Below are 55,620 nucleotides of genomic sequence, written 5' to 3'. Positions count from 1 at the left end.
GATGCTGTTTGGTAAAAAGTTGAATACGGATATAGATAAAATATCTATAGTGGATATGCGCGGACAAATAGTGCAAGAATTTAATAATATTTCAGAACAGACCTTAACCAGTGGTTTAAGAATAAACAGTGTGGCCACCGGAGCTTATGTTGTTTGGTTTAAAACACAAACAGGACAAGTGCTTACCAAAAAGATAATTATAAATTAGTTATATATTGCTTGTAAATGGCTAAAAAAAGCCAAAACAATTGTTTTGGCTTTTTTTTCAATAAAAATAAGCCATTTAAGGATAAATCCTTAATTTCGCACCTCGAAATGAAATTTGACATAATGTGTGTTAAAACTTTGGTTTCTTGATGATTGTGTTTCTCAAATTATTGATTGCTAAAGTTTGTTAATACTCATTTTATTAAAATAAATAAAAGAGATGAAATTCCCTGAATACAAAGGTCTTGACTTGCCAAAAGTAGCTGAAGAAATTCTAAACTATTGGCAGGAAAATAACATATTTGAAAAAAGTGTTTCTACCAGAGAAAACAACGAATCGTTTGTGTTTTTTGAAGGGCCGCCTTCTGCAAACGGATTACCTGGTGTGCACCACGTTTTAGCACGTGCCATCAAAGATATTTTTCCGCGTTACAAAACCATGAAAGGTTTTCAGGTTAAGCGAAAAGCGGGTTGGGATACTCACGGTTTGCCAATTGAATTGGGTGTTGAAAAAGAATTAGGTATTACCAAAGAAGATATTGGTAAAACCATTTCGGTAGAAGATTATAATGCAGCATGCCGAAAAGCGGTGATGCGTTATACAGATGTTTGGAACGATCTAACCCAAAAAATGGGGTATTGGGTAGATATGGACGACCCATACATCACTTACGAACCAAAATACATGGAGTCCGTATGGTGGTTGTTAAAACAAATTTATAACAAGAATTTGCTGTATAAAGGCTATACCATTCAACCGTATTCCCCAAAAGCAGGAACAGGCTTAAGCTCGCACGAACTAAACCAACCAGGAACTTATCAGGATGTTACCGATACAACCGTGGTTGCTCAGTTTAAAGCAAAACCAGAATCATTACCAGATTTTTTACAAAATGAAGGGGATATTCATTTTTTAGCTTGGACAACTACTCCCTGGACCTTGCCAAGTAATACTGCATTAACTGTTGGTCCTAAAATAGAATACGTGCTGGTTGAAACCTATAACCAATATACATTCCAACCTATGAATGTGATTTTAGCTAAAAAATTAGTTAATTATCAATTCTCAGGAAAATTCCAATTAGTTGAAACTAAACCAGAATTATTAAATTATAAACCTCAGGATAAAAAAATCCCGTTTTACGTTGTAAAGGAGTTTTTAGGTAAAGATTTAGTTGGGATAACATACGAGCAATTATTGCCATATGCCTTGCCATACAACAATCCGGAAAATGCATTTAGAGTTATTGCAGGAGATTTCGTTACTACTGAAGATGGTACAGGTATCGTGCATACCGCACCAACTTTTGGAGCTGATGATGCCTTGGTTGCAAAACAAGCAACACCAGAGGTGCCACCAATGTTAGTGAAAGATGAAAACGGGAATCTTGTTCCTTTAGTAGATTTACAAGGGAAATTCCGTCCAGAAATGGGGGAGTATGCTGGTAAATATGTGAAGAACGAGTATTATAATGAAGGTGAAGCACCCGATCGTTCGGTAGATGTTGAAATCGCTATCAGATTAAAAGAAGAAAATAAAGCCTTTAAGGTTGAAAAATATAAGCACAGTTACCCAAATTGTTGGAGAACCGATAAACCAATTCTATATTACCCATTAGATTCTTGGTTTATTAAGGTAACCGATGTTAAGGAGCGCATGTTCGAATTGAATGAAACCATCAATTGGAAACCAAAAGCAACAGGAACAGGTCGTTTTGGTAATTGGTTAGCAAATGCCAACGATTGGAATTTATCACGTTCACGTTACTGGGGAATTCCACTACCTATTTGGAGAACCGATGACGGTAAAGAAGAAATTTGCATTGGTTCTGTTGAAGAACTTAAAACTGAAATGCAAAAAGCAGTTTCGGCCGGTGTCCTTTCAAAAGATATATTTGCAGATTTTGAAGTTGGCAACAATTCAGAGGAAAATTATGCTAAAATTGACTTACATAAAAATATTGTTGATGAGGTTGTTTTAGTATCTCCAACAGGGCAGAAAATGTTCCGCGAAAGCGATTTAATTGATGTTTGGTTCGATTCTGGATCTATGCCATATGCGCAATGGCATTACCCATTTGAAAACAAAGACCTTATTGATAAAGGAACATCTTATCCAGCCGATTTTATTGCAGAAGGTGTTGATCAAACCCGTGGTTGGTTCTATACGCTTCATGCTATTGGAACGATGGTTTTTGATTCGGTTGCCTACAAAAACGTGGTGTCCAACGGATTAGTGTTAGATAAGAATGGACAAAAAATGTCTAAACGTTTGGGGAATGCAATTGACCCGTTTGAAACCTTATCAACTTACGGAGCCGATGCTACACGTTGGTATATGATTTCGAATGCAAATCCTTGGGATAATTTAAAATTCGATTTGGAAGGTGTTGAAGAAGTAAAACGTAAATTCTTTGGAACGCTTTATAATACTTATTCGTTCTTTCAACTGTATGCAAACCTTGATAGTTTTAACTATAGTGAAACTGAAATTGCTATAAATAAACGTCCTGAAATTGATAGATGGATCCTATCAGAATTAAATACATTAATTAAAAAAGTTGATGCATTTTATGCTGAGTATGAACCAACAAAAGCAGCACGCGCAATCTCAGATTTCACCCAAGATTACCTAAGTAATTGGTATGTACGTTTATGTAGAAGACGTTTCTGGAAAGGCGATTATGGGCAAGATAAAATTTCTGCATACCAAACACTTTATACCTGTATGGTAACCATAGCGAAGTTGGGCGCGCCAATAGCACCATTTTTTATGGACCGCTTGTATTTAGATTTGAATGCCGCTACCAATAAAGAAACTTTTGAAAGTGTGCATTTAGCTGAATTCCCGAAATATGATGACTCGTTTGTAGATAAGAGTTTAGAGCGTAAAATGGAAGCGGCTCAAACCATTTCGTCTTTAGTATTATCGTTACGAGCGAAGGAGAAGATAAAAGTGCGTCAACCACTTCAAAAAATCATGATTCCGGTGACTAGCAAGCAACAAAAAGAAGAAATTCTAGCGGTTTCAGACTTGATAAAACACGAAGTAAATGTAAAAGAAATTGAACTGTTAGAAGAGGCTTCAGAAATCTTAGTAAAGCAAATAAAACCTAATTTTAAAACATTAGGACCTCGTTTTGGCAAGGATATGAAGGCTATCGCTGGCGTAGTTACTAACTTTTCTGCAGAAGATATTAACAAAATACAACAAAACGGTGTTTTAGATATTGAAGTTAATGGAAAAAATATAACTTTAGCACTTGATGATGTAGAAATTACGTCACAAGATATTGAGGGTTGGTTGGTTGCAAATGAAGGAAATTTAACCGTTGCTTTAGATGTGACTATTTCAGAAGATTTACGAATGGAAGGTGTAGCCAGAGAACTAGTAAATCGGATTCAGAATTTACGTAAAGATTCAGGATTTGAGGTAACCGACAGAATAAGTGTTAAATTACAAAATGATGTACAGATTAATACCGCAATAACCGCAAATATTTCGTATATTAAAGCTGAAACATTAACAGATGACCTAGAGATTATTGATAACTTAGAAAATGGTATAGAAATTGCATTTGATGATGTAAATACCAAATTGTACATTCAAAAACATTAAGATTATGAGCTTAGATTTAAACATCAGATATTCGGACAAAGACTTAGCAGAGTTTAAGGAATTAATAAAGGATAAAATTGTAAAAGCACAACACGATTTGGAGCTAATTAAAAGTGCGTATATGAACGACCACAATAATGGTACAGACGATACATCTCCAACTTTTAAAGCCTTTGATGAAGGTAGTGAAGTAATGAGTAAAGAATCTAATTCTGCACTTGCTATTCGTCAAGAGAAATTTATTCGCGATTTAAAAAATGCATTAATTAGAATAGAAAATAAAACTTACGGAGTATGTAGAGTTACAGGAAAATTAATTGCAAAAGAGCGATTAAAATTAGTACCTCATGCAACCTTAAGTATTGAAGCAAAAAATATGCAATAATAGGTATATAAATAATATATTTGAAACGTCTCATTTTTTGAGACGTTTTTTTGTTTTAACACGTTATTCCTTGAGAGCAATCAAAAGGTCTTAAAATAAATACATGTCTTTAAAAAAATCCATAGTTCTAATTGTTATTATTTTACTTCTTGATCAAATTAGTAAAGTTTACATCAAAACCCATTTTATGCTTCAGGAAAATATAGAAGTATTTAGTTGGTTTCAAATCTATTTTATTGAAAATGATGGTATGGCTTGGGGTACGAAAATCAGCGATTTTGTATCCTTCATTTCCGATAGAACTGCTAAAGTGGTGCTAACCTTATTCCGAGTGGTTGCTATTTTTGGTATTGGATATTGGCTGTATGATGCTACTAAAAATAAAGCTTCCAGAATTTTAATATTGGCAGTGGCTTTAATTTTTGCCGGTGCATTGGGAAATATTATAGATTCTGTTTTCTATGGCGTATTGTTTGAAGATAGCTTTAATCAAGTGGCCACGTTTTTACCTGAAGGAGGTGGTTACGATTCTTTATTACATGGTAGGGTTGTAGATATGTTGTATTTTCCATTGTTTGAAGTCGATTTACCCGAATGGTTCCCCATAAGTGGTGGAAAGCGTTTCAATTTTTTTGAACCTGTTTTTAATATCGCGGATATGGCTATAAGTACTGGTTTTATAATGCTTATTGTATTCAATAAGAAAGCATTTCCAAAAAGGTAGATTAAAATTTAACTAAAAAATGATGTTTTTATGAAGATAACGAATAAATTTTTTGCATTATTTTCAAGCATTATTTTTGTTGTAATAACCTCTTGCAGTACCGAGGAAGAAGGTCCTAATAGAGGTGTAATGACAGATGCCAAAAAAGAGCATTTATTCGGAGTGTGGTCTATTTATCAGGTTGAACACCAGGGAGAGTCTGTAAACGTACCCGTAAATTTAGAACAATGTGGGCGTGATTTTTTTATATACAGCACAAATCAAGAATATACTGAATTTTTATTTCAAGAATCGGCAACATGTACTCCAACTCAAAATAAATTGAAGTGGGAATTAAATAATGGTATTATTACATTATCCAATTTTGAAAATACAGGCTCTGAAATATTAACCATTAATAGTTTGAATGAAAACAAGTTTGTGTTTACCGCAACTTTTGATTTTGATGGAGATAATGTTGTGGAATCTTATACATTTACAGCTTTAAGATACCTCCCTCCTAATGAAATTGATATTTATACACCTTCGTTTGTTAGGGTTGAAGAACCCATGTTTTCTAGTCAAATAGAGTTTAAATGGAATCAATATACTGGTTATAACACATTTTTAAAATATGAAATATATAGAAGTGATGCAGAGTGTTCTGTGAACTCCGCAAAATTGATTAAAACCATTGAAAATGTTAGTTCAAACAGTTTTGTAGATGAAAATCCTTCAGGTACAGGTCCTTTTTGTTACTTCTTGAAAATTTATACCAATAAAGGTTTGTTAGGTGAAAGTAATGCGTGGTATGTAAATACAGAGTCTATCATTCCCAAAAATGTAGCTATTGTAAATTCTAGTTACACAGCAAATTCAGTGACATTAACGTGGGAGAAATATACAGGTTATCATTTTTCACATTATGAAATAAGGGTGCAAGATGATTTCGGGGGCACAGGTTATAATTTTGAAACCGTGAAAATTATTGACGATATTAATGTTACAAGCTTTACAGATACGAACCCGCCTTATGTAAATAATCCCGTTTACGCCATTTATGTTCATAATACATTTGGGAATAGTAGCCCCATAGATATGAATAAAAATATGGTTAAAACTGGTTTTACTAGAGATGATGTACTAGACTTTAATTATATAAAATTTTTAAGTTTTGATGCACAAAGTCATTCGTTTTTCTTTTATGGAAGGGCTATTAAAAATGAAATGAAACTGATTAAGTATGATTATGTAAATAAAAAAATAGTAGCTGAATCTTTTAAGTTACCTACTAGTTATACGGAAACAGAAATGCAACTAATTACTTCAGAAAATGGGAAAGAGCTAATTTTTGCACAAGGAAGCGATTTATGGGTTTATGATGCCACTAATTTAACTTATAAATATGCTTTAAAACCTAGTTACCGATCAGTAGATAGTTTCGCCTACTTAAGTAATAATATATGGGTGGTTTCGGATTATGATTATGTTATTACCTATAAAAGAAATGGTAGTGAATTTGTGAAAATTGATGAAAAACTACACTTTCCTGACCATCAAGGTAGTTTTAATTATGAAATTAGTAAGATAGATGGGAATACTTTTTTACTAAGCCATAACAATGAGGGTAGGGCTATTCATTATACTATTAATTCAGAAGGACAAATAACAAATAATGGTATTAAAGAAATCCCATTGTTAGCAAAATATAATAGTGATATTGGTGTAAATAGTGCAAGAAGACTCTTGTTGAATAAAAAAAGAAATACTATTTATTCACTAACTAATTTCTCTCTTTTTGACAGTTATCAAAATCCGAAATCAACCTTTAACTTCAATACATTAGGAACCAAAATTTTTGGGACTAACAATGTGGATATCTTAAGTGGCAATTCTAATCATTTTAAAAAGGAACTGGTAGTATATAATATTAATAACAAATCGTTATCTACACTTTCTACAAAAGGATATCCTTTGTTTGTAATTGAAGATGATTTAGGAAATATTGTAAGCCTATCTTCAGCATTCCCAAGGTCGGAATATTTTAGTTATCGTAGTTATAATGTTGCTGAATTGTTTGTGGAGATAATTAAATAAATTTTTAACCTAAAACAAAAAAGCAATTTTAAAAGCTATAAACTCTTTCAGGCGTCACACAATAATTTAACTTAATATCACTTTCAAAAACATCTGTAATTTCTGCTTCGGCTTCAAAAAATGACAATCCAATTTTAATGGTTTCTGGTTTGCAATTGGCTAAAAAGCGATCGTAAAATCCTTTGCCATAACCTACGCGATGTCCTTTTTTATCAAAAGCTAAAAGCGGAATAAAAACAATATCAATTTTACTATTTTCAATTTCAATACCATCAACAGGTTCAGGAATATTATAGCTGTTTTTTATAATTTTTGTACTATCGGTTAAAAGAAAATGCATCATTAAACCGGTTTCGAAATCACTCTTAGAAATAACTATATGTTTGTCCTTTCCAGAAAGGATATTCAAAATATAATCGGTGTTTACTTCCTTTTGTTCTTCAATAGCTAAAAAAATGTGGTAAAAAGAAGCATCCCAAATAGGAAGTTTTAAAAGCTGGTTTGCAATAGCCATACTTAAATCCTCAATTTGGGTAGTTGATAATCCTTTACGAAGGGTTTTGTATTGTTTCCGTAAATCTACTTTAAGCATGGTGTTATCTTTTAAGTTTTGTAGAAATGTGGAAAAGTGCATCGCCTTGATAAACAATAGGAGATTCGTTTACATTAATAATATACCCCGTATTAGGAGCTTTAACGGCATGGTTTAGCTTTCCGTAGGGGTCGGTAATGTAGCCTAAAATATCGCCTTTTTTTACATGGCTGCTTATAGCAATAGTGGCTCTAAACATACCCGAAAAACTAGCTCGTTGCCAGCGGCTTTCATTTATAAAAACCGTATCTTTTTTAGGTTTGCTAACTTTAATTTGTGAGTTTAACATACCTAAATGTTTTAAAATACGTTTGGAGCCATTAACGCCATGGTTTGTAATATTATCATCTATATGGAAGGATTTACCACCTTCAAATAGTAACATGGCTTTACCCAAATTGTAGCAAGTATTTCTAAAGGATTTATTTAAATTTTTGGAGTATAGAACAAACGGCATAGCGAATACTTTTGCTAAATCATTTAGATGTCTGTTTTCTTTTGAAATACGAATTTGTGGTGCATTAAAACGTCCGGAACCTCCGGTATGAAAATCGATTATACAATCAACACAAGGAATGATATCATGTACTAATTTATGAGCAACTCTGCTGGCTAAAGAACCATCAACGGTACCCGGAAACACACGATTTAAGTCTCTACCATCTGGAAATTCCCGTTTTAAATTTATAAAACCAAAAATATTAATTACAGGAATGCAAATAATAGTGCCAATTTTAGGTTTATTAATACCACTAGCTATTAGTTGTCGTACAATTTCAACGCCATTTACTTCATCCCCATGAATCCCCGCTGTAAACAAAACAATAGGACCAGGTTTTTTTGCGCGTTCAATAATAATGGGCACATTAACAGGTGAAGAGGTATGCAAATTGGCAACATCAAAATCAATTTCTTTACTTTCGCCAGGATAAATTTTTGTATCAAGAATTGTTAAAATGTTGTTTACTAATGTCATGCTTAAACCCGTTTATTGCGTTCTATATAAGTGATGATGCTTTTAGCAATATTTTTACCAGTAGCTTCTTCTATACCTTCCAAGCCAGGAGTGGAATTTACCTCTAAAAGCAGTGGACCTCTTGCAGATTGTAGCATATCTACCCCACAAACGGGCAATTTAAGTACTTTGGCAGCGTTGGTGGCTAAGCGCAATTCAGCTTCACTTAACTTTATGATGTTGGCAGTACCTCCTCGATGTAGGTTGGAACGGAATTCACCTTCTTTTCCCTGACGTTTCATGGCGCCAATAACTTGGCCATCAACAACTAAAGCGCGCAAATCGGCGCCTTTTGCTTCCTTTATAAATTCTTGAACAATAACGCGTGCTTCTAAACCATTAAAAGCTTCTAAAACGGATTCGGCAGCATTTTTTGTTTCGGCTAAAACAACACCTAAGCCCTGTGTGCCTTCTAAAAGTTTTATAATTACGGGCACACCACCTACGTGTTCAATAACTTCTTCAACATCGCGAGAATAGTTAGTGAAAACAGTTTTAGGCATGCCGATTCCTGCTTTGCTTAAGCGCTGTAAACTACGCAGTTTATCTCGAGAACGTTGAATGGCATCGGAGGTTGCTATGGTAAAGACATTCATCATCTCAAATTGGCGTACTACTGCACAACCATAAAAAGTTATGGAAGCGCCAATTCTAGGAATAACGGCATCTACATAATCCAAATAGCGGTCTTTGTAGTATATGGTTGGTTTTTCTCTTTCTATTATAATGTCGCATTTTAAGGGGTCAATTACTTCTACTTTATGACCTCTTTTAGCGCCTTCTTCAACAAGCCTATCGGTTGAATATAGATTCGAGTTTCGGGATAATATAACTATGTTCATAAGGATTTCGAATTATAAGAAACATTTTCTAAATCGACATCAACCAAAAATTTTCGCTTTAAAAATTGCCTGCCTATTAAAACAGGAAAACGCATATCATCGCGGGTGCTTAAAGTTAGGTTAATCTTGTAGGTCTTTCCAAAAAAAATGACTTCAGATTTTATTTTATATCTTTTTTCTTTCTGGCCATTACTACTTTTTACAATGGCACTAGAAAATTCATCAAAAACAATTTCAGTTTTACCAAAATTTTGATGCTTATCGCTATTAAAAACACATCGTAAGATGTTATTGTCTTCAATAATTTCATCATAATGAATGGTAGATGTGTAGGCGCCCGTATCGACTTTTACATCAATATTGAATAGACCTAATTTGGGGAAATCTATTTTATCAACACGACCAATTACTTTTTTTTTCAATTTATTGTTTTAAAATGTGGTGCAAGTTAGCGAATAGTTATTTAGCCGCAAAGTTTAACAGATTTACTAGTTGTTATTTCATTATTAAAAAATTAAAAATAATTACCTTTGAGACAATGGACAAACCTACTTTGGAAATACAATTACAAACCCTACCAAATCAACCTGGGGTTTACCAGTATTATGATGCTGAAGGCACTATTTTATACGTTGGGAAAGCAAAAAACCTAAAGAAGCGGGTAAGTTCGTATTTTACTAAAACACATGATAATGGAAAAACACGTGTGTTGGTAAAAAAAATTGCCTCCATAAAACATATTGTTGTTGAAACAGAAACGGATGCGTTGTTACTGGAAAATAATCTCATAAAGAAGCACCAACCTAAGTATAACGTGATGTTGAAGGATGACAAATCCTATCCCTGGATTTGTGTAAAAAAAGAACGTTTTCCTCGTGTGTTTTCTACCAGACGTGTTTTTAAAGACGGTTCGGAATATTTTGGACCCTATACCAGCATGAAAACCGTTCACACACTTTTAGATTTAATTAAAGGCTTGTATTCATTACGTAATTGTAATTATGATTTGTCTGAAAAAAATATTGAATCGGGTAAATATAAAGTTTGTTTAGAGTACCATTTGGGAAATTGTAAAGGAGCTTGTGAAGGTTATGAAACCGAAGAGGAATACCATGAGAATATTAAGGACATTAAAGAAATTTTAAAAGGAAATTTTAAAGATTCCTTGCACCAATTTAAACTTCAAATGAAAGCCTATGCCGAAGAAATGCGGTTTGAAGAAGCTCAAAAAATTAAAGAGAAGATAGAAGTTCTTGAAAATTATCAGTCTAAATCTACCATAGTAAATCCTAAGATTAGTAATGTTGATGTGTTTTCTATTATGAGTGATGAAAGTTATGGCTATGTGAATTTTTTACAGCTATCTTATGGTTCTATCATTCGGTCGCATACCTTGGAAATTAAGAAAAAACTCGATGAAACGGACGAGGAGCTCTTAACCTTGGCTATAACTGAAATTCGTCAACGTTTTCATTCCAAATCTAAAGAAATTTACGTACCTTTTAATGTTCAACTAGGTGAGGATATAAAAGTGACGGTTCCGCAATTAGGTGATAAAAAACACATCCTAGATTTATCATTACGAAACGCTAAATATTACCGCATGGAGCGTTTTAAGCAGGATAAAATTGTAGATCCGGATAGACATGCTAACCGAATTATGGCTCAAATGAAAGCCGATTTACGCCTGCATGAGGAACCTAGGCATATAGAGTGTTTTGATAATTCAAATATACAGGGTACCAACCCCGTAGCTGCATGTGTGGTTTTTAAAAATGGAAAGCCAAGTAAAAAAGACTACAGGCATTTTAACATAAAAACAGTTGAAGGTCCAGATGACTTTGCGTCTATGGAAGAAGTTGTGTACCGACGTTACAAACGTATGTTAGACGAAAAACAGTCATTGCCACATCTCATCATTATTGATGGAGGGAAAGGGCAATTGTCTTCAGCATTAAAAAGTTTGGATGCTCTTAATTTACGAGGAAAAATTGCAATCATCGGAATTGCCAAGCGTTTGGAAGAATTATTCTACCCAGACGATCCAATTCCTTTATATTTAGATAAAAAAAGCGAAACTCTTAAAGTTATTCAGCAATTACGAAACGAAGCTCACCGATTTGGAATTGAGCATCATAGAAATAAACGAAGTAAGAGTGCTTTAAACACCGAGTTAGAGACGATACCAGGTGTTGGCGAAAAAACCGTAGTGGATTTATTGAAGCACTTTAAATCGGCCAAACGTGTTGCCAATGCAAAGTTAGATGAATTGGAATCTGTTGTGGGTGTTTCAAGAGCAGAAAAAGTGTATAATCATTATCACAAAAAGTGAATAAATATAGGTAACTCATTGTTAGAAGTAATTCCCTCGTTACTATTTGGCTTAAAAATATAGAAATAACAGCAAAATTTGAAAACTAAAATTCTCATACTAACCTTTTTTATGCTGGCCTTGTTTTCTGCGGAAGCGCAAAACGAAACCATAAAAACTAATGAGAAAAAAATTGGATTAGTATTAAGTGGTGGCGGAGCAAAGGGGTTAGCACATATAGGGGTTTTAAAAGTAATTGACAGTCTTGGTGTAAAGGTGGATTATGTGGCAGGAACAAGTATGGGAGCCATTATTGGTGCGCTTTATGCTTCTGGATATTCGGGAAATCAACTCGATTCTATTTTTAAAGTCATAGATTTTGATAGACTTATAAACGATGACTTGCCACGAGCTGCTAAAGCGTTTTATGAGCGAGAAAATTCTGAAAAATATGCGGTAACATTACCATTTGATGATTTTAGAATTAAATTACCTTCGGCTTTATCCAGAGGACAAAATACGTATGGTTTGTTTTCAAAATTAACCTTACATGTTAACGAGATATCCGATTATAGTAAGCTGCCAATTCCTTTTTTCTGCATTGCTACAAATATTGAAAATGGTCAGCAAATTATTTTAGAGAAAGGAAATTTAGCTCAATCCATTATTGCAAGTGGTGCATTACCTTCCTTGTTTCAGCCAGTTACCATTGATAATCAGGTGTTGATTGATGGTGGTGTTGTAAATAATTACCCGGTTGATGAACTTCGAGCCAAAGGAATGGATGTGATAATTGGGGTGGATGTTCAAGATGGGTTGGCAAGTATTGAAAATTTAACTTCGGCACCAGAGGTGTTGGTTCAGATTAATAATTTTCGAACCATTAACGACATGAAAAAGAAGGTTTTAAAAACAGATATTTACATAAAACCAGATATTAGGGATTATTCGGTTGTATCGTTTAAAGATGGTTCAAAAATTATAGAAAACGGAAAGCAAGCCGCTTTTTTAAAAATTAATGATCTAAAAAAAATAGCAGATAAAAACTATGTAAAAAAACCTATAGATGTTTTTACCGTTGCAATAGATAGCATCACTATTAATAACATTAATTTAAATGGAAATGAAAAATATACCCGCGCCTATATTTTGGGTAAACTTAAACTGAAGAATAAGGAAAAGATTAGTTATGAACAGTTTAATAATGGCATAAACAACCTAGTGGCAACCAATAATTTTGATTCCTTTGAATTCGCATTAAAAAACGACCCTGAAAATGAAGGTTATAACCTTTTCGCTAATTTAAAGGAGACTAAGGTGAATACCTATTTAAAATTAGGGTTGCATTTTGATGATTTATACAAAAGTTCCGCTTTAATAAATATAACTCAAAAACGATTTTTATTGGATAACGACGTCGCATCGCTCGATATTATTTTAGGAGATAATGTGCGTTATAATTTTGAATATTTTGTTGATAATGGTTTTTATTGGAGTGTTGGTTTAAGGTCCAGATTTCATCAATTTAATAAAGATATTAGTGCAAAATTATTGTTAGATGATTCTCAAATGTCTGGTTCAGAATTGAATAAAATTGATGTTGAATTGCAAGATCAAACGAATGAACTTTATATTCAAACTTTATTTCGAAAAGATTTTGCATTAAGTGTAGGTTTAGAACATAAGCGACTAGAAATAAAAACGGAAACTTTAGCTACCAATAATGAAGCCAAGCAATTCGTGTTTGAAGGTACCGATTATTTAAGTGTTTTTGGTGGCTTGAAATTAGATACTTATGACAATAAATACTTTCCTAAAAAAGGTGTTTATTTTACCGGTAGCCTCCACACTTATGTGTATGCCTCAAAGTTTAATGAATCTTTTGATAATTTCTCATTGGCTAAGGCTGATATGGGATATGCGTTTAGGGTGTCGGACAAATTAACCTTCAATTTGCAAACAAGTGGAGGTTTTAAAGTAGGTGATAAATCAACACGAACATTAGATTTTGCACTTGGTGGTTACGGAAATAACCTAATAAATAACTTTGTTCCATTTTTAGGTTACGATTTTATTTCCCTTACGGGGAATAGTTATGTGAAAGCATTTTTAAGTGCCGACTATGAAATTTTTAAAAAACAACACATCACTTTAGAAGGCAATTGGGCCAATGTTGAAAATGATATTTTTGAAACAGGCGAGTGGTTTACCCTTCCTAATTATAGAGGCTATGCCTTGGGATATGCAATAGAAACCTTTATTGGCCCTATACAGGCAAAGTACAGTTATTCGCCAGAAGAAAATCAAAGTGTGTGGTTCTTTAACGTTGGTTTCTGGTTTTAATTTCAAATTTAATATCTCCCAAATTCTGAAATCATTTCATGAAATTTTATGTCATTGTGCTAACAAGGTTTCTACACTATTTGTTGCCGTAACTGGGCGGTTTAGCATAAAAATTATTGCGTAATAGGGGAGTCCTTTGGGTTTGATTTTCTTAAAAAAAATCTTAAAATCTCGTCTAAAATTCTGAATGATATTACTTTATCGTATCTTTATATGTAATGATTTTTAATATTTTGTTGCCTTAAGTTTTGGCAACAGGTTAATTTTAAAACTATAATTATGCCTTTTTACCATAAATTAGGAAGCATTCCGCATAAGCGTCATACCCAGTTTAGGAAGCCGGATGGTAATTTGTATTCTGAACAATTATTTGGAACCATTGGTTTTGATGGGATGTACACGAATAGTTATCACGAGCAGCGCCCAACGCAGGTTAAGGAAATTAGAAAGCAATATAGTGTGGCTCCTAAAATTGCGAAAGCAAATAATATTCAATCCTACCGATTAAAAGGATTTTTAGTAGAACCTGAATACGATTATTTAGAAAGCAGAAAAACGGTTTTAGTTAATAAAGATTGTGCCATTATTTTAGCAGCTCCAAAACAGCCAACTCAAAACTATTTTTATAAAAACACGGATGCCGATGAATTAATTTTTATTCATAAGGGCTCAGGAAAATTAAGAACACATATGGGAAATATCAATTTTAAATATGGCGATTATCTGTTAGTGCCGAGAGGAGTTATTTATAAAATTGATTTTGATAGGGAGGACAACCGACTGTTTATTGTGGAGTCTCGCCGGCCAATTTATACCCCAAAGCGGTATCGAAATTGGTTTGGGCAGCTATTGGAACACGCGCCCTATTGTGAGCGCGATATTAGGAAACCTGAAGAACTTGAAACTTATAATGAATCGGGTGAGTTTTTAATTAAAGTAAAAAAACAAGATGATATTATCGAGATGGTATATGCCTCTCATCCCTTTGACGTAGTAGGTTATGATGGCTACAATTACCCATATGCGTTGTCAATTCATGATTTTGAACCAATAACCGGGCGTATTCATCAGCCACCACCAGTGCATCAAACTTTTGAAACCGATGCTTTCGTGGTATGTAGTTTTGTGCCTAGGCTTTACGATTACCATCCGCAATCCATTCCTGCGCCATACAACCACAGTAATATTGATAGTGATGAGGTTTTATATTATGTAGATGGTGATTTTATGAGTAGAAACGATGTGGAAGCAGGGCATATGTCATTACATCCCGCAGGAATTCCGCACGGGCCACACCCCGGAGCGACAGAAAGAAGCATAGGCAAAACAAAAACCAATGAACTCGCTGTTATGGTGGACACCTTTAAGCCACTCATGATTACAGAAGAAGGTATGAAAATTGCTGATGAAGCTTATTACAAATCCTGGTTGTAAGTTTCTTTATTCATAGTAATTTTAGCAAGTTAAAGGAATTGAAAATAGAACAAAATATTCAAAATTTACAAAGTTTTGAATTTCCTCAAATAGGGAGATTAGAAGCACTTTTATCATGAAAGCAAAAACTAATGAATTGGAAAAAATATTTAAGGGAGCGCAAGATTTTTTGCCACTCTTAGGAACCGATTATGTGGAGTTTTATGTTGGCAATGCCAAACAAGCAGCTCATTTTTATAAAACGGCTTTTGGGTTTCAGTCGTATGCTTATAAGGGTTTAGAAACAGGTTCAAAAGAAACGGTTAGTTATGTGCTTAAACAAGATAAAATTAAGTTGGTGTTAACGACTCCGCTAACTAGTAAATCGGCTTTAAATGATCATATTGTGAAACATGGAGATGCCGTAAAAGTAATAGCGCTATGGGTAGAAGATGCCAAAAAGGCCTATGAAGAAACTATAAAACGAGGTGCAGTGTCTTTTTTGGAGCCTACCGTAGAAACAGATAACCAAGGTGAGGTGGTACGCTCAGGGATTTGTACGTTCGGTGATACGGTGCATGTTTTTGTAGAGCGAAAAAATTACAAAGGTATTTTTTTGCCAGGCTATGTGAATTGGGAATCCGATTACAATCCGGAACCCGTCGGTTTAAAGTATATAGACCATATTGTTGGTAATGTGGGTTGGGGCCAAATGAACACTTGGGTAAAATGGTATGAAGACGTTATGGGGTTCGAAAATTTTTTATCCTTTGATGATACTCAAATCCATACCGAATATTCTGCGTTAATGAGTAAAGTGATGAGCAACGGAAATGGGCGCATCAAATTTCCTATTAATGAACCTGCTGAAGGGAAAAAACGTTCACAAATTGAAGAATATCTCGATTTTAATGAAGGTGCCGGGGTACAACATATCGCCGTTGCAACCGATGATATCATTAAAACCGTAAGTCAACTAAAAGCACGTGGCGTTGAATTTCTGTCTAATCCGCCAGAAGACTATTATCGTGCAGTGCCTAATCGATTGCAGAAACATCATCATGAATTACAAGAGGATATTAATGCTCTTAAAAAATTGGGAATTATGATTGATGCCGACGAAGAAGGTTATTTGTTACAGATTTTCACTAAGCCTTTAGAGGATAGGCCAACCTTGTTTTTTGAAATCATTCAGCGCATGGGAGCCAAAGGCTTTGGTGCAGGAAATTTTAAGGCACTTTTTGAATCTATAGAACGAGAACAGGCCAAACGTGGTACGCTTTAAACATTAGGGAATATTCAGGGTTAACCGTATGATTTATAATGAATTGAATTATAAATTGTAACAAATTAACGTTAAGGTCTTCTAAGAAATACAGACGGTATAAGTAAATTTTATATTTTTGGAACAGTAATTGTAAAATCTTAGTTACTGTATAACAATGTAATTCAAGAATTTAATGATAATTACTCAAATCAAAATGAAAAAGACACTACTTCTCATATTAGCTATAATATTAACGCAAATGTCATTTGCTCAAGGGGAATCGGCATTTGGAGATGGCGAATGGTTTCAATTTAAAATGAGTTATAGTGGATTTTTAACCGCAGGAAATGCTTCACTTCATGTAAAAGAGACAAAACTGAACAATAAGGATGTGTACCATGTTGTAGGTAAAGGCTGGACTTCAGGAATGATTAAATGGTTTTTTAAGGTAAAAGACCGCTATGAAAGTTATTTTGACAAAACAACATTGCTGCCTTACAAATTTATTAGAAACATAGATGAAGGTGGTCATACAAAAGATTTAGAAGTTGATTTTGATCAAGATAAAAACAAAGCCTATGTGCATGATAAAAAGCACAAAACAAAGGCTGTTTTTGATACGAAACCAAATATTCAGGATATGGTGTCAACTTATTATTATTTGCGAAATAAAATTAATATTAATGGTTTAAAGGTTGGAGATGAGATACGTACCGATATGTTTTTTGATGACGAAAATTACGGATTTAAGCTTCAATACCTTGGAACGGATACTATAGATACGGATTTTGGTAAAATAGAATCCTTAAAATTTAGACCCTATGTGATGGCTGGACGTGTTTTTAAAGAAGAAGAAAGTTTAACACTATGGGTGTCAAAAGACAAAAATAAAATACCTTTGCGTATTAAGGCCGATTTAAGAGTGGGGTCTTTAAGAGCCGATTTAGAAGCTTTTAAAGGATTAAAGCACCCTTTTAGAATAGTTGTTGAAAATTAGGATACGTTTTGAAATCAAAAATAAACAATCAACTTAAGGAAAAATACGAGGCAATAAACCAAGATTTTGAAGATTATTTAGAAGGTTTATTGCACAGTAAGCCTATAAATTATTGGGATTACATTCAAACAGATGCCTTATTAAATCTTCAAATTCAACGTACCGTTTTTCCAGATGAAATGGTATTCATCATGTATCATCAAGTAAACGAATTATTGTTTAAAATGATTCTTGTTGAAATAGAGCAGGTTGCCAAAAGCGAGGAGTTAACCGCTTCATTATTCACAGATAAATTAGCGCGTATAAGTCGCTATTTCGATATGCTTACCTCGTCTTTCACAATAATGAAAGATGGTATGGATATCGAACAATATACCAAGTTTAGAACAACCTTAACACCAGCAAGCGGATTTCAAAGTGCACAATACAGAAAAATTGAATTCGCATCAACCGAGCTAATCAATTTAATTGATAAACGATTTAGAGATACTATTGATAGAAATTCTTCCTACGAAAACGCCTTCGAACATTTATATTGGCAAGCGGCAGGAAAGAATTATGAAACAGGTGAAAAAAGTTATACATTAACAGTTTTTGAAGAAAAATATAAAGACGAATTCATTAGATTTGCCCAGTTTTATAGCACAAAAAATTTATACTCCAAATTTAAAGAACTTCCTAAGGAAGCTAAGGAGGATGAAGCATTAATAGCAGCCATGCGTCATTTAGATTATACGGTTAATATTAAATGGGTTATGGCACATTATAATACAGCAAATCATTATTTAAATATTGGCGGACAAACCGTCGAAGCAACAGGAGGAAGTGAATGGGTAAAATACATGCATCCAAAGTATCAAAAGAGAATATTTTTTCCGGACTTATGGACAAAGCAAGAAATAGAAGCATGGGGAACAAATATTTAGTAGCATTATTAATTTCATTAAGTTTAATAGGTTGTAAAGAGAAAGAGCAGCCTATTGTAGAAGTGGTGGAAGAAAAGCCTGCCGATATTTATGAATTCGGTTTTAATTTAAGTGATTTTGTTGTAAAAAGAGATACCGTACGAAGCGGCGATAGTTTTGGTGTTATTTTGGAACGTAACAAAATTGGGTATCCAAAAATATTTTCAATTGCCGAAAAAGCCCGAGACACGTTTGATATTAGACGTCTTCAAATAGGAAAGCCTTATACTTTGTTATGTTCCAAAGACTCATTGGAAACACCTAGATGTTTTATATACCAGCCAAACCAAGAGGAGTATGTGGTGATAAGTTTTCAAGATTCTATTCATGCCTATACAAGTAGGAAACCTATTAAATATGTTGAAAAAACCGTAACAGGTGTTTTAAATAGCAGTATCTCCCAAGAGTTGGATAAGAAAGGTATTAGTCCTATTTTAACAAATAAACTAGCGGAGGAAATATATGCTTGGACTATAGATTTTACAAGACTTCAAAAAGGAGATACTTATAAAGTAATTTATACAGATAAGTATATTGACGATTCTATTTACGCAGGAATACATACCGTAAAAGCTGTTGTATTCAACCATAATGATAAGCCGTATTATGCGTTTAGATATCGTACAGATTCCATAAAAAACAAATACGAGTACTATAATGAAGTTGCAAAAGATTTGCGTCGTGCTTTCCTAAAAGCACCAGTGCAGTTTAGTAGAATTTCTTCAAAATATAATTTAAACAGACGTATAGCTTATTATGGTTTTGCATTACGTCCACATAGAGGAACCGATTTTGCAGCGCCTATTGGAACCCCTATTTTAGCAACAGCCAATGGTGTTGTTACCGAGTCTAGATATAAAGGTGGTAATGGTAATTATGTAAAAATCAGGCATAATTCAACCTACGAAACACAATATCTGCACATGCAAAAACGTAAAGTAAATGTTGGTCAGACTGTTAAGCAAGGCGATGTTATTGGATGGATAGGAATGACTGGAAATACGGGTGGTCCACACGTGTGTTATCGTTTTTGGAAGAATGGAAAGGAAGTGGATCCTTTTAAAGAAAAATTATCAAGCTCAGAACCTATTTCAGAAGCACTCAAAGGAGATTATTTAGCGTTTATAAAACCTATAAAATTGCAACTAGATGCTTTGCCAATTCATGATGCATCAAAGAAAAAAGAAGCCAAAGAAATCATAACTCAAAAAAAATAGATTATGTCACTACCAACTATCAATCCAACAACAACAAAAGCCTGGAGAAAGCTGCAAGACCATTTTAGTGCTATTGGCGAAATGCACATGAAAGATTTGTTTGCACAAGACAGCCAAAGAGCAGATAAATTAACGGTAAAGTGGGACGATTTTTATGTCGATTTTTCAAAAAACAGAATCACCGAAGCGACCTTAAAACTGCTTTTAGAATTAGCCGAAGAGGTGAAGTTAAAAGAGGCTATTAAGAGTCAGTTTTCTGGAGAAATTATAAATGAAACCGAAGGTAGAGCCGTTTTACACACCGCATTACGCGCTCCTAAAGATGCTAAATTTTTTGTTGAAGGTGTTAATGTTATGCCAGAAGTTTACGCTGTAAAACAGAAAATAGAACGTTTTACAAATCAGGTTGTAAACGGTGAACTAAAAGGGTTTACAGGTAAAGCATTTACCGATGTTGTAAATATTGGAATTGGTGGCTCAGATCTTGGACCAGCTATGGTAGTTGATGCGTTGCAATACTATAAGAACAATTTAATAACACATTTTGTTAGTAATATTGATGGCGATCATGTAAATGAGGTTATAAAAAAACTTAATCCGGAAACAACCTTGTTTGTAATCGTTTCAAAAACCTTTACCACACAGGAAACACTTTCTAATGCCAATACTTTAAAAGCTTGGTTTTTAAAATCGACTACTGAAGATGCTATTGCTAAACACTTTGTGGCGGTTTCAACCAATATTCAAAATGTAAAAGCTTTTGGAATTGATGAAAATAATATATTCCCAATGTGGGACTGGGTTGGTGGTCGTTTTTCATTGTGGAGTGCTGTTGGTTTAACTATTAGTTTAGCAGTTGGTTATGATAATTATGCTAGCTTATTGCAAGGTGCTAACAAGATGGACGAACATTTTAAAAATGAAGACTTTAAAAACAATATACCAGTTGTTTTAGCATTAATTAGTGTTTGGTATAATAACTTTTTTAATGCAGAAAGTGAAGCAATTATTCCTTATTCTCAATACTTGAACCAGTTTGCAACTTATTTGCAGCAGGGTATTATGGAAAGTAATGGTAAAAGTGTTGATAGAAGTGGAAACCCAATAGATTATCAAACGGGAACCATTATTTGGGGTGAGCCAGGATCTAATTCACAACACGCATTCTTTCAATTAATACATCAGGGAACTAAGTTAATCCCAGCCGATTTCATTGGATTTACACAAGCATTGCATGGTAACCAAGACCATCAAGATAAATTGATGTCTAACTTTTTGGCACAAACCGAAGCATTATTAAATGGTAAAACCGAAGCAGAAGTGGTTGCGGAAGGAACGGATGCTAAAATAGTGCCATTCAAAATATTTGAAGGTAATAAACCTACAAACACAATATTTATAAACAAATTAACGCCAGAAAGTTTAGGGAAACTAATAGCGATGTACGAGCATAAAATATTTGTACAAGGTATTGTTTGGAACATCTTTAGCTACGACCAATTTGGTGTAGAATTAGGAAAACAATTGGCTAGTAAAATTTTACAAGAATTTAACAGTAGTGTGGTTAATAATCACGACTCTTCAACTCAGAATTTATTGAATCATTACAAGAAAATGTCTTAAATTTCACCAAAGTATCAAAATATATTCTTAAAAAAAGCATTTATATGAAAAATATAGATGCTTTTTTGTTGATATGCTAAGAATATGATATGTTAACAATTAGTTAATAATCGATTAGTTTTATTACGTAATTTTGCAGCGACTAATTCATTTAATTAATCTTTTATTATGAAAAAAATTTCTCAATTTTTATTGATGGTTGTAGCATTATTATGTACTACAGTCATGATGGCTCAAGTAACTTCGTCCAGTATGAATGGTCGAGTTACAGATTCTGCAGGACCTGTAATGGGTGCTACAGTAATTGCTACCCACACCCCTTCAGGTACTACTTACGGGAGTATTACGAATGGTGAAGGTCGTTTTAACCTTCCAGGTATGCGTGTTGGAGGACCCTATAGTGTAGAGGTGTCTTACATTGGATATGGAAAAAACGTAACCAATGAAATTATGATCAGACTGGGAGCAGCTTATGTTCATAATGTTGTTTTAACTGAAGAAAATGTTTCTTTAGATCAAGTTGTAATTTCAGCCAAAAGAACAAAGTTCTCGGCAGATAAAACGGGTGCAACTACCAACATTTCTAATGTAGAAATGACTGCTATGCCAACCATTAATAGAAGTATTACTGATATTGCTCGTATTTCTCCGTATGCCAACGGGATGAGTATTGCGGGGGGTGATGGTCGATCAACAAACTTTACAATAGATGGAGCAAATTTTAATAACAACTTCGGATTGAGTTCAAGCTTGCCAGGTGGTGGAAGCCCAATTTCATTAGATGCTATCGAAGAGGTTCAAGTAGTAATTGCGCCTTTTGATGTACGTCAAACAAACTTTATTGGAGGTGGTATTAACGCAATAACTAAATCTGGTACTAATAAATTTAAAGGTTCTGCTTATACCTACTACACTAATCAAGAGATGAGAGGTAATAGAATTGGTGACACTGATTTTGGTGTGCGACCAGAAGAATCAACTAAAACCTATGGTGCAACTTTTGGTGGACCTATAATTAAGAATAAATTATTCTTTTTTGTTAATGCAGAATCTATAGTAAAACCAGGCCAAGTAGTTACTTGGAGGCCTTCTGAAGATGGTGTTGCTAACCTAGATTTATCGCTTTCACGTACAAGTATTGCTGATATGGAGTTAGTAAGACAGCATTTAATTGATAATTATGATTATGATCCAGGATCATATAGCGATTATCCTGCTGATGAAACTAACAAAAAACTTCTTGTTCGTGTAGATTGGAATATTAACGATGCAAACAAATTGAGTGTTCGTTATAACCATACAAAAAATCAAGGATGGAATGCTACAAATGGAAACTCTACAGATGCAGGTTTCCGTAACAGAACAATGGATCGTATTTCACAATACTCTATGGCTTTCTCTAACTCTACCTATTCAATGGATAATATTGTAAATTCATTGTCGTTAGATTTAAACACCAGATTCTCAGATAAGCTTTCAAATCAATTCCTTGTTACTTATTCTAAAATTCAAGATGCTCGTGGATCTGATTCTTCTCCTTTCCCATTTATTGATATTATGAACGGGGTTACAGATACAGGAAACCAAATTCTTGAGCCTTATATCTCTGCGGGTTATGAGCTTTTTACTTGGAATAATGCTGTTAATAATAACACATTCACTGCGATAGATAATTTAACTTATTATTTAGATAGTCATAAAATTACTGGAGGTATCAGTTTTGAACACCAATTAGCAAATAACTCATATATGAGAAATGGTACGGGTTATTACCGCTATGCTAGTCTTGATGATTTCTTAAATCAAGCTGCTCCAAGAGATTTTGCTCTAACTTACGGTTACGACGGCGAATTAAATCCTACTGCCGAGGTTGCTTTCAATCAGTTTGGAGTTTATGCTCAAGATGAATGGAATATAAATCCGAATTTTAAATTATCGTATGGTATTCGTGCAGATTATTTAAAGTATGAAGATAATTTAATTAGAAATAATGCAATTTATGCATTAGACTTTGGTGGAAGAAATATCGATACAGGTAAATGGCCAGATGCAAATGTTCAAGTGTCTCCAAGAGTTGGTTTCACATGGGATATAAAAGGAGACCAATCTATGAAACTTCGTGGAGGTACAGGTATCTTTTCAGGAAGATTGCCACTTGTGTTTTTCACTAACATGCCAACTAACTCTGGTATGGTTCAAGGAAGTTATGCCGCTACTACTACTTATAATTCTAATGGTTCTGTAAATGTAGCAAACCCTGCCTTAGCAAGTTTAGCTGGACCAATGATTACGGATGTAAATGAAATGATTTCTAGATTGAATTTACCAAATACTATTACGCCTGAAGATGGTGTTTTACCACGTGATGTAAATGGTGTTGATCCAAATTTCAAAATGCCACAAGTGTGGAAAACTTCATTAGCATTTGATTATCAAGTGCCAGTTTCATTCCCATTATCGGTAACTTTAGAAAGCATGTACACTAAAAATATTAATGGTGTAATGCTTAAAAATTATAACTTAGAACAACCAGATGCTACATGGCAACGTTTTTCTGGTGCTGATGACAGATACATCTATCCAGGTAGTACTACAACTAGTAGTTCTATTACTTATACTGCGAATCAAGCATATGTATTATCAAATACTAGCCAAGGTTGGGGAACTATAAATAACATTACAGTTAATGCAGAGCCTATTGAAGATTTAAGATTAATGGCAGCTTATACGCATACGGAATCTCAAGAGATATCAGGTATGCCAGGTAGTAATGCAGCTTCTGCATACACAGGATTAGTTACGGTTAATGGTCCACATTTGCCAGAACTTCAACGTTCACAATATGTTGTGCCACACAAAGTTATTGGATCTGCTTCCTTTAAACTTCCATGGTCAAATAACACATTAAAATCAGCTACATTTATTAATTTATTTTATTCTGGATATTCTCCAAACGGATATAGCTTTACTTATTCAAATGATATGAATGGTGATGGTATTGCTGCAGATTTAATTTATATCCCTAAAGAAAGAGGTGAAATTAATTTTACAACAACTGCTGATGAAGATGCTTTCTTTAACTTTATGGAGCAAGATAGTTACCTGAAAGCTAATAAAGGTAAATATGCTGAAGCAAACGCTGCACGTAGCCCTTGGGTTCATAATTTTGACTTAAGATTATTACGTGAATACTATATTAAAGTTGGTGATTCTAAAAATACTTTACAATTTAGTTTAGATTTTATTAACGTTGGTAATATTATTGACTCTGAATGGGGTATCGCTAAAAACAACAACGTATCAAACAATGGTAAGATTCTAACTTATGCAGGTAGAGATGCTAATAATGTGCCATCTTTCTCTTTTGCAAGAAGTGGAGGAGAATATCTTACTGAAACTTATGATTATAACTATTTTTATGGTCAAACTTGGAAACTTCAAGTTGGTGTGAAATATTCTTTCTAAGACTATTAAAGTTAAACAAATATTTAAAACCGCTTCAATTCAATTTGAAGCGGTTTTTTTATTCTTTTAATTATTACATTTGTAATCATAAATTTAAAACCTATTTTCATGTATAAAACGATATTAAATCTTCATTCCTATTGGGCTTACCTTGTGCTTTTAGTTCTAATTGTTGCAGTAGCAAATGCATTGATCAAAGTTTTTGCTGATAAAGAGTATGAAGCTAAAGATTTTAGAATATCCCTATTTACTTTAATTGTTTCTCACATTCAATTACTAATTGGTTTAATATTGTATTTTGTATCTCCTAGATTTGAATTATGGGCAGAGATGGGCGGTGAAGTTATGAAAAACTCAATGGCTCGTTTGTATTTAGTGGAGCATCCGTTTGTTAATATTTTAGCTGTGGCATTAATTACTATTGGCTATTCAAAACATAAAAAGAAGTTAACTTCACAGGGGAAACTAAAACCAATTGCTATATTTTATACTATCGCATTGGTGCTATTTTTATCTAGAATACCTTGGAGTACCTGGATTAACCTATAATTAATTCTAAAGCAGTCGAGAACTTATTACAAAGTTTTGGACTGCTTTATTAACAAAGATTAGTGTTCCACTTCCTTAATAACGTAAACATATACAGGAAAATGATCGCTAAATCCATCTGTAAAACCTCCATTACCCCAACTGCGTTTTGGGTATCCTTTGTAAGGTCCAGAGTTTTCTATTAAATAATTTTTGTTGTACACACCAGCTTTGTAAAACTGAAACGACGAATACGTTTTTTCCAGTAATGGTTTTGTAATCATTATTTGGTCAAATAAGCTCCAAGAATCTCTAAAAGCTGTTGTTCCTAATCCATCCTTGTAAAAATTTTCAAAAGGGTTATAAATGCCCTTAAACCCAACGTCATCTTTATTGTTTTGGGTTTTTAAAACCTTTTTAATACTTACATTATTCGGATTGTCATTTAAATCACCTAAAATAAATATTTTGGCATAAGGGTCAATAATTTGAAGCGAGTCCACCAAACGTTTACTTAATTTGGCGGCCGCTATCCTGTTTGGTTTGCTTTTAGCTTCACCACCGCTTCTAGAAGGCCAATGGTTCACCATAATATGAATAGGGTCGCCTTCCAACTCGCCACTAACCAATAACTGATCTCGAGTATAAATACGTTTGTTAGTGCCAGTATCATAAATCTTTAATTCATGGGAACTCGTGGCAGTAGGGGTAAATACTCTTTTTTGGTATAACAGGGCCACATCTATGCCTCTATTGTCTGGGGAATGGTAATGTACAATGCCGTAATTTTTATCTCTTAATAAGCTGTCGTTTATAATATCTTCCAATACTTCTCTATTTTCAACTTCGCAAACGCCTATAATTGCAGGTGAATTATGTGTATCTTCCATTCCAATATCTGCCAATACTCGTGCCATATTTTTTACTTTCTTTTTATATATGGCTTCACGATTGGCGCTTATTTCCATAATGGGGCTTGCCTCATCAAATTTGCTAGGGTCGTCTATGGCATCAAACAAGTTTTCTAAATTATAAAAAGCGATGGTATGAATTTTATAATTTTTTTTCTCTTGCCCGCTCGCAAAAAAGCCCACAAGTAATGTTAAAATAAGCAGCTTTACAGGTCTCATAAATAGTGAAATAGTGGGTGATAAATATTTTTTTATAAAGTTTAAATCAAATGTAAATATTTAAAATAAATGAATTACATTTAATTTTATTGTAGGGTAATTACAAGATAAAGAATGGAAAAAAGATTACGCGCCACTTTGATTGTTCTCTTTTCGGTTGTTTCCGTATTCTCACAACAAACTATTATAAGTGGCAGTGTGAAAGACGGTGCCTCTTTTGAACCTATTGAAGGAGTTAGGGTAGAAATAGAAGCAGGTAATCTAAGCGTTCAAACAAACGCAAATGGCACTTTTATTTTTTCTAAAAATGTACCCTTAGGAGAACAAATGTTGCGGATATCCAAAGAAGGTTACATCACAAAGCGGTATCCCATAATTGTAAATGCAAATGAAACGGTTGATATATCCGACATGACTTTGGAGTTTGATGTATCCAGCACTCAAGATTTGTTTACCATTGCGCTAGCAGATGATGAGTTGGATAGCGATGCTAGTGGGTCGGATAATATTTCTGGACTTTTATCATCTTCTTTAGATGTTTTTCAGCGTACTGCTGCTTTTGAGTTTAGTTCCTCATTTTTTAGAATTAGGGGCTTAGATTCTGAAAATGGTTCGATTCTTATTAATGGCATTGAAATGAATAAAATTTACAATGGAAGGCCGCAGTGGAGTAATTGGGGAGGCTTGAATGATGTTTTACGAAGTCAAGAGTTAGTTTCAGGACTTAAACCTTCTGCATATCATTTTGGAGGTATTTTAGGAACAACCAATATTAATACCACCGCATCAGAGGTAGCTAAAGGTGGGCGTGTTACCTACTCTTCCTCCGATAGAAGTTATACCAACCGCTTAATGGCTACTTATGCTTCCGGACTTATGAAAAACCAGTGGGCTTATACCATTTCCTTAGGAAGACGTTGGGGTAATGAAGGATATCAAGATGCGACCCTTTACGAGTCAAATTCTTTTTTTGTATCCTTAGAAAAACGACTAAATGACAAGCATAGCATCAATTTTACGGGAATATATACGCCGAATAGACGAGGAAAATCTTCTGCAAATACCCAAGAAGTTTACGATTTAAAAGGTATCAAGTATAATGAGTATTGGGGATGGCAAGATGGAAAGAAAAGAAATTCTAGGGAAAAAGAAGTTGAAGAACCTATCTTTATTCTAAACCATTTTTGGAAGGCAAATAGTAAAACGAAATTGAATACTAATATTGCTTATCAATTCGGGGCCTTAACCAACAGTCGAATTGCATTCACAGGAGCTACTAGATTTGTTACTGTCGACGGACAAGAAACCTTTGAAGGCGGTGGACGAAATCCAAGTGCGTCATATTATCAAAAATTACCAAGTTATTTTGAACGAAATTTTCCTGCTGATTTAGAGTTTGCTTACGGAGCTCAACAAGAATTTTTAAACAATGGGCAACTAAATTGGCAATATCTTTATGAAGCCAATAAAATAAATGCGGCACAAGGAAAAAATGCCACTTATATGCTTTATGATGATGTGGTTTTTGATAAACAATTTACCGTTAATTCAATACTTACTTCCGAAATAAATGAGCATGTGTTATTCAATGCTTCGATAAATTATAAAACCCTGCTTTCCGAGAACTACGCACAAGTTAAAGATTTGCTTGGAGGTATTGGTTTTTTGAATGTTGATAGTTTTAACGGTTTTCAATTCGATTTAAAAAATCCAAATAGTATTGCTTTTGAAGGAGATAAATTTTCTTATAACTACAATATGCTTGCGAATGTTTTATCTGGTTTCGCACAAGCCCAATTTAAATTTAATAGGACGGATTTTTATGTATCAACAAGTGTGTCGAATACAAGCCATCAAAGGGAAGGATTGTATCAAAATGAAGCCTTTGCCAATAATTCATTTGGGAAGGGAGAACAATTATCGTTTATTGGTTTAGGAGCCAAGGTTGGTTTAACTTATAGGTTTTCAGGTGTTCATTTGTTCGATTTTAATGCGGGATACATTAGCAAAGCACCATCAATCCAAAACAGTTATACAAACTCCAGATCTAATCATAATATTGTTCCGAATATTACAGAGGAAAAAATTCTATCCCTCGATGCAAGTTACATTTTTAGATCCTCCTTTGTTAATGCTAAACTTACTGGGTATTACACCAATTTAAGAAACGCCAATGAGATTTCTTTTTTCTTTGCCGACGGTATTGGTAGTGTTATTGCTTATACAGGTACACAGCAATCAGGTAATGATACTACCGAGTTTATTCAGGAAATTTTACAAGGCATCAACAAGGAACATTTAGGTTTGGAATTTGGAGTCGATTCTCAAGTAACTACAACTATTAAACTAAAAGCAGTGGCTTCCCTAGGGCAGTTTACTTATGCTAATAACCCAGATTTGTATTTGTCGTCCGATAGGTTTGAAAACATTCATTTGGGAACATCAAAATTAAAAAACTATAAACTAGCTGCTGGTCCCCATGAAGCGTATTCCGTGGGTTTCGAATATCGAGATCCCGAGTATTGGTGGTTTGGAGCTACAGCTAATTTTTTCAATAAAACATACATGGATATTAGTCCTTTAACCCGTACCGATAATTTTTATAAGGATGTAGATGGTTTGCCTATTAGCGATTATGAAGAAAGTATTGCAAAAGCCTTATTAGAGCAGGAACAGTTTAATGATTATATGGTTGTGAATTTGGTTGGTGGTAAATCGTGGCGTGTTAATTCATATTATATCGGGTTTTTTGCAAGTATCAATAATGTATTAAACGAAGTTTATAAAACAGGTGGTTTTGAACAAGGACGGAATGCTAATTACAGAGAGTTGAGAGATGACAATGCCTTAAGCAGACCTGTTTTTGGTGCTAAATATTGGTATGGTCGGGGAGCTACCTATTTTTTAAACATATACCTTAAATTTTAAAATGCATGACATGAAACATATAAATATGATTATAATGTTTTTAGGAGTCTTTATCATGACCTCTTGTATTGAAGATGGTGATTATGGTGTTCCTATCCCAAACCAGTCTGAAAGCATAAGTATCCCAGCCAATAAATTAACAACGTTTAAGGCTTTGCACCAACGTTATCAGCAAGCCGTAAATAATGGAAATCAAATTGCAATTATAGATGCCGATGAGGATATTTATATAGAAGGTTATGTTGTTTCTAGTGATGCTGCTGGAAATTTTTTCGAAAAACTTGTTATTCAAAACAAAATAGATGATAGCAACCCTGATAACGATCCCAGATTAGGAATTCGGCTGGATATAAACGTGAGTAGCCTGTCGGATACTTACGAAATAGGTAGAAAAGTGTACGTTAAATTAGCCGGATTAACTATTGGAAATTCCAATGGCGTTTTAACATTGGGTAAAGGAGAAGATCAGAATATAGAGCAAATACAAGAATTTGAATACAGAAACATTGTTTTAAGAACTTCGGAAGTCGTTAACATTACTCCAAAAACAGTTACTTTAGCAAATTTAACCGAGGCTGATAAAAATACACTTATTAAGCTAGAGAATATGCAATTGAATAGGTTTCAGTTAGGGAACACATTTTCAAGTGAGTCAATTGATGAATTCGATGGGTTTCGATTGTTAGAAAATTGCGAATCAGGCTTTTCCATTTTTATGCAAACTAGCACTTATGCCGACTTTAAATCCTTGATAGTGCCTCAAAATAAGGGGAATGTCACCGGTATATTTAGTAGAGATTATGGCGACGATTTTGATGTTTTAATTTTGAATAGTGCCACCAATATTGTTTTTGATAATTCGCAACGATGCGATCCGTTAGAATTAAATTGTGGGTTAGCTACAACTTACGGTACCACGAACTTATTTAAAGACGATTTTGAAACGCAAGTAAATAATAGAGTAATAACTGGTAATGGTTGGACTAATTATGTTGAAAAAGGAACGAAATCCTGGGAAGCCTATTCTTCTACATCTACCAATGCTTCTTTAGGGCGTTCAGCCAGGTTTCAATCCGCTAGTTCTGGTGATGCTAGCAATATTGGCTGGCTCATTACACCAGCAATTAACTTATCAGGAAAGCATGGTGTTACCTTACGATTTAAAACCTCTAATAGTTTAGCCGATAGTAGTTTTTTAGAGGTTTTGTATTCATTAAACTGGGATGGTACTGTAGCGAATATTAAGTCCGCAACTTGGGGGGTGCTATCTGCTGCTTATGTTGTAAAAGATACCGATTCATTTGTGCCTTGGTTTAGCTCCGGAAACGTAGATTTATCTTGCGCCACTGGAACCATTCATATCGCTTTTAAGTATACTGGAAGTGGACAAACTAATTTTGATGGTGTTTATGAATTGGATGATGTTAGTATTGACTATGTGCCTTAAAAATTGAATAGAAATCTAATTGCTTTTTGTTTATAATTAATGTAATCAGGAAATATAAACGAATGACTTACATTTGCAGCATGAACACCTTCGATACCCTATTTTACAGCATATTTGTTTTTTTGAAACCCAAATACAAACAAAAATCCAACAGCCTTGCTATTGCTTATATTTCGGTATTGCAATGTGCTTTATTATTACTTTTAGGTGTGTTCTTTGCTAAGTTTTTCAATCAAATGAATATGAGTACCATGAGCTCAGATAAAGCTTGGACACTTTTCGCTTTGGTTTCAGTATTTCTATATTTTAAAAACTGGATGCAATACACTGGTAAGCGCCGCATGATGATTAATGCCAAAATGAACAAAAAAGTAAAACCTCAATATAACATCTGGTTGCTTTTACTGTTGCCAATAAGCGTTTTAATATTGGCTATTATTCTTTTTCAAGCAGCTTAATCACTTCTTAAAAATAACATATACTGGAAAGTGGTCGCTATAACCACCTTGATATTTTGTACCTAAATAAGTTCTAAACGGGGAGCCTTTATATTTTCCTTTAAAGAGTTTTAAGAAATTTTCGTCAAAAATATTGGCGGATTTAAACTCTAATTTATTTGGCCTGGTGTTAAAAAAGTTTGTAGAAAATATAATTTGGTCGAATAAATTCCACTGTCTGTTATGCATGGTGGAGCCTCTACTAAAGGATCGAAGAGTATTCATTGGGTTATATAGGTTAGATTTGTTTACCAAATTTTTTATACTATTGTTTGAAGGGTCATCGTTAAAATCGCCCATAACAATTATTTTAGCCTCAGGATTTTCTAATCTTAAATTAGTAATAATCTCGTTTACTTTATCCGAAGAAAGTAAACGCTTTGGTTCAGTTTCTTTTTCGCCTTCACGTCTGGACGACCAATGGTTTACAATCACATGAATGGCTTCACCATCTAAAAAGCCAGAAACCCATAAAATGTCTCTGGTATAATCGGGCAAGCCAGCCTCATTTTCTAAATAAATTCTAAACACTTCCGAATGGCTAACATCAAAAGCGGTTGTGTCGTAAATTAAAGCAACATCGATGCCACGTTCATCTAAAGAATCGTAATGTACATAACTGTAATTACAGTTTTTTAAATGGCTAATTTTTATTAAATCTTGAATGTTTTTTGCGTTTTCAACTTCGGCTATTCCAACAATTGCAGGATGTTTACCAGTTTCTTTTTTTCCTATGTTGGAAATGGCAAAACTTAACTTATGAAGTTTATTTTCGTAACGCTTCGGAGTCCATTTTTTTATAGCGATGGGTAGGAAGTCGTTATCGTAAGTTCGGGAATCATCGTAATAATCGAATAAGTTTTCAAGATTGTAAAAAGCAATAGTTTGTAAATCGTGTCGTACAGACTTTTCTTCAGAAAATTCACTCATAAATCAAAATAAACACTAAAAATATAAAAATTAAAGTGGATGCAATTATGTAACTTTGCATATTACGTTTATTTTATGTTAGAAAAGAAAGATATTACTTTAGAAAAAGCCGTTTTAATAGGCGTTATTACTAAAGAGCAGGACGAAGTTAAATCTCAAGAGTATTTAGATGAACTTGAGTTTTTAACTTATACGGCAGGTGGCGAGGTAGTAAAACGTTTTACACAAAAAATGGAGAGACCGGATCCTAGAACTTTTATTGGTACTGGGAAGATAGAAGATGTTCGTAAATATATTGAGGAACATGAGGTAGGTACTGCCATTTTTGATGACGAATTATCCTCAGCTCAGGAACGCAATATTAGTAAAATACTTAATTGCAAGGTGTTAGATAGAACCAATTTAATACTCGATATTTTTGCACAGCGTGCCCAAACTAGTTATGCTAGAACTCAGGTGGAATTGGCACAATGTGAGTATTTGTTACCACGATTACGAGGTATGTGGACGCATCTTGAACGCCAAAAAGGGGGTATAGGTATGCGCGGACCTGGTGAAACAGAAATTGAAACGGATAGACGTATTGTTCGTGATAAAATTTCCTTATTAAAAGAAAAATTAAAAACGATTGATAAGCAAATGTCCGTGCAACGTGGAAATCGTGGGGCAATGGTTCGTGTAGCTTTAGTAGGCTATACGAATGTAGGAAAATCGACTTTAATGAATGTAATAAGTAAGAGTGATGTGTTTGCTGAAAATAAGCTGTTCGCCACTTTAGATACTACAGTGAGAAAAGTAGTGATTCAAAATTTACCATTTTTATTAAGTGATACCGTTGGGTTTATAAGAAAACTACCTACGCAATTGGTTGAAAGTTTTAAAGGTACCCTAGATGAAGTTCGCGAAGCGGATTTACTGTTGCATGTGGTTGATATCTCACATCCTAATTTTGAAGAGCATATCGAGTCTGTAAATAAAATTTTAGGTGAAATTAAAAGCTCAGACAAGCCAACTATTATGGTGTTTAATAAAATTGATGCCTATAAAGCCGAACCGTTGGATGATGATGATTTAGAGACCGAACGCAGCTCGAAGCATAACTCGCTAAGTGAATGGAAAAGCACTTGGATGGGAAAAGTTGGAAAAAATAATGCGTTGTTTATTTCTGCATTAAATAAAGAAAATTTAGAAGATTTTAAAAAGCGTGTTTACGATGAGGTTCGTGAAATTCACGTAACACGTTTTCCATATAATAAATTTTTGTACCCAGACTACGAAGATATGAACTAGATAAAATCAAATATGGCGCTAATAAAAGGTTTACTGAAAAATAAATGGATAAAATTAGGGCTTATAGGTTTTGCGGCCGTCTTAATTTTTTTTGTTGGACTCTACATTAGCATCTATTTAGGTGTTTTTGGGAAAGTACCAACAAGCACCGAGTTAAGCTTCATTAAGCAAGAAGAAGCAACTCAGGTTTTAGATACTAATGGAGAATTAATAGGCAAATATTATATTTATGATAGGCAGCCGTTGCAATTTGAAGATTTTCCAAAGCACCTTATTGATGCACTAGTTGCTACCGAAGATGTACGCTTTTTTGAGCATGATGGTATTGATAATGTGAGCCTAATGCGTGTTTTTGTGAAAAGCATTTTACTTCGAGATAAATCGGCAGGCGGGGGAAGTACAATAACTTTACAACTTGCTAAAAATCTGTATGGAAGAAATAATTATCGGTTTTTCAGTATGGTTATCAATAAGTTTCGGGAAGCGATTATAGCCAAACGGATAGAAACCATTTACTCTAAGCATGAGATTCTTACCATGTATCTTAACACCGTTCCTTTTTCTGATAATACGTATGGTATTGAAAGTGCAGCACGTAAATTTTTTGATAAACCAGCATTTCAGCTAACAAAAGATGAGGCCGCAACCTTAGTAGGCTCTTTAAAAGCGAACAATTATTATAACCCAAGATTGAATCCGGAGCGAAGTGTGAGCAGACGTAATGTCGTGCTTAATCAAATGGTGAAGTATGGAAACATGCCGCAAGATTCGGCGGATTTTTATGCTAAGAAACCATTGGGGATGGTTTATAAATCTTACAATCATGATGTAGGTGTTGCTCCTTATTTCAGAGCGCAAGTTAAAAAGGAGTTGGCTGTTATTTTAGACTCTATTAAAAACCCCAATGGTGATCGTTACGATTTATATCGGGATGGGTTGATAGTGCATACGACCTTAGATGTTGGAATGCAACAACTGGCAGAGGAAGCCATGAAAGAACACCTTACGACTTTACAAAACGATTTTGAAGCATCCTATGGAAATTATGCCCCATGGCGTACCAATAAAAAACTAATTGAAGCGTCGTTGAAAAAGACATCTCAATATAAGAAGTTTAAAGTAGCAGGGTTATCTGAGTCGCAAATTCAAGATTCGCTTGCTGTAAAACAAAATGTAGAGTTGTTTCAATGGAAAGGGGACACCATAATAAAAATGAGTGTTTTAGATAGTTTACAGCATTACTTGAAATTTTTGAATACGGGTATGCTAAGCATCGAACCCAAAACAGGCGCTATAAGAACTTATATTGGCGGCATTGATTATCGTTTTTTTAAATATGATCACGTATCACAAAGTGAACGACAAGTAGGTTCCACCTTTAAGCCTTTTGTTTATACGGCAGCTATTGAAAATGGCATGAAACCTTGTACCTATTTTTCTTTAGCAGAAGTAACTTATAGTAATTATGATGATTGGACGCCATCAAATTCTGGAGGAGAAGACGAAGATCCATATATCAACTATAACCTTGAAATGGCACTTAGTAATTCGGTAAATACCATCGCCGTTAAGGTGTTAAATGAAGTCGGGATTCCTAATGTTTTGGAACAAGCTAAGAAGTTAGGTATTAAAAAGGAGTTGCCTAATTTGCCGTCCATAGCTTTAGGAGTTGCCGAAATTAATTTGAAAGAACTTACAGGTGCTTATGCTAGTTATGTGAATGACAGCAAACCAGTGAAGCCATTTTGCATCACAAAAATAACAGATAGAAATGGTAAGGTTATAGCTTCTTTTAAATCAAAGGAAACCGAAGCTGCTTTTAATGATTATACCAGGCAAGTGATGTTAGAAATCATGAAATCAACTATAAACTCGGGTACCGCTTCTAGATTACGAACAGCTTACGGTTTAACAAATGATATAGCAGGAAAAACTGGAACCACTCAAGACAATAAAGATGGTTGGTTTGTTGGAATAACACCAAATTTGGTAACTGTTACCTGGGTAGGAAATGATAATCAGTCTATACCTTTTAAAACGACAGGGTTAGGGCAAGGAGCGAATTCTGCTTTGCCAATTTTTGCAAAATTTTATACAAAATTAAATAAAGATAGTCAATATAACAGCATCACGAAAAGTCGGTTTGAAACTACTTCTAGTCAGGTGATTTCCGATTTAGACTGTAGTCCAGAAAAGCGTGATGGTTTTTTCAAGAGAATATTCAGCAGCAAAAAGAAAGAGCGGAAATTCAAAGGAAATAAAGACAGGTAAAACAAAAACGCACATCAATCGATGTGCGTTTCATGTATAATTATAGGCTTAGTTATTAGAATTTATAACTTAAACCAATAGTATAATATGTCTGTAATTTATTATCTACATTATCAAAAGTAGGTTCTGTTTCTGCCGGAACGGCTAATGGGTCATAATTAGCCAAAGCGTAGTTTAATGCTTCTTGTTTGTTGCTTCTCAATCCAAAATCAAACCCAACACCAATCATTTTCCATAAGGTATACCCAAAAGAGTTGGTCCAGGTAAGGTTTGATAAATCGCCATTTTTATAACTTTGGAAGGTTGATAAGTTCGTTTTAAAATTAACAGCACCAATTTGTCTTGTGTAATCAGCAACAATTTTTGCGCCTAAAGATGATTCAAAAATTGTTTCGTTATCAGCAAATACAAAGTTGTAGTTTAAAGGATGAATAACCACTATTAAGTTTTTAATTGGAGTCCATGTTGCTCCAACCCCTAAATCTAAATATCCAGGGTCATTAAAGTTATCTAAAAGCGTAGTTCTGTATTCCATTAAGGCAGATGCAGCTAAACTTTTTGTAATATTCCTTCCATATAAAGACGAAATGTTAAAAACATCAGTAGTAGGCTTAAAACTGTCATCATCTGTAGGGTTGTCTTTATCGTCTAATTTCACCCAGTTTAAATTTGTGCTTAAAGAGTTTCTCCAAAAGAATTTATCTTCAATTAAATTAGCATAGGCATTTAAAGTAAATCCAATGTTACCAGAGTTATTGTTTGGTGTGCTTTGAGAATACCAATTACTGAAATTGGATAAACTTCCACCTATAGTACCAAAAGCACCTTTTCTCCAACCTGGTAAGGCGTCTATTTTTGCTTGTAAAGCTTTTGCTTCGGCTTGTAAAGCATTAGCGGCAGCTTGTTTTTCTTTCTTCTGCGCTTCTAGTTCTTCTTTAGTTTGGGCGTTTACGGCTGTTAGACCAATACATAAAGCCAATAATAAAAGGGTTTTTTTCATTTGTTTTGTTTTTATAAAATGAGTGCAAATATAATTAAATTAATAAATGACGTGTTATAATTATTACAAATTTAAACAAGGTGCCTTTAATGGTTAGCTGCTATTAAAAATTATTTCTTTTTGAAAAGTGGTACAGATGAGCATGCCTCACCATACATTATGGATTTAGCAATGGGTTTTAATTTGGAGGCCAACATGATATAGGCATTTTGTGGCACAGGTTTTTTTGAACAGCCCTTAATTATTAAAGGTTTATTGGCAAATTCCGAAACATCTAAGGTGTTTAATACATCTTGATATATTGAAGATTCTAAAGCTTCAAGGTTACCAATAATAGTTTTCTTCGCTATAGATTCTAGTTGTATGCCTATTAGCATATAGGCCCAACCTGGTATTATGGCATCGCTGCTGCATGTTAAGGCTACGTAACAATCTTGATATTGTGTCCAATCAAATTCTGCTACTTGGTTTCTAAAATCTTTTTCACGTAAAACTAAACCTTCCCAAAGCCAATCTTTAATATCCAATAGTACTCTTTTCCCTTTTGGATAGTAATCCTCAAGATTAATGGTTACTAGAGCGCTATTCGCAACGCGATTTATTATTTCGTCTTTCACAAATGTATATTGTTTAGTCGTTTGTTACTTTTGAAAAGTAAAACTTTGGCTAAAAATTGAATTAAAGCATTCCCAATTCTAACTTCGCTTCTTCGCTCATTAAATCTTGGGTCCAAGGTGGATCAAATGTAATTTCAACTTCGGCTGATTTTACTTCGTTTAAAGATTTAACTTTTTCTTCAACTTCCAAGGGTAAGGTTTCTGCAACAGGGCAGTTTGGAGTTGTTAAGGTCATTAAAATTTTCACATCGTAATCTTCATTTACAAAAACATCATAAATCAAACCTAATTCGTAGATGTCTACAGGAATTTCTGGGTCATATATGGTTTTTAAAACGTTTACTATCTTTTCACCTAATTCGGCGGTATCAATTGTGTTGCTCATTTTTTCTAATGTTTAATTGTTGTTAAGGTGTTTATTCGGAACGTATCAACAAATAAACGATTTAACGAATAAACTTATTTTAATTGTGTTTGGTATGCTATAGCATACATTTTAAGTTGTTTTATCATGCTCACTAAGCCATTAGCTCGTGTAGGAGATAAATGCTCTTTTAAACCGATTTTGTCTATAAAACTCATATCAGCATTAATAATATCTTTTGGGTGCTGATTCGAAAACACTCGAATTAAAATTGCAATAATACCTTTTGTGATGATGGCGTCGCTATCGGCTGTAAATTTTATTTTGTCTTCCTGTAAATCCGCATGAACCCAAACTTTACTTTGGCAACCTTTAATAATGTTGCTATCGGTTTTGTATTGTTCGTCAATTAAAGGTAAATCTTTTCCTAAATCAATCATATATTGGTAGCGTTCTTCCCAATCTTCAAACATTGAGAATTCGTCTATTATTTCGTTTTGGATGTCTTCTATACTCACTATAAAAAATTTAAAATTGTCTCCTCGAGCACAGTCGTTAGATTACTAACCATGTGTAATACATAATTAAATCTTGACCGTTTGCGATTTGCTATTAATTTATATTACAAAAATACAACAAGATAATTTGCTATTCAATGTTTTCTGAAATTGATAGCATTTCTTTTACCAGTTGTGCTATTTCTTTTGGAGGGTTTCCATGATCAAAAGTAGGCGTCTCATAGGTTTTTCCTTGGTAGATAATTTTGAAATTTGCCATTGCTGCACCATCAAAAAAACGATTTTCTGATGGTGCTTTTAGGTTTGGGATGTTACTGATATCTATGTCTTTGAGTGTTTTTAAAAGGGTGCTCCAGTCTTCTTTTTTACAAACAGTTATTGTAGGTTCGTTACCTCTTGCAGAAATATAAGAAATGTTTTTTTTTGTTATTTTAATATTTTTAAAGGTCCCTCTTGAAGATGCAGAGTATTCCAATGAAATAGCGTCTTGGTCAATGTTTTCTTGCGCACAACCATTATTTAGGGTAAGAAAGGATAAGATTATTAAAATGAATTTCATAGGTTTAAGTTTGATACACTTAATAATACAAAAAAGACGCCAAAATGGGCGCCTTTTCGTATAAATTTAAAGAAGTTTAATTTGCGGCCATTGCAGCTCGTGCACCACCTGAAGTGAAAAGGGCGCGCATTCTGTTTCGTTGGCCATCGGTAAACATGTACATACATGAATCGTTGGTGTAATCCATGTAATTCATTGTCATATCTGTTGATTTACAATTAACGGTAGGGTAAGATGGACAGCCATAATTAGCGCCATCTGATGAAGGTGTATCTAAAACAAAATCATCCTGATTACATCTACCATCTCCCCAAATATGACGAAGATTTAAATAATGTCCAACTTCATGGGTAGCGGTTCGTCCTAAGTTATAAGGTGCTGCAGAACCTCCAGGTAGGCTGGAATATAATAATACAACACCATCGGTAGCTGAGTTACCTCCAGGAAATTGAGCATAACCTAAAATACCTCCACCAATATTACATACCCATATATTTAAATGCGTTTGTGGAGTAATAGGAGGATAGGCGGCTTTCACCGCATTATTTGTACCCCACGAGGCTGTGCTATTGTTATATCGGTAGGTGCCTGCTAAAGTAAAATTAATGTCGCTGTCTGTTGCGTCATTAATAAAGTTTGATGCACCAGAAGGTAATTGGTTGGTGTTTGCACTATTGAAGTCACTGTTTAAAACATTAATTTGAGATTGTATTTGTGCGTTTGTTACATCGTTGGCATTAGGCAATACAATATGGATATAAACCGGGATATTAATGGTTCCTAAATTATCTTCAATTGGTAGGACATCAATATCTTCTTCCGAATTAGAACCACCTCCATTGCCTCCACCTGCATTGCTAGGTTTTCCTTTGGCATTAATAAATGCTCTCGTATGGTATTCTACATCATACATTTTTTTTTCTAAACCAGGTATTTCACTTAATTGTTTATTTAAAACTTCCATTGTGTAACAGGTGGTGTAGGTCTTTTTTGAATTTACGGATTTGGAAATTAAATTTTCTTGGCTATCCGTATAAACGTAAAAGTCGGTCATATCAACTTGTTGTTCTTGTTGAGTTGTCTCTTTCGAATTGTCACTACATGCCGAAAAAAACAAAGCCAAAGAAACCATGCTTAAAAGTAATTTTTTCATATTATAAATTTATTTGAATTAGCATGCTGAATATATGAAGATTTTTTAACGAATTTAGTTTTTTGCTAATAAAAATGTTAAATTTTAGGCAATATTCATGCTTTTGTTAAATAAATAACAATTTAAAATAAAAATGTAATAGGAATGATTGGTAAAAAATACCTTAGGACAGCATCATTTTTGCTTTTTTAACACCAGCAACAAGAACATCAATTTCTTCTTTGGTGTTATAAAAAGCGAAAGAAGCGCGAACCGTTCCCGGAATTTTATAATAGTCCATAATAGGTTGGGCACAGTGATGACCAGTACGGACGGCAATACCTAATTTATCTAAAATGGTACCTACATCGTAAGGGTGAATGCCTTCCAAATTAAAGGAAATAACCGAGGTTTTATGTTTGGAAGTGCCATAAATTTTTAATCCTTCTATTTCCAAAAGTTTTTTAGTGGCATATTCTAAAAGTTCATTTTCGTATGTAGCAATAGCTTCAAACCCTATGGCATTCATATAGTCAATAGCTGCTCCAAATGCAATACCTCCACAAATGTTTGGTGTACCTGCTTCGAATTTATGAGGTAAATCGGCGTAGGTTGTTTTTTCAAAAGTTACTTCGGCTATCATTTCACCACCACCTTGGTAAGGGGGTAGTTTATTTAACCAACTTTCTTTTCCATAGAGCATACCTTCGCCTGTAGGACCGCACATTTTATGCGCAGATGTTACATAAAAATCTACATCTAAAGCTTGTACATCTGGTTTTATATGTGGGCAAGATTGTGCACCATCAATTAAAACTGCAGCGCCAAATTTATGGGCTTTTTCAATAATATATTCAATAGGATTAATTGTTCCTAGTGCATTTGAGATGTGGTTTACAAAAACCAGTTTTGTTTTTTCGGATAGTAATTTATCAAATTCTTCTATTACCAATTCGCCTTCTAGGTTCATTGGTATAACCTTTAAAATAGCGCCTGTGCGTTCGCAAAGCATTTGCCAAGGCACAATATTACTGTGGTGTTCTAAAGCTGAAACAATAATTTCATCACCTTGTTTTAATAATGCTGAAAACCCATTTGCTACTAAATTTATACCGTGTGTGGTTCCTGAAGTAAATATAATTTCATGCGCATGTTTTGCATTGAAATGTTTTTGAATTTTTTCTCGTGCTTGTTCGTATTTATCGGTAGCCTCTTGACTTAATGTGTGTACGCCACGGTGAATATTAGCATTATAATTTGAATAATAGTCTACAATAACATCAATAACCTGTTGTGGGGTTTGCGATGTTGCGGCATTATCAAAATATACTAATGGTTTGCCATTTACTTTGCGAGAAAGAATGGGGAAGTCTTTTCGGATGGTTTCTACGTTGAACATAGCTTCATGTTTAGCCCCGATAGTAGCGGTATCCTTTTTTGCCACTAAAAGCAAAAAAGATATAGCGGATAGCGGGAAATGGCTTCTAATAAATACAATTAATAATATATTGACATTCCCTCTTTCTATGGAATGTCAATATATTTTATAAATCGAACCCGATATTTACGCCTAATTTATTGGCTATAATTTTAGTAATGCGTTGCTTTATTTCTGGAATTTTAACAGAACTTAAAACGTTATTACTAAAAGCATACATTAAAAGGGCTTTGGCTTCTTTTTCTGGAATACCACGAGAACGCATGTAAAACAAGGCACTTTCATCTAATTGACCAATAGTACATCCGTGTGAACATTTTACATCGTCTGCAAAAATTTCTAATTGCGGTTTGGTATTTATGGTAGCTTTATCACTTATTAAAATATTATTGTTAGCTTGAAACGCATTGGTTTTTTGGGCTAGTTTTTCAACAATAATTTTCCCATTAAATACACCGGTTGAATTCTCACCAAAAATACCTTTATAGTCTTGGTGGCTTTCACAATTTGGCTCGATGTGGTGTACTAAGGTATTGTGGTCTACATGTTGCTTATCACCTATTATGGTAACACCTTTTAGGGTAGATTCTATACGTTCTCCTTTTTGATAAAAATTCAAATTATTGCGAACCAATTTGCCTCCAAATGAAAAAGTGTGAACTGAAGCAACACTTTCTTGCTTTTGGCTGATATAGGTATTATCTATAAGCGTTGCATTTTGGTTGTCGTTTTGAATTTTGTAATAATCAACAATTGCACGTTTTTTAGTAAAAACTTCTGTAACACTGTTGGTTAACACCGCATTGTCGGTTAAACTTTGGTGGCGTTCTATAATTTGTACATGAGAATTCTCTTCGATAACGACTAAGTTACGTGGTTGTAACATGGTTGCAGCTTCATTTCCTGTAGAGAAATAAATGATTTGAATTGGTTTTTGTACTAATTTGTTTTTTGGAACATGAATATAAGCGCCTTCGTTTGAAAATGCTGTGTTTAATGAAGTTAAACTATCTTTGGTAGCTGCTTTATTAAAGTGATTTTCAATTATTAAACGGTATTTTGGTTTTGTTAATGCCGAAGACATTAAACATACATCGATACCATCGTGTGTAGTTTGAGATAGGTGCGAAGAATATTTTCCATCTATAAACACGACATTATAGGTGTCTATATCATGAATAAAATATTTTTTTACATCGTTATATGCTATCGAGTTTTCTTGTTTTGGAAATACGCTATAGTCGTCTTTTAAAACGCTGTTTAAAGAGGTGTATTTCCAGGCTTCTTCTTTTTTTGTAGGAAAGCCTTTTTCTTCAAATACTTTGATAGCTTCATTCCTAACCCCGTGCACGTAAGTATCAGTATCTACTTGATTTTCAAATGCTAGAAAGGATGATATTAGTTTTTCTTTTAAATCCATTTTGTTGAGTTGAAATGTTTAAAAGTTTGAAAGCAAAAAGTTGATTGCGTGTAACTTTTAAACTTTAAAAACTTTATACTTTTAACTGATTTTTAAGCGTTAACTTCTTCTTTAATCCAGTCGTAACCTTTTTCTTCAAGCTCGTGTGCTAACTCTTTTCCACCCGATTTTACGATACGTCCGTTGTAAAGTACATGTACAAAATCTGGAACAATGTAATCTAACAAACGTTGGTAGTGTGTGATTACAATGACTGCGTTGTCTTTGCTTTTTAATTTATTAACGCCATTGGCAACAATTCTTAAGGCATCGATATCTAAACCAGAATCAGTTTCATCAAGAATAGCTAATTTAGGTTCTAACATGGCCATTTGGAATATTTCGTTACGTTTTTTTTCACCACCAGAGAATCCTTCGTTTAAAGAACGTGATAAAAACTTTCTGTCAATTTCCAATAACTCCGATTTTTCACGGATTAATTTCAACATGTCTTTAGCCGGCATATCTTCCAAACCTTTTGCTTTACGCGATTCGTTAATGGCGGTTTTCATGAAGTTTGTTACAGACACACCAGGAATTTCAACAGGATATTGAAAAGATAAAAACACACCTTTGTGGGCGCGTTCTTCAGCAGCTAACTCATTAATGTCTTCATCGTTAAATAGAATGTTACCTTCAGTAACTTCATATTCTTCTTTTCCAGCAATAACAGAAGCTAATGTGCTTTTTCCTGAACCGTTTGGTCCCATAATAGCATGAACTTCTCCTGCTTTAACTTCTAAATTTATGCCTCTTAAAATGGCTTTATCCTCAACACTTGCGTGTAAATTTTCAATTTTTAACATAGTTTTTATTTGAAATTCCAATACTTAAATTCTAAATTCCAACATATGCTTTTGTTGGAATTCGGAGTTTTTAATTTTGAATATTTAGTTTTATCCTACCGAACCTTCTAAGCTAATTTCTAATAGTTTTTGAGCTTCTACGGCAAATTCCATAGGAAGTTTGTTTAATACTTCTTTACTAAATCCGTTTACAATTAATGCAATCGCTTTTTCAGTATCAATACCACGTTGGTTGCAATAAAAAATTTGGTCTTCACCAATTTTACTTGTGGTTGCTTCGTGTTCTATTTTGGCCGATTTATTTTTGGCTTCTATATATGGGAAGGTGTGTGCGCCACATTCATTACCCATAAGTAAACTATCACACTGAGAAAAATTACGAGCATTATCTGCATTCGGACTAATTTTAACCAATCCGCGGTAACTGTTTTGAGATTTTCCAGCTGAAATTCCTTTAGAAATGATGGTGGATTTGGTGTTTTTTCCCAAATGAATCATTTTTGTTCCAGTATCAGCTTGTTGAAAATTATTGGTAACGGCGATAGAATAAAATTCACCAACCGAATTATCTCCTTTTAATACACATGAAGGGTATTTCCATGTAACGGCACTTCCTGTTTCAACTTGTGTCCACGAAATTTTAGCATTTTTCTCGCATAAACCACGTTTCGTTACGAAATTAAAAACACCACCCTTACCTTCAGCATTTCCTGGGTACCAGTTCTGTACTGTAGAATATTTTATTTCAGCATCGTCTAAGGCAATAAGCTCTACAACGGCTGCGTGTAATTGGTTTTCATCACGACTTGGTGCGGTACAGCCTTCTAAATAAGAAACGTAACTGCCTTCATCTGCAATAACCAAGGTTCTTTCAAACTGCCCTGTCCCTGCTTGGTTAATTCTAAAATAAGTAGATAATTCCATTGGGCATTTTACACCTTTTGGAATGTAGCAGAAACTACCATCACTAAAAACGGCAGAGTTTAATGCTGCGTAGAAATTGTCTTTTTGAGGGACAACGGTACCAATATATTTTTTTACTAAGTCCGGATGCTCACGCAAGGCTTCGGAAATTGAGCAGAAAATAATGCCTTTTTCTCCTAAAGTTTTTTTGAATGTTGTTGCAACCGAAACGGAATCTACCACCACATCCATAGCAACACCAGATAGTTTCTTTTGTTCATCCAAAGAGATACCAAGTTTAGCAAATGTTGCTAGTAACTCAGGGTCCACCTCATCTAAACTGTTATATTTAGGCTTACTGTTTGGTGCAGAGTAGTACGAAATGGCTTGAAAGTCTGGCTTTGTATAATGCACATTGGCCCATTCTGGTTCAATCATTTTTTCCCAAGCGCGAAAGGCTTCTAAGCGCCATTCGGTCATCCATTCAGGTTCTTCTTTTTTAAGTGAAATAGCACGCACAATATCTTCGTTTAAACCAATAGGGAATGTGTCGGATGCTATATCTGTATAAAATCCGTATTCGTATTCCTTGGTTTTAAGCTCTTCCCTTAAATCGTCTTCTGTATATTTATTCATAATTACTATTAATGTTGTAAAGTAGAAAGTTATAAAGTTGAATTCAGGTATTTAATTAAACCACTAATTAACTTTGAAACTTCATTTACTTTTAACTTTAATTTTTCAAATTCATCTGAACTTAAATAATTTGTATCATAAGCCAAATATAATTGCGATAGAAACTCTCCTGAGGAGGCTTTTGCAATATATAAAAAGCGAATGAACTCTTTTGTTGTTTCTCTTTCAAAACCTTCAGCTATGTTTGAAGAAATTGAAATACTTGAACGTCTTATTTGGTCTCTTAAACCAAAATCAGCTTTAAAACTTTTTTACTTTCTACCTTTAAACTTAAAGTGAGAAACTTTCACCACAACCACAAGTTCTATTTGCATTTGGGTTATTAAATACAAATCCGGTGCCATTTAGTCCTCCGGAATATTCTAAAGTGGTTCCAACCAAATACAAGAAACTCTTCTTGTCAACAATAATTTTTACGTCATTATCAACAAAAACTTTGTCGCCATCTTGGTTGTCTTTGTCAAACTTTAAATCGTAAGACAGTCCAGAACAACCACCGCTTTTAACACCTACACGAACAAAATCGGTAGTAGGGTTAAAGCCATCTTCTTTCATAAGTTCGATAACTTTTTTCTTAGCTGTTTCAGAAACTTTTATCATAGTTTTATAATTAAATTTAGAGAAGTCTAAATGGTTTTGTTATTAAGACGACTTCTAAATAGGTTGCAAATATACAATATAAGTCATGGATTACCATATAACCTAACATTATATTAGTATATAGTTTTATAGCTTTTTCTTATTAATTAAAAAACTAAGGCTTTCGTGTATAATTTTAGTTTTAAGTTGATTAATTTGAATTTTTATTAACTAAAGGGTTTGTGTTTATAAAAATAAGCTTCTTATTTTTGCAGCATGATAGAAGATAAAAATCAACAACGTACACAATTAAGTGATTTAGGTGAGTTCGGATTGATAGACCACTTAACTAAAGATTTCAAAATTAATCAAACATCCACCATCAAAGGAATTGGTGATGATGCTGCAGTTTTAGATTTTAAAAATAAAAAAATTGTAGTGTCTACCGATTTGTTGGTAGAAGGTGTGCATTTCGATTTAAGTTACATGCCCTTAAAACACTTAGGGTATAAAGCTGTTATTGTAAACCTATCGGATGTGTATGCAATGAATGCAAAAGCGACACAAGTTACTGTGTCTATTGCAGTTTCTAATAGGTTTCCATTGGAGGCTTTAGAAGATTTGTATGCTGGTATTGAAACAGCTGCTAAAATTTATAATGTTGATGTAATAGGCGGAGATACAACATCTTCTAACAAAGGACTTCTTATTTCTGTTACTGCTATTGGTGAAGTTGAAGATGAAGTGTATAGAAGCGGTGCAAAACCTAACGATTTATTAGTGGTTTCGGGTGATTTAGGTGGAGCTTACATGGGCTTACAAGTACTAGAGCGCGAAAAAGAAGTGTATAAAGTAAACCCTAATAATCAACCAGATTTAGAGCCGTATTCTTATATTATTGAACGTCAATTAAAACCTGAAGCACGTAAAGATATTATTCAATTGTTAAAAGATTTGGATGTAAAACCAACGTCTATGATTGATATAAGTGATGGTTTGTCTTCTGAAATTATACATTTGTGCAAACAAAGTAATGTAGGTTGTGATTTGTATGAAGAAAAAATTCCTTTAGATCCTCAGGTTATTTCTACCTGTGAAGAGTTTAATATTGATAGTACCACCGTGGCCTTAAGTGGGGGTGAGGATTATGAATTGTTATTTACCATTTCACAAGCCGATTTTCCTAAAATTAAAGCTAACCCAAGCTTGAGTGTTATAGGTTTTATAACAGAAGCACAAAATGGGATGCACCTTGTTACTAGAGGTGAGAGCAGGATACCAATAAAAGCGCAGGGCTGGAAAAATTTTAACGATTAGCAATTACAAATTGCTTCGTTTTTTCAGCTAGGCTTTATTTTGTTAATTAGTTCGAATGGCGCGTTTGTGATGAATATGTTCCAGTAAATCGTTTATTTCTTTGAAATTTGCTGTTAATTCAATTAAGTTGCCATTTCCGCTTGTAGTGAGTTGTTTTCTGCAGGATTTGCAAGTGTATTCCTTAACATGATGTGTAACTTTTCGAGTTACCCTATAGTCATGCCCGAATACCCGACATCGTAGGTTTTTCATTTAAATATTTTAATCAGTTATCTTAGAGGTTAATAAGATAAAAAAAATGATTTAAATGATAAAGTTCAATTGTTAATAAATCGACGGAATGAGTCTTTTTGACTGTAAACGTTCCATTTTCGTGTTGTGAATTCTTTCTAATATAGCATTAATTTCCTTATACTTTGGTGTTAATTCTGTCAAATAACCATTACTATTGGTTGTTAACTGTTTTTTGCAATGAGAACAAGTGTACTCTTTTACATGGTATGTAACTTTTTTAGTTACATGGTAGTCATGCCCAAATATATTGCAATAAAGTTTTGGTACAAAGGTGGTTTTTGAGGCTGTGTTTTTCATAAGTCGCTTTGTTTGAGCTATAAAGATAATGAAAAAAAGAAAATAAACGACAAAAGCACATTATTATTCGATGAAATGCATTATTGTTTTAAAGAATTCACTTTCATTTTCAATATGACTCATGTGGCCGTCGGGGAATTCTACTACAATTGTATCGGTGTTCTTAGTCTGGTTTTTGGTTGAAGCATAATCTAAAGCCGGGTCTTCTTTACTTATAATTATCATTTTTTTGAAATCCGAAGATTTAAGGATATGTGTTCTGTCTTTTCGGATTTTCATACCTTCTAAAGCTGCAATAATACCCTGTAAAGGTGTTTTTAAAGCTTCATTAACAACAATTTCAATTTTCTCAGAAAATGTAATTTTGTTTTTAGGAGAGAATAAATTGCTAACAGCTATTCTTACAAAGGTTTTGTAATTCTGCTTCACAGCTGCAATGCCACGTTCTCTATTTAGCTTTTTTTCTTCCGTATCTGGAAGTGCTGTAGAGTTCATTAAGCATAAGCCTTGTATGTGGTTAGGGTTTTTTTCTGCGAAAGCGAGTGCTACATATCCGCCCATGGAATGGCCTATTAGTGTAGATTTGGTAATTTGTAAATGGTTTAATACGACTTCAACTGCTCCTGCCATAAGCTCCATGCTGTGTATGTAACCTAAACATTCGGTTTTACCATGGCCTAATAAATCTATACAAATAACCCTGTTTTTTTTTATTAATTCAGGCATAAAGGCATCCCACATGGATGTGTTTTCTAAAAATCCGTGAAGAAAAACAACTGGAGTTCCGGTTCCTTGGTCGGTGTAAAATATTGTGGATTCTTTAAATTGTATTGTCATCTTAAAAGCTTTAATTATTATGCCTTTACTTTTTTAATGGCGGTAAAGGCTTTGTCTACAAACTCATCTTCAACCAAAATAGTAAATTCATTGGTTGTAGAAATTACTTCGTAAAGCACGATACCTTCCCAAGCCAGACGTTTAAAAAACTGATAGTATAATCCCGCAATTTTTGAGTTGTCTTGTGGTAAGTTTACACTAATAGCTGAAAGTCCATCTTGAATGGCAATAAAACTCTCAGTTTTTAAATTTTCTTCAATATATTCTTTTAAACTGCTTGAAATTATTATGTTGCTTTCATGTATGCCTCTTGTAAAAGTGTAAAATAATTTAGATTCTTGATTAATGCGATCTAAAATTTTTGCGTGGTTATCTATAATGGTTTCTGAATTTTTTATTGTGAAATCGGTAAGGTTAGAACGTACCGTTATATCTCCCAAGTTTTGCATAAATTTTTTCATTTTTGTTGAATTAGTCAGTGCGGGTGGTGGATTATAACGTCTTAACGCCATCATGATAGCGCCCGGTTTCACCTCTTTTTTTAGCATTTTACTTATAGGTTCGGTTAATTCGATAGCTAAAGCACTGAAATTAATAATGTTTCTAGAAAGAGCTTCTTCTAAATAGGGTTGTGTGATAAGAATGTCTTCAACACAGTTTGATACAGTTTTCATGTGATATATTTAATTTTTTTTTAGCTTTAATTCTCTTTTTAAACCTTCTTTTGTAAGAAAAAAGGTTGATGCCAACTAATTTATGTAATTATTTTTTTGTATCTTAAAAGGCACAGTCGATTTTTATTAGCTTTTCAATGGTTTTAGGTTTTGAATTTAGTTACCGATGTTAATTATTTAACAATATGTGTAAAAATAAACATATTTTTTAATAAATATCTTTTTTAAGCTAAGGAGTTATAGTTTAGCCGTCTAATTGATGGAAATGAATCAATTAGAAAAGCAAAATAGCGCATAATATATATGAAAGTATTAAAATTTGGTGGCACATCGGTTGGGTCCATAGAAAATATTAGAAACGTTAAAAATATTATTAACGATGGAGAACAAAAGGTTGTTGTATTATCGGCTATGTCTGGTACAACAAATCAATTAGTTGCAATAGCCAAAAATATTGCGGATAATGAACCTGATGAAGCTCTTGAGAAAATAAGTAAACTACATGAAACGTATGTAGTTACTGTTAACAACCTTATTAGCGATGAAATTCTAAACAAGGATGTTAAAAACTATGTTTCTGAGGTTTTTAATTTGCTGAAAGAAACTGCTAAAAAACCATATTCGATTGCATTAGAAAATCAAATTGTTGCACAGGGTGAGTTGCTTTCAACTTACATGGTTAACAGTTATTTAAATCAAGAAGGTGTAAGTTCTGCTTTGTTACCTGCGTTAAGTTTTATGCGAATAGATGAAGCAAAAGATCCTGATATAAATTATATCAAAGAACATTTTAAAACTACTTTTGAGAAAGCTAAAAACTCTCAAATTTACATCACTCAAGGGTTTATTTGTTTAGATGATAAGGGGGAGATTTCAAACTTGCAACGTGGAGGAAGTGATTATACAGCCACTATTATTGGAGCTGCAATAAATGCAGAAGAAGTACAAATTTGGACCGATATAGATGGGATGCATAATAACGATCCTAGATATGTTGAAAATACGCGTCCAATTTCAAATTTATCATTTGAAGAAGCTGCAGAGTTGGCATATTTTGGGGCAAAAATTTTACATCCTCAAACGGTTACTCCAGTAAGGTCTTTGAATATTCCAGTGCGCTTAAAAAATACTATGAATCCAGAAGCCTTCGGTACTTTGATTAATGATGATCATTCTGAGAATGGTGTAAAGGCTATGGCAGCCAAAGATGGTATTACGGCTATTAAGATTAAATCAGGTAGAATGCTACAAGCCCATGGCTTTTTAAGAAAAGTGTTCGAAATTTTTGAAACTTTTGAAACTTCAATAGACATGATTACCACTTCGGAAGTCGCTGTATCTTTAACTATTGATGATGATAAAAATTTAGATAAAATTTTAATTGAATTAGAAAAGTTTGCCACTATAGAAGTTGATAAAAACCAAAGTATAATTTGTTTGGTAGGTCATTCGGTGGTAAATCATCAAGAAACATATAAATTATTCCAAATATTACAAGATGTAAAAATCAGAATGATTTCTTATGGTGGAAGCAATAACAATATCTCTCTTTTGGTTGATACCAAAAATAAAATTAATACGCTGCAAAAACTAAACGATTATTTATTTGAATTAGTCACTCTATAAATTGAAAAACTTTGGTGTTACAAGCAGCAGAAAGGGTCGTTTTTAAAACGACCCTTTTATTTTTAGTAATTATATTTTAAAACTTAATTCATTAAATCCTCAATTTCATCGGCTAAAATAGGGATGTTTTGCATTAAGTTAAATGGTTCTCCTGTTTCCTGAATTACGACATCGTCTTCTAGTCTAATTCCAAAACCTTCATCGGGAATATAAATACCAGGTTCTACGGTAAATACCATATTGGCTTGCATAGGTTCTGTTAAAATACCGTAATCATGCGTGTCTAATCCCATATGGTGACTGGTGCCATGCATAAAGTATTTTTTGTATGCTGGCCATTCTGGGTTTTCATTTTGAACATCGGCCTTGTCTAGCAAGCCTAATCCTAATAATTCTGAAGTCATTAATTTACCTACTTCAACATGGTATTCTGCCCAATTAGTTCCTGGAATTAATAGTTTAGTGGCTTCATTCTTCACTCTTAATACAGCATTATAAACCGCTTTTTGTCTGTCGGAGTATCTTCCAGAAACTGGAATTGTTCTGCTTAAGTCGCTTGCGTAATTAGCATATTCCGCTGCGGTGTCAAATAAAATTAAATCGCCTGCTTTACATTGTTTGTTGTTTTCTATATAATGCAGTACGTTAGCATTATTTCCTGAGGCTATAATTGGTGTGTATGCAAAACCTTTGGAGCGGTTGATTAGAAATTCATGCATTAATTCGGCTTCAATTTCATATTCCCAAACACCCGGCTTAACAAAGTTTAATACACGTCTGAATCCTTTTTCGGTAATATTACAAGCCTGTTGAATTAAATCTATTTCAATTTGGCTTTTTACAGATCGTAGGCGTTGTAAAATAGGAGCGCTTTTTGCAACACTATGTGCTGGATATTTTGCCAAAAGCCATTTAGTAAAACGATCTTCACGAGTTTCGGTTTCTACATTTGCTCGGTAGTGTTCGTTAGTGTTAATGTAAACGGTGTCGCATTGTGTCATTAATTCAAACATGATTTTCTCCATATCTTGAAGCCAATAAACCGTTTTAATGCCGCTGGTTTGCAAAGCAGCATCTTTAGTTAGTTTTTCGCCTTCCCAAATGGCAATATGTGCATTCGTTTCTTTTAAAAATAGTATTTCACGATGCTTTTCTTTAGGGCAATCTGGAAATAAAACCAAAATACTTTCTTCTTGGTCTACTCCACTTAAATAAAAAATATCACGATGTTGTTGGAATGGCATTGTGCTATCGGCACTAATCGGGTAAATATCATTAGAATTAAATACAGCCAAACTATTAGACTTCATTTTCGAACTAAAGTTTTTTCGGTTTTGGATGAAAAGAGATGAGTCAATTGGTAAATACTTCATGTGTTTGTTTTTGAATTTTATTGTGTAACATTATATAAATCAATAGGTTCTATAATGTTAATTCTGAAAAAATAGGTGCTTTAAGTAACAAAACTACATAAATATGAGGTAATAATTTGCTATATTTGAAATTGTCTCAATTTTGAACCGAAAAAAATAAATGCTATGAAAAAAAATACGTTACAGATTGTAATTACTTTGTTGATATTTGTTGGAGGTTTCACATATAGTGACGGACAGGTTCTTCTTAAAGAAGTTGCTCTAGAATCGCAGATTAATAATTCAAATCTAGTGGTAGAAGGTGAGGTGATTGCAAAAAAGTCGTTTTGGGACGCCGAGGAGAAACATATTTATACTGCCAATACAATTCAAGTTCATAAGGTTTTTAAGGGAGAAACTTTAGCAATTATAGAGGTTATTACACTTGGAGGTACCGTGGGGTTACAATCTGAAATAGTAAGGCCAAGTTTGAAATTGAATAAAGGTGATGTTGGAATGTTTGCCTTGTACAATAATGATGTGATGATGAAATCAACTGAAAAATCTGCGGTAAAGCAATTTAGACCATATGGATCTTCACAGGGTTTTTACAAATATAACTTGTACGACAATTTAGCTGTTAATACGTTTAATATCAAGAAAGGGATAACTTCTTCATTTTATGATGAAATTAAGAGCAACACAAAAACAAATTATATAGAACTTTCTAGTTTTAATCCACAAACTGTTTACCTGAAAATGACTCAAAGTAAATCCGCCTTAGCGCCAGGTGCAATAAGTTTTAGTCCTACAGTAGCAACGGCTGGTACAAAAACAGTATTAACAATTACTGGTACTGGCTTTGGAACAACCAAGGGTAAGGTGTCTTTTAAAAATGCTGATGATGGGGGAATTACTTTTATTGATGCCCTAAGTACGCAAATTTTAACCTGGAATAATACCACGATTACGGTTGAAATACCCTCTGAAGCAGGAACAGGAGTGATTATGGTAACAGATGCAAGTGACACAAGTGCAGTGTCTTCTGCTGAATTGCAAATTAATTATTCAGAAATTAATGCCATTCAAGATGGTGGTGATACGGCCTATAAAATTCAACATGTTAATGATAATAATTCTGGTGGGTACACCTGGCAAATGTTTACCGATTTTAATAATAATGTTAATGCGAAAGCGGCATTTATGCGTGCCTTCGATTCTTGGCGTTGTACTACAGGGATAAATTGGACTTTAGGGGCAACAACAACCATTGATGCTGCTGCTAAGGATGGTATAAATGTAATTAGATTTGATAACGGTGATGAGTTGGTTGAAAATGAATTAGGAAGGTGTACCTTTTATTTAGAAGGGTGTATTGTTAGTTCAACTATAAATTGGTATGTAGTAGAGCTTGATGTTGTTTTTGATGATGGTACGAATTGGAATTATAGCTCGGCTACCAGCTCTACCGGCCTCTATCAATATGATTTTGAAAGCAACGCGCTTCATGAATTGGGGCATGGGCACTTATTAGGACATGTTATAGATACGGAGGATGTTATGAATTACGCAATATCGAACTCTGAAGAGCAACGTGTATTAGGGGCTCTAAATATTCAAGCGGCTAATACCATTCAATCTAGAAGCACAGGAACAATGGTTTGTTTAAAGCCATCAATGTCTAATCATCCATGCTATTTAAGTGTTGAGGAGGAAGAGTTAAACGCTTCAATTAATATTTACCCTAATCCTGCTAAAGGCGAATTTAATATTAAAAACAATTCGCTTATTAATTTAGAGAGCGTAGTTGTTTACGATGTAAGTGGCAGACTTATTTCTCAATATGATTTGACTAACGCCCAAAAGGTGAAAAACATAGACTTATCGCGAGTGTCCAAAGGTGTTTATTTTGTAAGGATTGCTTCAGATAGGGCGGAAATAACAAGAAAATTAGTAGTAGAATAATTCATAAATAATTAATAATCAGCAATAAAAAAGACATTTAAAAATGTCTTTTTTATTGCTGATTAAATTTTGAAAATAAACTTTAGTTTACATGACTTTAATCACGTTTTAACCCGTTAATTAATAATATTTTTGCGACTTTAAAAAAGCATACAATAGTGTTAATTGTAATAATTCTAAATTAGAATTTAACGCTTTTACTTTTTGTCTAAGAATTTATTGTAAATTACATTTGTAAACTATACTTAATTAAATAACTAATGAGCGGATTTTTTAAATCTTCAGTTGGAAGAAAAGTGGCCATGGCGCTTTCTGCATTCTTCCTCATGTTTTTCTTACTTATTCATTTAGCGGTAAATATAACTTCATTGTTCAGTGAAGATGTATTTAATGATTTGTCCCATTTCATGGGAACCAATCCGTTAATACAATTTGCACTGCAACCTGTCCTTATTTTTGGTGTTGTATTTCATTTTGTAATGGGGTTTGTTCTAGAGCTAAAAAACAAAAAAGCGCGAGGTGTTGCTTATGCAAAAAACAACGGCGCGGCAAATTCTACTTGGATGAGTAGGAATATGATTTACAGTGGGCTTGTAATTTTAGCCTTTATTGTATTACATTTTATTGATTTTTGGTTTCCAGAATTAAACACCAAATACATCCAAGGTGATATGTCTGGTATGCATGATGGCAGTTTTAGATACTTCCACGAATTGCAAGAGAAATTTATACCTATCTGGAGAGTAGTAGCCTATGTTGTAGCCTTTGTCTTATTAGGGTTGCATTTAGCTCATGGATTTACATCGGCATTCCAATCTATGGGAGTAACCGCAGGAAGAAAGAAAACATTACAAAATATAGGAAAAGCCTATTCAATTATAATTCCTTTAGGATTTATAGTTGTTGCACTTTTTCATCATTTAAATCACCATTAATCCTAGATATATGGCATTAGATTCAAAAGTACCAGAAGGTCCAATTCAAAATAAATGGACAGATTATAAAAATCATATTAATTTAGTTAATCCTGCCAATAAACGACACATCGATATTATCGTTGTTGGAACGGGTTTAGCGGGAGGTTCTGCTGCGGCAACCTTGGCAG

Annotated in this window: 46 protein-coding genes and 1 pseudogene; 24 read left to right on the top strand and 23 right to left on the bottom strand. The window is 33.8% G+C overall.

Translation table 11 applies throughout. The annotated features are described in order from the left end of the window. From ABYI63_RS10815 to ABYI63_RS10795, 5 genes are all read left to right on the top strand, one after another. Positions 1-208, top strand: a 208-nt coding sequence (locus ABYI63_RS10815; RefSeq protein ID WP_372756364.1) for a T9SS type A sorting domain-containing protein, incomplete at its 5' end; no start/stop codon positions are given. Between the two features lie 219 nt (positions 209-427). Next, positions 428-3,826, top strand: a complete 3,399-nt coding sequence (gene ileS, locus ABYI63_RS10810) for an isoleucine--tRNA ligase (RefSeq protein WP_372756363.1) — start codon at positions 428-430, stop codon at positions 3,824-3,826. 4 nt (positions 3,827-3,830) lie between these two features. Next, complete coding sequence (locus ABYI63_RS10805; protein WP_372756362.1) at positions 3,831-4,211, top strand: TraR/DksA family transcriptional regulator; 381 nt, start codon at positions 3,831-3,833, stop codon at positions 4,209-4,211. Between the two features lie 103 nt (positions 4,212-4,314). Then, on the top strand, positions 4,315-4,935 hold the full coding sequence (locus tag ABYI63_RS10800; protein WP_372756361.1) for a lipoprotein signal peptidase: 621 nt from the start codon (positions 4,315-4,317) through the stop codon (positions 4,933-4,935). A gap of 30 nt (positions 4,936-4,965) precedes the next feature. Further along, the gene (locus tag ABYI63_RS10795; protein ID WP_372756359.1) at positions 4,966-7,011 is read left to right on the top strand and encodes a hypothetical protein; all 2,046 of its coding nucleotides are present in this window, start codon (positions 4,966-4,968) and stop codon (positions 7,009-7,011) included. 28 nt (positions 7,012-7,039) lie between these two features. Here ABYI63_RS10795 and ABYI63_RS10790 read toward each other — a convergent pair whose 3' ends face one another. The 4 genes from ABYI63_RS10790 to ABYI63_RS10775 are packed head-to-tail and all read right to left on the bottom strand — an operon-like array spanning position 7,040 to position 9,882. Beyond that, on the bottom strand, positions 7,040-7,603 hold the full coding sequence (locus tag ABYI63_RS10790; RefSeq protein ID WP_372756357.1) for a 5-formyltetrahydrofolate cyclo-ligase: 564 nt from the start codon (positions 7,601-7,603) through the stop codon (positions 7,040-7,042). 4 nt (positions 7,604-7,607) lie between these two features. Beyond that, entirely contained in the window at positions 7,608-8,579 is a 972-nt protein-coding gene (locus tag ABYI63_RS10785) for a succinylglutamate desuccinylase/aspartoacylase family protein (protein WP_372756355.1), read from the bottom strand. Positions 8,580-8,581: 2 nt separating this feature from the next. After that, positions 8,582-9,460 (bottom strand): 30S ribosomal protein S6--L-glutamate ligase, encoded by an 879-nt coding sequence (gene rimK / locus ABYI63_RS10780; protein WP_372756353.1) that lies wholly within the window; start codon positions 9,458-9,460, stop codon positions 8,582-8,584. Further along, on the bottom strand, positions 9,457-9,882 hold the full coding sequence (locus tag ABYI63_RS10775; protein ID WP_372756351.1) for an ATP-dependent zinc protease: 426 nt from the start codon (positions 9,880-9,882) through the stop codon (positions 9,457-9,459). Before ABYI63_RS10775 ends, rimK begins: the two co-directional genes overlap by 4 nt. Positions 9,883-9,998: 116 nt before the next feature. On the opposite strand from ABYI63_RS10775, the gene uvrC reads away from it, so the two are divergent. The 10 genes from uvrC to ABYI63_RS10725 all read left to right on the top strand — a co-directional run bounded on the left by uvrC (position 9,999) and on the right by ABYI63_RS10725 (position 25,610). Beyond that, complete coding sequence (gene uvrC / locus ABYI63_RS10770; protein WP_372756349.1) at positions 9,999-11,792, top strand: excinuclease ABC subunit UvrC; 1,794 nt, start codon at positions 9,999-10,001, stop codon at positions 11,790-11,792. A gap of 78 nt (positions 11,793-11,870) precedes the next feature. Then, complete coding sequence (locus ABYI63_RS10765; RefSeq protein ID WP_372756347.1) at positions 11,871-14,114, top strand: patatin-like phospholipase family protein; 2,244 nt, start codon at positions 11,871-11,873, stop codon at positions 14,112-14,114. A 279-nt stretch (positions 14,115-14,393) separates the two neighbouring features. Continuing rightward, entirely contained in the window at positions 14,394-15,548 is a 1,155-nt protein-coding gene (locus ABYI63_RS10760; RefSeq protein WP_372756345.1) for a homogentisate 1,2-dioxygenase, read from the top strand. A gap of 115 nt (positions 15,549-15,663) precedes the next feature. Then, on the top strand, positions 15,664-16,812 hold the full coding sequence (gene hppD / locus ABYI63_RS10755) for a 4-hydroxyphenylpyruvate dioxygenase (protein ID WP_372756343.1): 1,149 nt from the start codon (positions 15,664-15,666) through the stop codon (positions 16,810-16,812). A 196-nt stretch (positions 16,813-17,008) separates the two neighbouring features. Beyond that, positions 17,009-17,791, top strand: coding sequence for a DUF3108 domain-containing protein (locus tag ABYI63_RS10750; RefSeq protein WP_372756341.1), 783 nt, complete (start codon positions 17,009-17,011; stop codon positions 17,789-17,791). Between the two features lie 8 nt (positions 17,792-17,799). Then, complete coding sequence (locus tag ABYI63_RS10745; protein WP_372756339.1) at positions 17,800-18,717, top strand: tryptophan 2,3-dioxygenase family protein; 918 nt, start codon at positions 17,800-17,802, stop codon at positions 18,715-18,717. After that, positions 18,699-19,973, top strand: coding sequence for a peptidoglycan DD-metalloendopeptidase family protein (locus tag ABYI63_RS10740; RefSeq protein ID WP_372756365.1), 1,275 nt, complete (start codon positions 18,699-18,701; stop codon positions 19,971-19,973). The genes ABYI63_RS10745 and ABYI63_RS10740 overlap by 19 nt, the downstream gene beginning before the upstream one ends. Before the next feature lie 3 nt (positions 19,974-19,976). Beyond that, complete coding sequence (gene pgi, locus ABYI63_RS10735; protein WP_372756337.1) at positions 19,977-21,596, top strand: glucose-6-phosphate isomerase; 1,620 nt, start codon at positions 19,977-19,979, stop codon at positions 21,594-21,596. Positions 21,597-21,764: 168 nt separating this feature from the next. Continuing rightward, the gene (locus tag ABYI63_RS10730) at positions 21,765-25,061 is read left to right on the top strand and encodes a carboxypeptidase regulatory-like domain-containing protein (RefSeq protein WP_372756335.1); all 3,297 of its coding nucleotides are present in this window, start codon (positions 21,765-21,767) and stop codon (positions 25,059-25,061) included. 108 nt (positions 25,062-25,169) lie between these two features. Further along, positions 25,170-25,610, top strand: coding sequence for a hypothetical protein (locus tag ABYI63_RS10725; protein ID WP_372756333.1), 441 nt, complete (start codon positions 25,170-25,172; stop codon positions 25,608-25,610). 59 nt (positions 25,611-25,669) lie between these two features. Here ABYI63_RS10725 and ABYI63_RS10720 read toward each other — a convergent pair whose 3' ends face one another. Continuing rightward, complete coding sequence (locus ABYI63_RS10720; RefSeq protein ID WP_372756331.1) at positions 25,670-26,719, bottom strand: endonuclease/exonuclease/phosphatase family protein; 1,050 nt, start codon at positions 26,717-26,719, stop codon at positions 25,670-25,672. A 114-nt stretch (positions 26,720-26,833) separates the two neighbouring features. On the opposite strand from ABYI63_RS10720, the gene ABYI63_RS10715 reads away from it, so the two are divergent. The 3 genes from ABYI63_RS10715 to ABYI63_RS10705 all read left to right on the top strand — a co-directional run bounded on the left by ABYI63_RS10715 (position 26,834) and on the right by ABYI63_RS10705 (position 31,552). Beyond that, positions 26,834-29,647 carry a carboxypeptidase regulatory-like domain-containing protein gene (locus ABYI63_RS10715; RefSeq protein ID WP_372756329.1) on the top strand — a complete coding sequence of 938 codons (2,814 nt, stop codon included), beginning with the start codon at positions 26,834-26,836 and terminating at the stop codon, positions 29,645-29,647. 10 nt (positions 29,648-29,657) lie between these two features. Then, entirely contained in the window at positions 29,658-31,094 is a 1,437-nt protein-coding gene (locus ABYI63_RS10710; RefSeq protein WP_372756327.1) for a DUF5689 domain-containing protein, read from the top strand. Positions 31,095-31,174: 80 nt separating this feature from the next. After that, the gene (locus ABYI63_RS10705) at positions 31,175-31,552 is read left to right on the top strand and encodes a hypothetical protein (RefSeq protein ID WP_372756325.1); all 378 of its coding nucleotides are present in this window, start codon (positions 31,175-31,177) and stop codon (positions 31,550-31,552) included. Here the strand turns inward: ABYI63_RS10705 and ABYI63_RS10700 are convergent, their stop codons facing one another. Next, positions 31,553-32,521, bottom strand: coding sequence for an endonuclease (locus ABYI63_RS10700; RefSeq protein WP_372756323.1), 969 nt, complete (start codon positions 32,519-32,521; stop codon positions 31,553-31,555). A 75-nt stretch (positions 32,522-32,596) separates the two neighbouring features. Here ABYI63_RS10700 and hflX point away from each other — a divergent pair, with 75 nt between their 5' ends. Both hflX and ABYI63_RS10690 read left to right on the top strand, forming a co-directional pair. Further along, entirely contained in the window at positions 32,597-33,811 is a 1,215-nt protein-coding gene (gene hflX / locus ABYI63_RS10695) for a GTPase HflX (RefSeq protein WP_372756321.1), read from the top strand. Positions 33,812-33,823: 12 nt separating this feature from the next. Then, positions 33,824-36,082, top strand: coding sequence for a transglycosylase domain-containing protein (locus ABYI63_RS10690; RefSeq protein ID WP_372756319.1), 2,259 nt, complete (start codon positions 33,824-33,826; stop codon positions 36,080-36,082). Positions 36,083-36,137: 55 nt separating this feature from the next. Here the strand turns inward: ABYI63_RS10690 and ABYI63_RS10685 are convergent, their stop codons facing one another. The 12 genes and pseudogenes from ABYI63_RS10685 to ABYI63_RS10630 form a co-directional block, all read right to left on the bottom strand. Beyond that, positions 36,138-37,082, bottom strand: a complete 945-nt coding sequence (locus ABYI63_RS10685) for a DUF3078 domain-containing protein (protein WP_372756317.1) — start codon at positions 37,080-37,082, stop codon at positions 36,138-36,140. A 110-nt stretch (positions 37,083-37,192) separates the two neighbouring features. Further along, positions 37,193-37,699 (bottom strand): DUF2480 family protein, encoded by a 507-nt coding sequence (locus tag ABYI63_RS10680; RefSeq protein ID WP_372756315.1) that lies wholly within the window; start codon positions 37,697-37,699, stop codon positions 37,193-37,195. Between the two features lie 61 nt (positions 37,700-37,760). Next, complete coding sequence (locus tag ABYI63_RS10675) at positions 37,761-38,084, bottom strand: DUF59 domain-containing protein (RefSeq protein WP_372756313.1); 324 nt, start codon at positions 38,082-38,084, stop codon at positions 37,761-37,763. Positions 38,085-38,158: 74 nt separating this feature from the next. After that, positions 38,159-38,581: a SufE family protein gene (locus ABYI63_RS10670; RefSeq protein WP_372756310.1), complete on the bottom strand. Its 423-nt coding sequence runs from the start codon at positions 38,579-38,581 to the stop codon at positions 38,159-38,161. A 130-nt stretch (positions 38,582-38,711) separates the two neighbouring features. Beyond that, positions 38,712-39,140: a hypothetical protein gene (locus ABYI63_RS10665; RefSeq protein WP_372756308.1), complete on the bottom strand. Its 429-nt coding sequence runs from the start codon at positions 39,138-39,140 to the stop codon at positions 38,712-38,714. 76 nt (positions 39,141-39,216) lie between these two features. Beyond that, the gene (locus ABYI63_RS10660; protein WP_372756306.1) at positions 39,217-40,293 is read right to left on the bottom strand and encodes a zinc metalloprotease; all 1,077 of its coding nucleotides are present in this window, start codon (positions 40,291-40,293) and stop codon (positions 39,217-39,219) included. 163 nt (positions 40,294-40,456) lie between these two features. Continuing rightward, a complete protein-coding gene (locus ABYI63_RS10655; RefSeq protein ID WP_372756304.1) occupies positions 40,457-41,671 on the bottom strand; it encodes an aminotransferase class V-fold PLP-dependent enzyme in 1,215 nt (404 codons plus the stop codon). Positions 41,672-41,816: 145 nt separating this feature from the next. Next, entirely contained in the window at positions 41,817-43,130 is a 1,314-nt protein-coding gene (gene sufD, locus ABYI63_RS10650) for a Fe-S cluster assembly protein SufD (RefSeq protein WP_372756302.1), read from the bottom strand. A gap of 92 nt (positions 43,131-43,222) precedes the next feature. Then, entirely contained in the window at positions 43,223-43,975 is a 753-nt protein-coding gene (gene sufC / locus ABYI63_RS10645; protein WP_372756300.1) for a Fe-S cluster assembly ATPase SufC, read from the bottom strand. A gap of 90 nt (positions 43,976-44,065) precedes the next feature. Beyond that, a complete protein-coding gene (gene sufB, locus ABYI63_RS10640; protein ID WP_372756297.1) occupies positions 44,066-45,514 on the bottom strand; it encodes a Fe-S cluster assembly protein SufB in 1,449 nt (482 codons plus the stop codon). Positions 45,515-45,543: 29 nt separating this feature from the next. Next, positions 45,544-45,804, bottom strand: a pseudogene (locus ABYI63_RS10635) (four helix bundle protein); the annotation flags it as partial. Between the two features lie 40 nt (positions 45,805-45,844). Next, positions 45,845-46,174, bottom strand: coding sequence for a HesB/IscA family protein (locus ABYI63_RS10630; protein ID WP_372756295.1), 330 nt, complete (start codon positions 46,172-46,174; stop codon positions 45,845-45,847). 255 nt (positions 46,175-46,429) lie between these two features. Here ABYI63_RS10630 and thiL point away from each other — a divergent pair, with 255 nt between their 5' ends. Then, complete coding sequence (gene thiL, locus ABYI63_RS10625; protein WP_372756293.1) at positions 46,430-47,470, top strand: thiamine-phosphate kinase; 1,041 nt, start codon at positions 46,430-46,432, stop codon at positions 47,468-47,470. Positions 47,471-47,512: 42 nt separating this feature from the next. On the opposite strand, the gene ABYI63_RS10620 is transcribed toward thiL, so the two are convergent. From ABYI63_RS10620 to ABYI63_RS10605, 4 genes are all read right to left on the bottom strand, one after another. Continuing rightward, positions 47,513-47,722 (bottom strand): hypothetical protein, encoded by a 210-nt coding sequence (locus tag ABYI63_RS10620; protein ID WP_372756291.1) that lies wholly within the window; start codon positions 47,720-47,722, stop codon positions 47,513-47,515. 72 nt (positions 47,723-47,794) lie between these two features. Beyond that, complete coding sequence (locus tag ABYI63_RS10615; RefSeq protein ID WP_372756289.1) at positions 47,795-48,061, bottom strand: hypothetical protein; 267 nt, start codon at positions 48,059-48,061, stop codon at positions 47,795-47,797. A 63-nt stretch (positions 48,062-48,124) separates the two neighbouring features. Further along, positions 48,125-48,898 (bottom strand): alpha/beta fold hydrolase, encoded by a 774-nt coding sequence (locus ABYI63_RS10610; protein ID WP_372756287.1) that lies wholly within the window; start codon positions 48,896-48,898, stop codon positions 48,125-48,127. A 17-nt stretch (positions 48,899-48,915) separates the two neighbouring features. Beyond that, positions 48,916-49,572: a hypothetical protein gene (locus tag ABYI63_RS10605; RefSeq protein WP_372756285.1), complete on the bottom strand. Its 657-nt coding sequence runs from the start codon at positions 49,570-49,572 to the stop codon at positions 48,916-48,918. Between the two features lie 303 nt (positions 49,573-49,875). Here ABYI63_RS10605 and ABYI63_RS10600 point away from each other — a divergent pair, with 303 nt between their 5' ends. Next, entirely contained in the window at positions 49,876-51,198 is a 1,323-nt protein-coding gene (locus ABYI63_RS10600) for an aspartate kinase (RefSeq protein WP_372756283.1), read from the top strand. 83 nt (positions 51,199-51,281) lie between these two features. Here the strand turns inward: ABYI63_RS10600 and ABYI63_RS10595 are convergent, their stop codons facing one another. Beyond that, complete coding sequence (locus ABYI63_RS10595; RefSeq protein WP_372756281.1) at positions 51,282-52,571, bottom strand: aminopeptidase P family protein; 1,290 nt, start codon at positions 52,569-52,571, stop codon at positions 51,282-51,284. A 165-nt stretch (positions 52,572-52,736) separates the two neighbouring features. On the opposite strand from ABYI63_RS10595, the gene ABYI63_RS10590 reads away from it, so the two are divergent. Continuing rightward, positions 52,737-54,515: a zinc-dependent metalloprotease gene (locus tag ABYI63_RS10590; RefSeq protein WP_372756279.1), complete on the top strand. Its 1,779-nt coding sequence runs from the start codon at positions 52,737-52,739 to the stop codon at positions 54,513-54,515. A gap of 260 nt (positions 54,516-54,775) precedes the next feature. Beyond that, positions 54,776-55,450: a succinate dehydrogenase cytochrome b subunit gene (locus ABYI63_RS10585; protein ID WP_372756277.1), complete on the top strand. Its 675-nt coding sequence runs from the start codon at positions 54,776-54,778 to the stop codon at positions 55,448-55,450. Positions 55,451-55,620 lie beyond the last annotated feature (170 nt).

The sequence above is a fragment of the Mariniflexile sp. genome (assembly GCF_041583155.1).
In the GTDB taxonomy this organism is placed as follows: Bacteria; Bacteroidota; Bacteroidia; order Flavobacteriales; family Flavobacteriaceae; genus Mariniflexile.
Note: the sequence above shows the minus strand (reverse complement) of the source record. Positions and strands in the feature narration are given on the sequence as shown.

Coding starts and splice junctions, on each gene's coding strand:
- ileS (WP_372756363.1), top strand. CDS start 428: ATGAAATTCCCTGAATACAAAGGTCTTGACTTGCCAAAAGTAGCTGAA.
- ABYI63_RS10805 (WP_372756362.1), top strand. CDS start 3,831: ATGAGCTTAGATTTAAACATCAGATATTCGGACAAAGACTTAGCAGAG.
- ABYI63_RS10800 (WP_372756361.1), top strand. CDS start 4,315: ATGTCTTTAAAAAAATCCATAGTTCTAATTGTTATTATTTTACTTCTT.
- ABYI63_RS10795 (WP_372756359.1), top strand. CDS start 4,966: ATGAAGATAACGAATAAATTTTTTGCATTATTTTCAAGCATTATTTTT.
- ABYI63_RS10790 (WP_372756357.1), bottom strand. CDS start 7,603: ATGCTTAAAGTAGATTTACGGAAACAATACAAAACCCTTCGTAAAGGA.
- ABYI63_RS10785 (WP_372756355.1), bottom strand. CDS start 8,579: ATGACATTAGTAAACAACATTTTAACAATTCTTGATACAAAAATTTAT.
- rimK (WP_372756353.1), bottom strand. CDS start 9,460: ATGAACATAGTTATATTATCCCGAAACTCGAATCTATATTCAACCGAT.
- uvrC (WP_372756349.1), top strand. CDS start 9,999: ATGGACAAACCTACTTTGGAAATACAATTACAAACCCTACCAAATCAA.
- ABYI63_RS10760 (WP_372756345.1), top strand. CDS start 14,394: ATGCCTTTTTACCATAAATTAGGAAGCATTCCGCATAAGCGTCATACC.
- hppD (WP_372756343.1), top strand. CDS start 15,664: ATGAAAGCAAAAACTAATGAATTGGAAAAAATATTTAAGGGAGCGCAA.
- ABYI63_RS10750 (WP_372756341.1), top strand. CDS start 17,009: ATGAAAAAGACACTACTTCTCATATTAGCTATAATATTAACGCAAATG.
- ABYI63_RS10740 (WP_372756365.1), top strand. CDS start 18,699: ATGGGGAACAAATATTTAGTAGCATTATTAATTTCATTAAGTTTAATA.
- pgi (WP_372756337.1), top strand. CDS start 19,977: ATGTCACTACCAACTATCAATCCAACAACAACAAAAGCCTGGAGAAAG.
- ABYI63_RS10730 (WP_372756335.1), top strand. CDS start 21,765: ATGAAAAAAATTTCTCAATTTTTATTGATGGTTGTAGCATTATTATGT.
- ABYI63_RS10725 (WP_372756333.1), top strand. CDS start 25,170: ATGTATAAAACGATATTAAATCTTCATTCCTATTGGGCTTACCTTGTG.
- ABYI63_RS10720 (WP_372756331.1), bottom strand. CDS start 26,719: ATGAGACCTGTAAAGCTGCTTATTTTAACATTACTTGTGGGCTTTTTT.
- ABYI63_RS10715 (WP_372756329.1), top strand. CDS start 26,834: ATGGAAAAAAGATTACGCGCCACTTTGATTGTTCTCTTTTCGGTTGTT.
- ABYI63_RS10710 (WP_372756327.1), top strand. CDS start 29,658: ATGAAACATATAAATATGATTATAATGTTTTTAGGAGTCTTTATCATG.
- ABYI63_RS10705 (WP_372756325.1), top strand. CDS start 31,175: ATGAACACCTTCGATACCCTATTTTACAGCATATTTGTTTTTTTGAAA.
- ABYI63_RS10700 (WP_372756323.1), bottom strand. CDS start 32,521: ATGAGTGAATTTTCTGAAGAAAAGTCTGTACGACACGATTTACAAACT.
- hflX (WP_372756321.1), top strand. CDS start 32,597: ATGTTAGAAAAGAAAGATATTACTTTAGAAAAAGCCGTTTTAATAGGC.
- ABYI63_RS10690 (WP_372756319.1), top strand. CDS start 33,824: ATGGCGCTAATAAAAGGTTTACTGAAAAATAAATGGATAAAATTAGGG.
- ABYI63_RS10685 (WP_372756317.1), bottom strand. CDS start 37,082: ATGAAAAAAACCCTTTTATTATTGGCTTTATGTATTGGTCTAACAGCC.
- ABYI63_RS10675 (WP_372756313.1), bottom strand. CDS start 38,084: ATGAGCAACACAATTGATACCGCCGAATTAGGTGAAAAGATAGTAAAC.
- ABYI63_RS10665 (WP_372756308.1), bottom strand. CDS start 39,140: ATGAAATTCATTTTAATAATCTTATCCTTTCTTACCCTAAATAATGGT.
- ABYI63_RS10660 (WP_372756306.1), bottom strand. CDS start 40,293: ATGAAAAAATTACTTTTAAGCATGGTTTCTTTGGCTTTGTTTTTTTCG.
- ABYI63_RS10655 (WP_372756304.1), bottom strand. CDS start 41,671: ATGTTCAACGTAGAAACCATCCGAAAAGACTTCCCCATTCTTTCTCGC.
- sufD (WP_372756302.1), bottom strand. CDS start 43,130: ATGGATTTAAAAGAAAAACTAATATCATCCTTTCTAGCATTTGAAAAT.
- sufC (WP_372756300.1), bottom strand. CDS start 43,975: ATGTTAAAAATTGAAAATTTACACGCAAGTGTTGAGGATAAAGCCATT.
- sufB (WP_372756297.1), bottom strand. CDS start 45,514: ATGAATAAATATACAGAAGACGATTTAAGGGAAGAGCTTAAAACCAAG.
- ABYI63_RS10630 (WP_372756295.1), bottom strand. CDS start 46,174: ATGATAAAAGTTTCTGAAACAGCTAAGAAAAAAGTTATCGAACTTATG.
- thiL (WP_372756293.1), top strand. CDS start 46,430: ATGATAGAAGATAAAAATCAACAACGTACACAATTAAGTGATTTAGGT.
- ABYI63_RS10620 (WP_372756291.1), bottom strand. CDS start 47,722: ATGAAAAACCTACGATGTCGGGTATTCGGGCATGACTATAGGGTAACT.
- ABYI63_RS10615 (WP_372756289.1), bottom strand. CDS start 48,061: ATGAAAAACACAGCCTCAAAAACCACCTTTGTACCAAAACTTTATTGC.
- ABYI63_RS10610 (WP_372756287.1), bottom strand. CDS start 48,898: ATGACAATACAATTTAAAGAATCCACAATATTTTACACCGACCAAGGA.
- ABYI63_RS10605 (WP_372756285.1), bottom strand. CDS start 49,572: ATGAAAACTGTATCAAACTGTGTTGAAGACATTCTTATCACACAACCC.
- ABYI63_RS10600 (WP_372756283.1), top strand. CDS start 49,876: ATGAAAGTATTAAAATTTGGTGGCACATCGGTTGGGTCCATAGAAAAT.
- ABYI63_RS10595 (WP_372756281.1), bottom strand. CDS start 52,571: ATGAAGTATTTACCAATTGACTCATCTCTTTTCATCCAAAACCGAAAA.
- ABYI63_RS10590 (WP_372756279.1), top strand. CDS start 52,737: ATGAAAAAAAATACGTTACAGATTGTAATTACTTTGTTGATATTTGTT.
- ABYI63_RS10585 (WP_372756277.1), top strand. CDS start 54,776: ATGAGCGGATTTTTTAAATCTTCAGTTGGAAGAAAAGTGGCCATGGCG.